This is a genomic window from Campylobacter sp. CH278 (assembly GCF_004378845.1).
Taxonomy (GTDB): Bacteria; Campylobacterota; Campylobacteria; order Campylobacterales; family Campylobacteraceae; genus Campylobacter_D; species Campylobacter_D jejuni.
Genome location: NZ_RYXZ01000001.1, coordinates 288,357 through 339,321 on the forward strand (window position 1 = coordinate 288,357; position 50,965 = coordinate 339,321).

The window sequence follows — 50,965 nt, forward strand, 5'->3', positions numbered from 1 at the left end:
AATTTAGTCATAGTAGAAGATGATATTAATATGCGCAAATCCTTAGAAATTGCATTAGCAGAGTATGAAGAATTTAATATTAAATCTTATAAATCTGCTACTGAAGCTTTAAAAAAAATAGATGAGAATACAGATTTGATTATTACAGATATTAATATGCCAGGAATTGATGGCATAGAATTTGTTAAAGCCTGTGAAAATAAATATGATTTTATTATTATGACAGGAAATGCTACTTTAAGTCGTGCTATAGAAGCGGTTCGTTTGGGAGTAAAAGATTTTTTAACCAAGCCTTTTGATGTTGATACTTTAGTCGAGGCTATTAAGCGTGCTAAAATCATAAGAGAAAAAACAGCCGATAAAAAAAGCAAAAAAAATGAAAAAAAAGAAGAAAATAAAGATTTTTTTTCAACTTCTCCTAATTTAGAAAAAACATTAAATTTAAGTCAAAAAGCGGCTAAAACTGATGCCTCTGTAATGTTTTTTGGAGAAAGTGGAGTAGGAAAAGAGGTATTTTCTCGTTATATTCACACCCATTCTAAACGCTCTAATAAGCCTTTTGTTGCTATTAATATGGCAGCCATTCCTGCAAATTTGATTGAAAGTGAGCTTTTTGGTTTTGAAAAAGGTGCTTTTACCGATGCTAATGCAACTAAAATAGGGCTTTTTGAAATGGCTAATGAGGGTACTTTGTTTTTAGATGAAATTGGCGAAATGCCTTATGAAATTCAAGCCAAACTTTTAAGAGCTTTGCAAGAAAAAGAAATTACGCGACTTGGAAGTACGAAAAGCATCAAAATAGATGTAAGAATTATCAGTGCAACTAATGCAAATTTAGATGAAAAAATAAAAAATGGCGAATTTCGTTCAGATTTATATTATCGTTTAAACACTGTTCCTATTAATATCCCGCCTTTAAGAGAGCGCAAAGAAGAAATTTTAGGTATAGCTCAAAAGGTTTTAGAAGATACTTGTAAAGAATATGATTTTAAGGAAAAACAGCTCAGCCAAGAAGCTAAAAATGCTTTACTTGAATATGATTTTCCTGGTAATATTAGAGAATTAATATCCGTTGTACAAAGAGCTTGTATTTTAAGTGAAAATGATGAAATTTCAAGTGAAGATTTGTTCTTAGAAGCTAGAAGTATAAAAAAAGATGTAAAGAATTTAGAGAAAGAATTGATTTGTGAAGTTCTTTTAAGTGTAGATTATGACAAGGATCAAGCTTCTCAAATTTTAGGTATGGATATAAAAATTTTAAATGAAAAAATTAAAAAATATCAAATAAAGGATAGGTAATGTCAAAAAAACAAAAAATAGCCATTGTGGGTGCTACTGGTGCGGTTGGGGAAGAGCTTTTAAATGTTTTAGATGAACTTGATTTTCCAGTGGAAAGTATTTTACCTTTAGCAAGTGCAAAAAGTGTAGGTAGTGAAGTAGAATTTAAAGGCAAAGCTTATAAAGTCAAAGAACTTACTGAAAATGTATTTAAAGAAAATCCTATTGATATTGCTTTTTTTAGCGCAGGTGGAAGTGTGAGTGAAAAATATGCTAAATTTGCAGTAGAATCGGGTGCAGTTGTAATTGATAATACAAGTCATTTTAGAATGGAAAAAGATGTTCCTTTGGTGGTTCCTGAATGCAATCCTGAGGATATTAAAGATTGGAAAAAAACAGGGATTATTGCAAATCCAAATTGTTCTACTATACAAATGGTACAAGTTTTAAAACCTTTAAATGATGCATTTAATTTAAAGCGTGTTGATGTAAGTACCTATCAGGCTGCAAGTGGAGCAGGAAAAGAAGGAATGCAAGAATTGGTTGAAGCCATGCAAAGTTTTTTTGCTTTTAAACTTGATGAATTTGAACCTCAAACTTTTCCTTATACTTTAGCACTTAATCTTATTCCACAAATTGATGTTTTTATGGATAATGATTACACTAAAGAAGAACTTAAAATGGTCAATGAAACTCAAAAAATTTTACATAAAAATTTAGAAGTTTCAGCAACTTGTGTAAGAGTGCCTGTTTTAAGAAGTCATAGCGAAGCCATTACTATGCATTTTGAAAAAGAAATAGATGTAAAAAAAGCTAAAGAAATTTTAGAAAAAGCACCAAGTGTTGTTGTCATAGATGATCCTAAAAATAAAAAATACCCTATGCCTTTAATGACTAGCGATACTAATGAAACTTATGTAGGAAGAATTCGTGCTGATGTGTATGATAAAAAAATACTCCATCTTTGGTGTGTGGCAGATCAAATTCGTGTAGGTGCTGCAACAAATGCTGTGCGTATTGCGCAAAAATGGTTAGAATTAAAAAATAAATAAGGAAAAAAATGTTAGAGAAAATATTTGAATCTTTACTTGTTAGAAGTCGTATTGTTACAATTTTACCCGTAATTTTTGGTTTAATTGGAGCTTTTGTATTGTTTTTTATTGCAAGTTATGATGTTTTAAAAGTTATATTTTATACTTATAATTATTTTTTTGATGCAGGTTCTAATGTGGATTTGCATGAGGATGTGGTGGCTTTAATTATAGGAGCTGTTGATCTTTATCTTATGGCTTTAGTTTTGTTTATTTTTTCTTTTGGAGTTTATGAGCTTTTTATAAGTGAAATAGAAGAATTTAAACAAACAAAACAAAGCAAAGTTTTAGAAGTGCATAGCTTAGATCAATTAAAAGACAAGCTTGCAAAAGTTATTATTATGGTTTTAGTGGTAAATTTCTTTCAAAGGGTTTTGCAGATGAAATTTGCTACTCCTGTGGATATGGCTTTTCTTGCTGGATCGATTTTAGCTCTTTGTGTAGGACTTTATTTTTTACATAAAGGTGGTCATTAACAAGGATTATCTTTTTTTGATATAATCGTTTTTTGTGTTTAAAGAATAAAAATGAAAAAAATATTTTTAATTGGTATGATTTTAAATCATTTTGTTTTTGCAGCTCCGTTAGATGAAGTCTTTAAAGATATAGAAGTTTCAGGGACTGTTCGTTATCGCTATGATATTAAAAAAGAAAAAAAATACAACAAAAAAACACATAGATATCAAAATAAAACACAAACGGAAATTACAATAAAATAAGGAAAATCATGATTGTACGATGGTTGTTTATTAGTTCAATATTTGTTGTTGCGCTTTTTGGTATTAACTTGAAATCATTTTTTACTTATACCTTTGATGCAAATAAGCAATATGATATGGAAAAAGCGAAGGCTTTGTATTTTCAAAATAAATGCAATACTTGCCATGGAGATAATGCTGAAAAGAGTGTTATAGGATCTAGAATTTTAAAAGATATGTCTCCTGAGGATATTAAAGGAGCTTTGATAGGTTATACTCTTGATAGTAGCAGTTCTACAACAGCTTCTCAAATGGCTTTTTATGCTAGAAATTTAAGCCACGAGGATATAGATAATATTATTGCTTATATTAAAGGTGGAAATTTTGCGCTTGATTTGCAAGTAAAAGATCTTCTTGAAGAAGAACCTGCGCAAAAAACAAAACATAATATATTTCTAAAATAAAATGTAAAAACTATAATTAAAAGGAATGCTATGAAAAAACTAACTTTAACTTTAAGTGTTTTAACTATGGTAAATTGCTTATATGCTAAGGATATTAATATAGGAGTAGTTTTACCTTTAACTGGAACTGTGGCAGCTTATGGGCAAGATGTTTTTAACGGAATTGAACTGGCTAATAAGCTACAGCCAAAACTTTCAAATGGAGATGTTATTAAACTTATCACAATAGATACAAAAGGAGATAAGCTTGAAACTTCAAACGGAGTTAATCGTTTAATAGCAACAGATAAAGTCCTTGGGATTATTGGTGAAGCTACAACTCCAAATACCATTCAAGCTATTTCTATAGCAGAAGAGAAAAAAATTCCTCTAATAGCTCCAGTGGCATCTGGAGATAAATTGCTAGATAAAAAGAAATATGCAAGTAGAGTTTGTTTTAAAGACAGTTTTCAAGGAGATAAATTTGCTACTTATGTATCTAAGGATTTAGGGCTTAAAAATGCTGTTATCATCATAGATCAAAGCAATGTTTATTCTTTAGGTTTGGCAAGAGCTTTTGAAAATTCTTTTAAGAATAATGGTGGGAAAATTATAAAAAAACTTGTTATTAATTCAGGAGATAAAGATTTTAGAGCTCTGGTTTCTCAACTTAAGAGTTTAAATCCTGATTTTGTTTATATGCCTATTTATCATCCTGAAGCTGCTTTAATTGCGAGACAAGCAAGACAAATTGGTTTTGATAAACTTTTAGCAGCAGGAGATGGTGTTAATAATCAAACTTTTATAGATCTTGGCGGAAGTGCTGTTAATGGAGTAATTTTCACTGATAGTTTTGATTATAACAATCCATCTACACAATTAGGAAAAGATTTTGTTGCAGCTTATGAGAAAGTTAAAGGAACAAAAGAACTTCCAGCATTTTCGGCTATGGGGGCTGATGCGTATTTTGTAATGTTGAATGCTATGAATGCTTGCGTTGATAATCTTAGCAGCGAATGTATTAATAGCAAAATTCATCAAACTAAAGATTTTCAAGCTGTTGGTGGTGTGATTAGCATAGATGAAAGCGGTAATGCTATTCGTTCTGTTGTGATTAAAGAAATTCAAAATCAAAAACAAAATTATAAAACAATTATAAATCCATAATTACTAAAATAAAGGTAGAGAATGAAAAAAAGTTTAATTTTAGCAAGTATTCTAAGTTTAAGTTTAAGTGCTGCGGAAGTCAAAATAGGAGTTGTTTTACCACTTAGCGGAGCTACTGCAGCATATGGACAAAGTGCACTAGAAGGGATTAAACTTGCAAATTCAATGCAATCAACTTTAAGTAATGGAGATAAGGTTTCTCTTGCTATTGTTGATACTAAAGGTGATAAATTAGAATCTTCGAGTGGAGCAAATCGTTTAGTTTCTCAAGATAAAGTTATAGGTCTTATAGGGGAAATGGTTACTGCTAATACATTGCAAGTTATGCGCGTAGCAGAAGATAATAAAATTCCATTGATCGCTCCTGCTGCAACTGGTGATAGATTGCTTGATAAAAAAATATATTCTTCTCGAGTATGTTTTATGGACAGTTTTCAAGGTTCATCTTTAGCAAAATATGTTTTTTCAAAACTTAATTACAAAAGTGCTGTTATTGTAGTAGATCAAAGCACTGACTATTCCTTAGGTTTAGCAAAAGCTTTTGAAAAACAGTACAAGTCTAATGGCGGTCAAATTCTTAGAATTTTAAGAGTTAATTCAGGTGATAAAGATTTTAGAGCTATTGTAGCTCAAGTTAAAAGTTTAAATCCAGAATTTATTTTTTTACCGCTTTATTATAGCGAAGCTTCTTTATTTGCAAGACAATCAAAACTCGCAGGTTTAAATATTCCTATGGGTTCTGCAGATGGAGTTGCTGATCAAACTTTTATTAGTTTAGCTGGAGATGCAAGCGAGGGTTATATTTTCACAGATAGTTTTGATGCTAATAATCCAACTACAAAATTAAGCAAAGAATTTATCAGTGTTTATGAAAAAGCTAAAGGAACAAAAGAAGTTCCAAATTTTTCAGCTATGGGTGCTGATGCGTATTTTGTAATGCTAAATGCTATGAATGCTTGCGTTGAAAATCTTACTAGTAAGTGTGTCAATGAAAAAATTCACCAAACTAAAAATTATCAAGGTGTTTCTGGTGTTATCAGTATTGATCAAACAGGAAATGCAACTCGTTCTGTAGTAGTTAAAGAAATTAAAAATCAAAAGCAAAATTATAAAGATATTATCAATCCTTAAAGGAAAAATAGAAAGATTATGGATTCTACTTTATTTTTACAACAACTTGTTAATGGACTTAGTTTGGGCAGTATGTATGCCCTTATTGCTGTTGGCTATACTATGGTTTATGGCGTGTTAAGACTTATTAATTTTGCTCACGGCGATATTATGATGGTTGGTGCTTATGCAGCTCTTTTTTGCATGACTAATCTAAATGTTCCTTTTCTAGGAGCTTTGTCTTTGGCAATGATTTTTGCTGCTTGTGTTGGAATAGCTACAGATAGAATCGCTTATAAACCTTTAAGACAGGCTCCTAGAATTTCATTGTTGATTACAGCAATTGGTATTAGTTTTTTCTTGCAAAATCTTTTTAATATGCTTTTTACTTCAACACCTAGAACTTTTACACCGCCAAGTTATTTTGAGGAAAGTGTTAATTTTGGCGGAGTGATAACAACTTATGGTTCTTTAATGGTTCCTGCTCTTACATTTGTTATTTTAATAGCAGTGTTATGTATTTTATATAAAAGCAAATATGGTATAGCTATTCGTGCTTTGGCATTTGATATACAAACGGTAAATTTAATGGGTATAGATGCAAATCGTATTATTGCTATAGTTTTTGCCCTAGGTTCAGCTTTGGCAGCAGTTGGGGGCGTTTTTTGGGCTGCAAATTATTACTCTGTTGAACCTACTATGGGAACTTTAATAGGTTTGAAAGCTTTTGCTGCTGCAGTTTTAGGAGGTATAGGTTCTGTAGTAGGTGCAGTTTTGGGTGGACTTATTATAGGATTTACTGAAGTTGTTGTTGTGGCTTTTTTTCCAGATTTATCAGGCTTTAAAGATGCATTTGCTTTTATTTTTTTGGTGTTTATATTGTTATTTAGACCTACGGGAATTTTAGGTATAAATTTTGAAAAGAGTAGGTTTTGATGATGGTTAGAATTAAGGTTTCACATTTAATCTTTTTAATTGCTTCAATTGTTTTTATTTTCGTTTCTCCTTATATTTTTGGGGACTATGGATTAAACATTGTTAATCAAATTGCTATTTTTATTATTTTGGCTGTGAGTTACAACCTTATTAATGGTGTAACTGGACAATTTTCACTAGAACCCAATGGATTTGTTGCAATTGGAGCTTATGCGGCTGCTTTAGTTCTTTTAAGTGCTGATGCGAAAAATGATCAGTTTTTTTTAGATGGTCCTAGTTCTTTTATTTTAGCCATCCATTCAAATTCCTTTATTCTAGCTTTAATTGTGGCTGGAATTTGTTCATCTTTACTTGCTCTGATTTTGGCTTTTGCTGTATTTCGCGTGAGAGGGGATTATTTGGCTATTGTAACTTTAGGCTTTGGAATAATTATTAAAATAGCTGCTATTAATTTTCCTTCTATTACTAATGGCTCAAGAGGACTGGTAGATATTCCACAATTTTCCACGATTTATTGGACAGGTGGTATTGCTATTGTAGCGGTTATTTTAATTTTAAATATAGTTTATTCTAAATATGGTCGTGCAATGAAGGCTATAAGAGATGATGAAGATGCTGCAAGTGCTATGGGAATAAATACTTTTTGGATAAAAACTTTAGCTTTTAGCACTTCAGCATTTTTAGAAGGTGTAGGTGGCGGACTTTTAGCTTGTCTATTGACTACCGTATCTCCAACTCAATTTGATTTTTTACTTACTTTTCAGCTTTTGATTATTATTGTTTTAGGTGGACTTGGTTCTACTACAGGTGCTATTATAGGTGCGATATTGGTTATTGGTGGAAGCGAGTGGCTTAGATTTTTAGATGAGTTAAATATAAAAATAGATTCTTTAAATCTTGATATCCAATCAACGCCAGGGCTTAGAATGGTTGTTTTTTCTATTGTTCTGATTTTAGTAATGCTTTTTGCAAGAAAAGGCATAATGGGTTATTATGAGTTGAGTGATGCGATTAGAGGGATTAAAAAGCGTTTTAAAAGGAGTGAAAAATGATTTTGGAATTAAAACAAATTTCAAAAAGTTTTGGTAGTGTTAAGGCTATTAATGAAACTTCTTTTAAAATCAATGAGGGTGAAATTTTTGCTTTAATTGGACCTAATGGGGCTGGTAAAACAACTCTTTTTAATATTATAACAGGCAACTATAAACCTAGTTCAGGTTCGGTTGAATTTCTAGGAGAAAGAATTGACCACTTAAAACCTCATAAGATTGTGCATTTAGGAATAGCTAGAACATTTCAAAATATTAGGCTTTTTTCAAGCATGAATGTGCTTGAAAATGTTCTTATTGGTTTTAATAAACAAATGAAATATAATATTTTTGAAGCCTTTTTGCATTTAGGGCGTTTTGGAAAAATAGAACAAGTATTTAAAGAGAAGGCTTATGCAATATTAGAAGAACTTGGTATTGCAGAATTTGCCTATGAAAAGGCTACTGGCTTGAGTTATGGACAACAAAGAAAAGTTGAGATTGCAAGAGCAATGGCTACTCAGCCAAGATTATTATTGCTTGATGAGCCAGCCGCTGGGATGAATAGCTCTGAGAGTGATGAACTTGCTGAGCTCATTTTTAAATTACGAAAAGATTATAAAATTAGCGTTTTGTTTATAGAGCATGATATGAAATTTGTAAATAAATTGTGCGATCGCGTATTGGTACTTGATTATGGAAAAACAATTTTTGAAGGTAAACTTTGCGATGCTGTAAATCATAAAGAAGTAATTGCTGCGTATTTAGGGGATTTTGATGCTAATAGTTAAAGATTTGCATGTTTATTATGGATTAATTGAAGCTGTTAAAGGGATTGATTTTAAAGTGGAAACAGGCCATATTGTTTCTCTTATAGGTTCAAATGGAGCAGGTAAAACTTCAACTTTAAATGCGCTTTTAAACTCAGTTAAAAGAATTGGTGAGGTTAATTTCTTAGGTTATGATACTAAAAGGCATTTAACTCATACTTTAGTTCAAAAAGGTATAGCTTTAGTTCCTGAAGGAAGGCGTGTTTTTATTAATTTAAGCGTAGAGGAAAATTTAAAAATAGGTGCTTTTAATAATGCTGAAAATTATGAGCATTTAAGAGAGCAAATGTATAAACTTTTTCCAAGACTTGCAAGTAAAAAGCATGCTTTAGCTGGAACATTGAGTGGAGGGGAAGCGCAAATGCTTGCGATTTCAAGGGCTTTAATGAGTGAGCCAAAACTTTTGATGTTGGATGAGCCTTCTTTGGGACTTGCTCCAAAGATTGTGGGTGAAGTTTTTGATATTATTGTGCGTTTAAAAGAAGAGGGTATAACTATTCTTTTGGTAGAGCAAAATGCTTACTCTGCATTAAAAATAAGTGATTATGCTTATGTTTTGGAAAATGGTCGCATTGTAATGGAAAACGAGGCTAAAAATTTAATAGGTGATGATGAGATTAGAAAGAAATATTTAGGGCTTTAAAATTTAAAGGAAAAAGAATGAAAAATATAATAAAAAGCATAGGGGATTTAAGAGTTTCGGTTGTATTGTTTTTGCTTTTTGCGCTTTTTTGTGCTTTGGCAACTTTTATTGAAAGTGCTTATGGAACTCCTACGGCTTGGGCAATGGTTTATGATACTTTTTGGTTTGAATATATACAACTTTTACTTGGTATTAATTTACTATGCGGGATGTTTCGTTATAAAATGTTTGGGCTTAAAAAATTGCCTTTAATGATTTTTCATATTTCTTTTTTATTTATTTTAGTGGGTTCTGCAATGACAAGATATGCTGGTTTTGAAGGTATTTTACCTATTAGAGAGCATACTCAAAATTCACTTATAGAAAGTTCTAAGACTTCTTTGCGCATTTCTGCTATAAAAGATGGAGAACGCTATAGTGCGGTTAATGATCGTTATATAGGAAATTTGCCTTTTGCTAATTCTTTTAAACTAAAACTTAATTTAGGTGATGATCAAGCTGTATTAAAATATAAAGATTTAATCTTAAATGCTCATTATACTTATAAAGAAAATAATAATTCTGATCCTTTATTGGTTTTGATGCTTTCTCAAAAAGGATCTCAAGGTGTTGATGTTAAATTTGAAAAAGGTGAAGTTAAGAATATAGAAGGGGTTAATTTTGCTTTTATGAATGATAATGTTAAAGCACCTTTTGTAAAAATTGATGAAAATTTAACTTTAAGTTCAAGTGAAAACTTACATTTTCTAAGTATGCTAGATGGACAAAATTTAGACCTTAAAATTGGAGAAAAGGCAAATGCTAATGAAAGAAGGCTTTATGAAATTAAAGATATTAGTTTTGTAGTTAAAGCTGCTTCTTTACACGCACAAGAAGCTTTAGAAGGTTCTAATAGACCTCAAGATGAAAGTTTTTGGTTATGGTTTAAATCTGCTTGGTTGGAAGTGGGTAGAACTATGTTGATTTCTACTTTTGGCGAGCCTCAAAATTGGAAAAATTCTTTATTATTGCATTTTAAAGATTTTGCTTTAAGTAATGAGAATAAAAACTTAGAATTAACTGGCTCTAATGCTTTAAAATTAGAATTAAGCTATAAAAATGAAAGTAAAGAATTTTATATTTTTGAATATAATAAACCTATTATGATAGAACTTGCAGGTCAAAAATTCTTTATTTCTTGGGCGCTTTCTTATGAACAATTGCCTTTTGATATTTATTTGAGAGATTTTGTATTAGATCGTTATCCAGGTTCTATGTCTCCAGCTTCTTATGCAAGTGAAATTACCGTAAAAAATAATAATGAAAATTTTGATTATAAAATTTTTATGAATAATGTTTTAGATTATGATGGCTATAGATTTTATCAAAGTTCTTATGATCAAGATGAAAAAGGGACTGTTTTATCTGTAAATAAAGATCCAGGTAAAATACCAACTTATATAGGTTATTTTTTGCTTTGTCTTGGAATGTTTATGAATTTTTTAAATCCACATTCTAGATTTAGAACTTTGGCAAGATTAATTAATAAAGACACTTTAAAACATGCAAGTGTGATTATTTTTATTTTATTGCTATCTTTTGGTTCTGAAAAGACTTTTGCTCAAGATTTAAATTCGACCTTACCTGTGGTAAATACTAATCATGCTAAAGCTCTTGCTACTTTAATAGTTCAAAAATCAGCAGATGGAAGAATGGTGCCTTTTGATACGCTATCAAGAGAAATTTTAGAAAAAATTCATCAAAGTGATAGCTATAAGGGTCAAAATTCTAACGCTGTTATGCTTTCCATGCTCGTTGATGTAGATAAATGGCAAATGGAACCTTTTATTTTAATGCCACAAAATCAAGCAGTTCGTGATGCTATTGCAAATATTTTAGAAATTCCTAGCGCTAAATATATTTCTTATAAAGATTTCTTTGATGAGAATAATCGATATAAACTTCAAAAATATGTTGAAAATGCAAATCGTAAAAACCCAAATGCAAGAGGAGTTTTTGATAAGGAAATTATAAAACTAGATGAAAGAGCTAATGTTGTAAATTTAGTTTTTAGTGGTGAATTATTTAAATTTATTCCTGTTCAAAATAATCCAAATAATGTTTGGCTTGCGCCTTTTTCTGCTGTAACTACTCTTAAGGGGGATGAAGGGCATATTGTTTTGGCTTTAATACAGAATTATTTTAGTGCCGTGGAAAATGCTTTTAAAGATGGTAATTGGACTAGAGCTGATGAAGGTTTGAAATTTATCAAAGAATATCAAGAAAAAATAGGATATAAAGTCATGCCTAGTAAAACCAAGGTTGAAATGGAAATTTTTTCTAATAAGGCTGAAATTTTCGTTAAACTCGCTCCTGTATATTTAATTGCGGGTTTTTTACTTTTGATTCTTGTTTTTTCTAAAATGGTTGTACCGAATTTAAAAATCTCTTTTATATTTAAAGTGGTATATGTTTTAAATGTTTTAGCTTTTGTAATTCATACAGTAGGTCTTGGACTTCGTGCTTATTTATCAGGTCATGCTCCGTGGAGTAATGGCTATGAAAGTATGGTGTATATAGCTTGGGCATTGTCTTTGTCTGGTATATTTTTCTCTAGAAAAAGTCCTATAGCCTTGTCATTAACTTCTATTTTATCCGGTGTTGTATTAATGGTTGCACATTTAAGCGAAATGAATCCGCAAATTACAAATCTTGTTCCTGTGCTCAATTCTTATTGGCTTAGTATTCATGTATCTGTTATTACTGCTAGTTATGGATTTTTAGGACTTTGTGTCTTACTTGGTATCTTTACACTGTTCTTAATGTGTTTTCTTAAGAAAGATGGAAAATATAATCTTAATATTTTGAGAAATATTACAGAGGCTACAAGAATTAATGAAATGGCAATGATTTTTGGACTTTGTTTGCTTACTGTAGGAAATTTTTTAGGTGCAATTTGGGCAAATGAAAGTTGGGGGAGATATTGGAGTTGGGATTCTAAGGAAACTTGGGCTTTAGTTAGCATTTTGGTTTATGCAGCAATTTTGCATCTTAGAATGATTCCAAAATATTGTAATCAATTTGTGTTTGCTTTATGGAGTATGTTTGCTTATTGGGTTATTATTATGACTTATTTTGGAGTAAATTACTTTTTAACAGGACTTCATTCTTACGCTGCAGGCGAAGCGGCTCAAATTCCTAATTATGTTTATTGGGGATTTGCATTGATGGTGGTTTTAGCTTTTTTTGCAAGAAGGAAGCGAAAATTTGTGGGCAAACTTTAAATGAGCCATATTTTTTTGGTTATTTTTTGTGCTGCTTTAGCGCTTTTATTGTTTTTAGGCGTGATTGCTTATTTTATTACAAGTGATGGCAAAAAAACAATTAAAAAGCAAAAAACTAGCCAAAAGCAGCATGTAGCTGAAAAGACTAAAAAATTTGATACAGACTTAGATAAAATGATAATTGCTGCTTCCGATGTTAAATTAACAGATATTGAATTAAAAGAACTTGCTAAACTTTATGTGCAGACACATAAACTTGGTTCAAAAACTTCTAAAGAATTAGATGAAGCAGCAAAAAAGAAACTAGAATTTGTTTCTGCTTTGGCTGCAAATATTAATGCAAGTGCACAAACAGTAAGTTACTTAAATAAAGAACTTAAGAAAATTTCTGGATCTTACAAAAAAGAAATTGATGCTTACGAGCATATGGGATTAGCTAAAAGAAAAATTAAAGAAGATAAATAGTATGGTGCGCTCAAGAGGACTGTGATTTATAGTTAAAATACATAAAAAAACATACTTGAAAAATTAATAATATAAAAAACATATACTTTAACATATACTTTTTAAAAAGTAAAAATTTATTATTTTTCACATAAAAAATTTAACTATTTTAGTTACTAAATGATACACTCTTTACACATAAATATTGAACTTCTAATATCAACAAATCTAATTCTACTCTAAGAGTTGATATCTCAACTCTATAAATATTAAACTAGCATTATAACCTCTATCTAACTTTAGATTACAATTAGGATGATCAAAAATTCTATATTTAAGATTTAAATCTTTTTTGATATATCTATAACAACTAAAGTTTTAGAACTAGGATAAAATCTATCTATCTTAATTTAAAGAAACAATTTTTTCTTTGATTTGCTAGTTTGCATGAAATTTGCTTAGTTTTTACTTCAACTACTAGCAATTTATTTCATTTGCTTACTTCCAGAGAGAACTTTAGCTATTTCTTCAATAGAAAATATTACAAAACGAGTTATATTCATTGATTCTATTTTTTTATTTTTTGTTAATCTATCTAAGTATGTTATTTCAACTTTAACAAAAGGATTTTCATCTATTATTTTCACTTCATTTTCGCGAATGGTTGCATATTCTAATATATGTAAAGGATAATTTCTATATTTTGTCTGTTTTTCAAATTCATCATATTTGTCTTTATTGTTTTGAAAAGTCCTAAAAGTAATTTTATATGGAATGCCATTTTGAAATAAAAGCATATTGTATGTTAAAGTATTAGCATATGCTCCTAATTGACTTTTATTATCAAAAATATATTCTTGACCTTCAATAATATAAATTTCTGTTTGTAAGCAATCTTTACTCATAAATGTACCATCTGTGATATTTTTAATTTTAAGCTTAGTCAAATTGATTATGTCATAAAAAACATTAAAACAAACTTGGTTCTAAATTCTCTCTTGATTCTTTTGTGATTAAATACACAGCATTTAAACTTAAATCGTATTTTTTAGCACATTCTAAACTTGCATTTAGTGGTTAAACCTTGTTTTATAAGCGTTTTAAAATCCTCTTTTAATTCTTCATCTCTAAGCAGGGTTTTGTAGCTTGGTATATAAATATTTGCACCGCCAAATTCTTTTAAAATCTCTCGCTTATCGTTATTTTTCACAAAATTAATAAAATATTCAAAATAATCATTATTGCTAAGCAATGCTAGTCCTATTTGAGTATTTTTCAGATTATATCAAAAAAGTTAAATTTTGTTTCATGGATGTTTGTTTTCTAAGTTTTTAAGACCTAAGATGATTTCATTAGCATCTTCTACACTTATTAATAAACAAGATTTAAGACTTATGTTTAACATCCAAGGATTTTTAAAAATAGGTATTATCCCAGTGATAGGGGATAGTATGACACCCACTATAAAAGAAGGTGAGATGATAATTTTTCAAGATGATGGTTCTATGATTGAGGGAGGGATTTATGTGATAGAATATCAAGTGAAGTCTTTGTAAAGAAACCAAGAAAGCGGCCTTTATCATTAATTAGTGATAATAAAGACTATCCGCCTATCATCATGAAAGAAGATGAAGGAAATTAAAATTATAGGTAGAGTGGTAGGTATTTATAATTTAAGTTGCAAGAGATTGTAAAATGAAAAAATTAAAATATATTTTAGGATTAGGATTTTTGTTGCTAGCAGGTTGCGAAAGCGGTGGGTATAACACAAACACTAATGTGCTAGATGTTCAAAATGATATCCATAAATCTTTTTATAATAAAACCTATTCAGATAAAGCAAGGTTTTATGAAAAAATGCAAAAAACTATTAATGAAAATATAAGCATGGGAAACTCTATTATACAAGCTTCGAATATAGAACCAAAATTTGAAATTGATCCTATACGATTTAAAGAATGCGTGTTTTATGAAATATGGACTATAAAAAATCCTCAAAATATTTCTTATACACTTAGCGCAGAGAGACGCCAAGTCGCCTTTACCCTCAGCAATTAAAGAGTTAATTAAATATGCGGATCCGAGCTTTGTGATGGGTAATTTTGGCAAAGATAATCAAGAAAATATATTGGATATCAAGGCAGTCAAAGAAGAATTAAACTAAACCCTCTTACGCAACAGATATTAAAAGCTATAAGTTTGTTAGTGATAAATATAAAATTTTAGAGAATGGAAGCTATATCTATATTTTGCAAAACTTCAAAGCAAAAAGCGAAATTTTGGGAGAATACTCTCAAAATGCCCACATTATTTTTGATAACAAAGGTAATGTGGTAAAAATTGAATTAAACCAAAATAAAGAATTTAGCTTATATTAATTAAAATTACAATTTAAGTTTAAGATTGAAATAAAGATAATTTGTCGCAAAAATGCGACATTTTATTTTTCCGCCGTCATAATTTTACATAAATAAAAAGTTTTACCAATTTTTACAACAAAATCCTTTATGCCATGAGTAAAAAATAAGTCTAGCTTTTTAGCTAGGCTTATTTATCTTGCGCAAAACCAAACATATAATCAAATTTAGTAGAATCGCTTTCTAAAAATCCTGTGCTTGCTTCATACTCCTCTCCATGCTTTTTCTCATCATAGGGAACTATTTTTATATTTTTAGCAAGGAATAATACAAAAGCAATTACAAGGCTAGATACAGATAAAAGCCCTAAAATACCTATAAAGCTAGTGATAATTTTTAAATATACCAAAAGCAAAACAATAGCTGCAACTCCGCAAGAAAGCCAAAGAGTAAGTATGAGTTTTTCGGTTGTAGTCATTTTTGATTTTTTAAGTTTTACTTCTACTTTATCCATTGTTATTCCTTTCATATTAACTTATTTATATAACATAATTATATTATATTTTAATAAATTTTTGTAAATATTTTTGCTATTAAATACCTATTTTATGGAATTGGAACGGATTTCTTTTTTTTGACTATAACTTAATTTTAAATTGATAAACTTCTAAGCTTTTTCATCATAGAAGTTATAAAAGAACATTATAACGATAGGTATTTGCATACCTAAAGATTAATTGCGATATATTTTTATAATTTATCTATATCAAGTTAGAACTTTTCTATCTATATTTTATTGATTTATTAGATTTTTTTGGTAACATAAATTGTTTTATTTTGACGATAAAAATAGGTATTAAATATAATTTTTGATATTCAAGGATAATTTTATGGATACTACAAAACCCATTCATTTAATTATTGATACGAGCATTTTAAGAGCTAGTCCTTATTATAAAAGTGAAGAATACAAATCACTAGAGATACTTGTAAATAAAGGATTTTTAAAAATTTATTTGCCATATATTGTAGAAAATGAATATATAGAACAACTTAAAGAACCATATCTAATAAAATTTGATTCAATAAAAAATTCTCTAAATAAATTAAAAAATCAACATTCTACAAATACTAAGGAAATTACCAATATTGAACAAAGCATAATTATTGCTGAAAACAATATAATAGAAAATATAATTGAAGATTTTGAAATAAATTTTTGCACCAAATTAAAAATAGAAAAACTAGATATTGAACCGTATTGCACCAAAGAGGTCTTTGATAAATATTTTAAAGGTTCATCTCCTTTCAAAAGCAAAAAAAACAGAGAGGATATACCTGATGCTTTTATTTTTGAATCCATAAGAGATATTAAAAATAAAGAGTCTAATACCATTGTTTTGGTTGGTGATAATAGACTTCATAATGCCTGTGATGAAATCGGAGTTACTCCATTTAAAAATCTTAAAGATTTTATAGAATGTAAAGAAATTCAAAATATATTAAATGAGAATATAAATTTTTTAAATTTTATAAACTATTTAAAATCAAACTGCAATATTGAAATCTTTTTAAAAAATTATCATGTAAAAGAACTCGAATACATGACAATCACAAGCTATGATATTCCAAGTGATGACAATTCTGCACAAATTATTGGTATTTGTACTCCAGAGAATGTAGAGTGTGATTTTGAAAAATTAATACATTATGGAAACAAAAAGATTGGTATTCCAGTTACTTTTGATATAGAAGTTGATGCAAATTTATATATCTTCAAAGCTGATTATTATATGAAAGATTATGACTTCTCAGTAGAAGACTGTAATGATCATTATTTTAGTGCCGAAAACAATTACCTTTTAAAAGTTGAAAGTGTGGTTATAGTTGATATATCACAAATTGATTTTTCCGTACCAGATATTAATTTTAATGAATATTTTAATGAAGATAATGCTTTTAGTCTTAACACTATTAGTAATATAGAAGTGATAGGATAGGTATTTAAAAATTAAAATAAAGATGTTAAATGCAAATGTAAACAGTGTGGTAAGGTAAATATATTCCTTGTGAAAATTTAGTTCAGGAATATGTAGAAAGCGAAGAAAGAGAAATGGGAATGGAAAATTATTATAGTACTAATCATAAATTTATTTGTGAATGTGGAAATAGTATATCTTTAGAATTTGATACTTGGGAATATCCTATTTGTATAATAAATTATTGCTAATCTAATGGGTATTTTCCTATTTTAATACTTTGTATTTTTTTGTTTAACCTATATCTAAAATAAAAAAGATAATAGTACCTTTTAGCGAATCTTTTGCTTCGATGTAGAGATTTTTTGTGTATGCATCTTTAATATATGTTCTTTTTTTACAATTAAAGTTTTAAGTTGCTTATCATTAACAATAATCATTTTTAATATTCCTATGTTAAAAAGTATATGTTATTTTTGAATTTTAAAATTTAACATACACTATAACATATACTTTTAAAATTGTCAAAATTGATTATTTGAGATTATTTAGGATTATTTAAGATTATTTGAGATTATTCAAAACATTGCTATATTATATCTTGACTAATTATTTGAGATTATTTAGGAAAAGAAATAATGGTGCGCTCAAGAGGATTCGAACCTCTGGCCTTTTGAACCGCAATCAAATGCTCTATCCAGCTGAGCTATGAGCGCAAAAATAAGTTAAAATTATATATAAATATTCTTAAAATAAGCAAAATTTTGCTTATTTTGTTTGTTTTTTAGCTTTTTTACCTTCATCTAAATCAAATTCTTTAGTCTTTTTTGAATGATAAAATATAAAACCTACAATCAAAATACAGCAAATCAAAGAAAAAATATAAAGTGTACCATAAGGGCTATCTTTGAAAAAAAGATTATTAGTATTCATTCCAAAAAATCCTACGATCAAATTTAAAGGCAGGAAAATAGAAGAAAGTATACTTAAAAGATAAATACTTTTATTCATTTTTTCATTTTTAATTGCACTTGTTAATGTATAAAGAGTATCAACTCTTGCTAGATGTTCTTTGGTGTTTTTACTTAAGATGCTGATGGATAAATTTAAAATTTTTAAATGTTTTTTGTATTGTGCTTGTTCACTAAGCAAAAGATTGAAAGCTTCGCTTAGAAGATTAATTTGCTTTAGATTTTTGTTGATTTTTTGTCTTAACACAAAGGATTTTTTGTAAAAATTTTTAACAAAACCACCTTTTAAGATAATACCTTCTTTGTGTTCTAAAAGGTTTTGAAAATGAGTATTTTGTACTTTAAAATCTTCTAAAATAGATTTAATAAAATTTGAAAATTCTTCTATACTAGAAAGCTTAAATTCTTCATCTTGAAGTTTATAAATTTTTTCATCGTTAAAAAGCCAAGTTTCCAAATTTAATCCCACATAAACAAAAATTTTTTGTCCATAAATTTCACTATAGAAAGTTTCTAAATTCTTTGCTTGTAGGATTTTTTTTAGATTTTCGTGTAGTTCTAGCATTTTATTTGCTTCTTAAGTGATAAAAATTTCTTTTAAATTGCGTAAAAGAATTATTCAAAATTGCTTCACGCATCTTTCTTGCAAGTTCAAGATAATAATGTAGATTGTGTAAACTTGCCAAACGAAAAAAAGTAAGTTCTTTAGCTTTAAAAAGATGGTTTAAATAACCCCTTGAAAAATTACGACAAGTATAACATGAGCAAGTAGGATCTATGGCTTCATGATCGTTGATAAATTCTGCTTTTTTGATATTAAATTTTCCAAAACTTGTGAAAAATGTTCCATTTCTTGCATTTCTAGTTGGCATCACACAGTCAAACATATCTACTCCTCGCTCAACATTTTCCACCAAATCTTCAGGCGTTCCTACGCCCATTAAATATCTTGGACGATTTTCATCTAGATAAGGGTTTAAGTTTTGGACTGTTTCATACATCAAGGCGTTTTCTTCGCCCACGCTAAGCCCACCTATAGCTAAACCATCAAATGGCATTTCATTTAAACTTAAAGCACAACGCTTTCTTTCTTCATAGTCTGTACCACCTTGGATAATACCAAAAATATTTTGCCCTATACCTATACCTTTATTTTGCATATTTTTATGATAAGTAATAGCCTCTTTTGCCCAAAGTATAGTACGATCAACAGAAATTTTAACCCTTTCTTTGGTTGCGGGTAGGGCTACTAAATCATCTAAAATCATCATAATATCAGAGTTAAAATCATATTGAGTATCTAAAACACTTTTTGGAGTAAAAAGATGACGACTCCCATCGATGTGACTTTTAAATTCTATACCTTCATTAAAATGTTTGGAATTTTTACTTAAAGAAAAAGCTTGAAAACCACCGCTATCGGTTAAAAAACTTCTATCAAATTTCGTAAAACCATGTAAACCTCCAAAATCTTTTACCACTTTGGAAGTTGGACGCAAGTACATGTGATAGGTATTTGCTAAAATAATTTTTGCATCAAGCTCGTTTTTCATATCATTAGCATCAAGACTTTTAACCGCTCCTACTGTGCCAACAGGCATAAAAACAGGGGTTAAAAAAGTGCTGTGTGCGGTAGTGATTTCACAAACCCTTGCCATTCCATCTTTATGCTTTAATTTAAATTCCATTTGTTATAATTTCCTTTTTGGAGTTTAAAATGAATAATATTTTAATTATAATAGACGGTATTTTAGCAAAGCATTTCTTAGAAAGGCTTTGTTTTGAAAAAGGCTTAGGTTACTTTTTTACAGTAGTGTGTCAAAATAGTGAAAAAAATAACTTAAATATTTCTAGTGAGTATATTGACTTGCATTATTTTGATCCTACAAGCACAGCGCGTCTTGAAAATATTATGAGTAAAGATTTTAAACAGGCTTTTATTTATATGCAAGATGAATTTGAAACTAAAAAAAGTTATGAGGCTTTGCGTTCTTTAAATCCAAATTTAGAAATAGAAATAATGGATTTTTGGGGGTTAAGTGTTAATGATACTCATACAAATTTAGCTGATGCTAGAATGACTTTAAGCCGTAGATTTATGGATTTTTTACCAGATATTGCTTTAACAGCTCAGTATATAGGACTTGGGGTTGGAGAGATTATGGAAGTAAAAATTCCAGCAGGGTCTATTTTTGCTTATAGGCACATAAGTTCAATACAACAAAAAAGGTGGCGCATAGTCCTTATTTATAGAAATTCTAAGATTTATTTTGTAAAACCATCTTTTGTTTTAGAGCCAAATGATAGCATTTTGATCGTTGGAGATCCTGTTGTTTTACAAAGTATTTTTCATAATATAAGAGGCAAAGCAGGGCAATTTCCTATGCCTTTTGGAAGTAATGTTTTTGCTTTAATTGATATGAAAAATATGAATCAAAATATGCAAGAAAGAGTGCTTGATACTACTTTAAAATTAATTCAAAAAAGCAATGCAAAAAGATTTTTTATACATGTTATCAATCCTAAATTAGGGGTAATGTATGAAAAATTAAAAAAACTTTCTGAGGATAAAGAAGGTGTGTTTTTTGATTATTTCAACACGGATTTTAAACAAATTTCCACATGGTTGCAAAATAATGATATAGGATTAGTTGTAACTGATATAAAAAATTTTGAGAAAGAAAAACAAGCTTTTTTTGATTTAAAAATTCCTATTATGAAGGTGGGTGAAGCTTCTTTTGATGAACTTAAAGAAGCGATTATTTTAAGTGCTGATGAGAGTGAACTTGAAAACAATGCAAATGTCATTACTGATTTAAGTAAACAGCTTGATTTTGGAGTTATTTTATATTATTATAATCCAAATTCTCAAAATACTACAGATATGGAGGAGTATTTTAGAAGTTTATCTAAGCTTTATGATAAAAATATACAAATTATTAATAAAAATGATGAAAACCCTCTTTTAAATTTGCAATATCGCGAAGATTTGTTACAATTTGTGAGTTTTCAAAAAGAATTACTAAATAGAGATTTTGGCAGAAATTTAAGTACAAATTTAAATAGGCATTATTATAAAATGAGACAAAATTACCAACTTTTCATACCAGTAGAATAAATAATTAATTAAATGTGATAGAATAAACGCAAAAAGAGTAGTTCAATGCAAGTAGAAGTTAAGTTAAAAGAAAATGCTTATAAGGTTTATATTGATGAACTTGAAGAATTAGAATTTGATAGTAAGGTTTTTATACTTTCAAATCCTAAGATTTCAGGTCTTCATTTGAAAACATTACTTTCTAAAATTAAGGCAAAAGAAATTTTTATTGCCACTGTAAAAGATGGTGAAGAATATAAAAATTTAAGCACCATGGAAGAAATTTTAAACCAAATGTTTAATTCTAAATTGGATAGAAAAAGCGTGCTTATAAGTTTTGGTGGTGGCGTGATTAGTGATATGGGCGGATTTGCTGCTAGTATTTATCAAAGAGGTATTGATTTTATAAATATTCCTACTACACTTTTAGCTTGTGTTGATGCAGCAGTAGGTGGAAAAACAGGTGTTAATAATAATTTTGGTAAAAATCTTATTGGTACTTTTTATCAACCTAAAGCTGTATATTGTGAGAGTTCTTTTTTAAAGACTTTGAGCTCTAGAGAACTTGCTGCAGGCATGGCTGAATTTATTAAAATGGCAGCAATGTTTGATGATAGTATACTTGATTTTATAGAAAAAATTGATGAAAAAAGTTTCTTAAATGCTACTTGTGAGAATGAAATTTTTACTCAAATTATAGCAAGAAGCATAGAACTTAAATCAAGGGTTGTTGAACAAGATGAAAAAGAATCAGGGCTTAGAATGCTTTTAAATTATGGTCATACTTTTGCTCATGTTATAGAAAATTTTACAGATTATAAGCTTTATTTACACGGAGAAGCGGTGGCTATAGGTATGGTTATGGCAAATCAATTGGCTTTAAATTTAGGGCTTTTGGATAAAACGCAAAGTCAAAAAATAAAAGATATTTTACTTAAATTCGGTTTGCCAATATCATATAAAATCAACAATGTAGATGAATTTTATGAAGCTTTTTTCATGGATAAAAAAAGCTCTAATAAAAAAATCAATTTTGTTCTTGCTAGTCCTTTGGGTAAGGGTTTGATAAAAGGTGATATTTCCAAAGAAGATATAATTGCAACTTTAAGAGAATTCCAATGAAAAAAATTATTATTTTAACCTTTTTTGTTGTTTTTGCTTTTGGTGATGTAAATCGGACTATTATTAATAATATAAATGAGAAAATTAATACTTTAAATACTGTAATCAGTGCTAGTATTTGGAATATACGTTATGAAAATTTTATAAAATATCAAGATATAAATGATGAATTAATCATTTTAAATCTTAATTTAAAAAAGACTTCCGATATTCACCAACAAGAAGAACTTAAACGCAAGATAGCAAATTTAGAAGAGCAATTGAGCTTGCTTAAAGAATATAAAGATTTAAATTTTGCACAAAGTCTTAGTGCCCCTGATAATATAGAAACTTTATCTAAGCTTACTAATCCTTTGGCTATTATAGGAGCTTTTTCTCATATTAAGAAATTAAAAGGAGAAAAGGAAGAGTATATATTTAAATTTAATGATTTTAAAAATTTAGTAGATAAAATCAGGGAAAAAAACTCAGAACTTAAGGAATTAGTTGAGCTTAAACCAAGTGTTGAGAATATAGAAGCTTTAAAAGCTTCGGATAAAAAGTTGGAAGAATTTGAGCAAGCTTTAAATTTTGCTAGTGTTTCTTATTCTGTTTATGAGAAAAAAATTGATGAAGAGCTTTCTCGAGTAAGTGCTGAGATTAAAGTTCAAAGCTTAAGGGCTGTAAATATACTTGTTGCTATTGTTATTGTTATAGCTATAGCTTTTATGTTGAAATTTATTGCTAAAAAATATATTAAAGATAGTGAAAGATATTATACTGCTACGAAGATTATTAATTTTATTAATATAAATATTATTTTTCTTATTTTGCTCTTTGCTTATATAGAAAATATTACTTATCTTGTAACTATACTTGGTTTTGCCTCTGCGGGCTTAGCTATTGCTATGAAAGATATGTTTATGTCTATGCTTGGATGGTGTGTGATTATTTTTGGCGGAAGTTTTAGAGTAGGGGATCGTGTAAAGGTTTTTCAAAATGATACTACCTATATAGGAGATATTATAGACATTTCTTTTTTACGCATTACTCTTTATGAAGAGCTTACACTTGAAACTTATAATAAAAATCGTCGTAGTGGGCGTATTATATTTATTCCTAATAACTATGTTTTTACAAATTTGCTTGCTAATTATACCCATCATGGTATGAAAACCGTGCTTGATGGCATTGATATAAGTGTTACTTTTGATAGCAATCTTGATAAGGCGCAAGAAATTGTAGAAAATATTGTTACACGCCATGCCAAAGGTTATACTGAGCTTGCTAGAAAAAATATAGCTCGTTTACAACATGAATATAGTATTAAAAATCCTAAAGTGGAGCCAAGGTTTTTTATGTTTTTTGAACATTGGGGAATGCGAATTTCTGCATGGTATATGACTAATGCTTATGCGGCTTTGGTATTAAGAAGTACGATTAGTAAAGAGATTATAAAAGAATTTAATAAGCATAAAGATATAAAAATTGCTTATCCATCGCAAAATTTATATTTAGGAAATTTAAATCAAAATCATTTTGAACAACATCATGAAAATATGCATTTTCATGCAAGGAATAAAGATTGAAAGAAAAAGTTTTTTTTAAAACCTTTGGGTGTCGCACAAATATTTATGATACAGAGCTTTTAAAAAGTTATGTAAAAGATTATGAGATTATAAATGATGAGAATAAAGCACAAATTATCGTTGTAAATTCTTGCACGGTTACAAATGGAGCTGATAGCGGGATAAAGTCTTATGTAAATACCATGCAAAAAAAAGGCATTAAAGTTATACTTACAGGTTGTGGTGCTGTAAGCAAAGGTAAGGAGCTTTTAGATAAAAAGCAAGTTTTTGGAGTGCTTGGAGCGTCAAATAAAGATAAAATCAATGAATTTTTAGGAGCAAAGACAAGTTTTTATGAACTTGGAAATTTAAATTTTATTGATAAAGATATAGTTTGCGAGTATGAAAATCATACCAAAGCTTTTGTGAAAATTCAAGAAGGTTGTGATTTTGCTTGTTCTTATTGTATTATCCCTAGCGTGCGGGGAAAATCAAGAAGTGTAGATGAAAAAGCTCTTTTAAAACAGGTTGAAATTTTGGGGGCTAATGGCTATAGTGAAATTGTTTTAACAGGGACTAATATAGGTTCATATGGGCTTAAAAATGGCACAACTCTAGGTAAACTTTTGCAAAAAATGGGACAAATTTCAGGTATAAAACGCATAAGGTTAGGTAGTTTAGAACCCGCACAAATTGATGAAAGTTTTTTAGAAATTTTAGATGAAACTTGGCTTGAAAGGCATTTACATATCGCCTTACAACATACAAGTGAAAAAATGCTTCGCATAATGCGAAGAAGATCGCATACGGATAATGATTTAAAGCTTTTTAATACTATAGCAAGCAAAGGATATGCTTTGGGGACAGATTTTATAGTAGCTCATCCAGGTGAGAGTGAAGAAATGTGGCAAGAAGCTTTAAGAAATTTTAAAGAATTTCCACTCACTCATATTCATGCTTTTATTTTTAGTCCTAGAAACAACACGCATTCTGCTACTATGAAAGATGTGATAAATGGAACTTTGGCTAAAGAAAGATTAAATACTTTAAAATCTATCGTGGAAAAAAATAATTATGAATTTAGGAAAAAAAATCAAGTTCCGCTTGAAGTTTTGGTGGAAAATCAAAAAGATGGTTTTTTTGAGGGGTATGATCAGTTTTTTAACAAGATCAAAATTAAAAGTGATAAAGATATAGCTAAAGAATGGATCTTTATATCTCAATATGAAGTGCAAGAAAAGTCTAACTTTGCAAATTTAAAAGGCTAGATAATGAAAAATAAAAAGATAATTTTAGCATCTTTTATGGTTTTATGTATGCTTTTGGGAATTTTATATTTTAAAAATGAACCTAAATATATAGATGAAAATCTTTATCAAAGTCTGTTAAGTCAAAATTTAATCCAAAAAGCTGTGATTGATAAAGACGAAATTTGGCTTAAGGCGGAAGGTGAAAATTACGTAATTATAAAAGATGGCATAGATATAAAAACACTTTTAGCAAAAGTTCCCGTAGAAGTTAAAAAAGATAACACGCTTTGGGTGTTTTTTATTTTACTTGTTTTTATTATCGCACTTTTTATAAGTCTTGGCTATTTTGCTCGTAAAAAAGAGTTAGCTAAATATCCAATATCAAATAAGAATCAAAATCACACTCAAGCTCAAAATTCAAATATAAATTTAGAAAGTTCTCATATAAAACCTGTGATTTCAAATATTACTTTTAATGATGTAGCAGGTGTTGATGAAGTTAAAATGGAGCTAAGCGAACTTGTGGATTTTTTACAAAATCCTAAAAAATATAAAGAATTTGGTGTAAAAATGCCAAAAGGTGTTTTAATGGTAGGCCCACCTGGTGTAGGAAAAACATTGATAGCAAAAGCAGTTGCAGGAGAAGCAGGGGTGCCATTTTTTTATCAAAGCGGTTCAAGTTTTGTTGAAATTTATGTAGGTATGGGTGCAAAAAGAGTTAGAGAGCTTTTTTCAAAAGCTAAAATGATGGCTCCTAGTATAGTTTTTATCGATGAAATAGATGCTGTAGGTAAGGCAAGAGGAGAAATGTCAAATGTTGAAAGAGATAGCACTTTAAATCAACTTTTAACTCAAATGGATGGTTTTGAAGATAATAGCGGGGTTATAGTTATAGCTGCGACAAATAAAATCGAACTTATGGATCCTGCTTTATTGCGTTCGGGGCGTTTTGATAGGAGAATTTTTTTATCTTTGCCTGATTTTAAGGATAGACTTAAAATTTTAGAAATTTATATGAAAGATAAAAATAATAATGTCAATTTAAATAAAATCGCCAAAGCAAGCGTAGGTTTTAGTGGAGCAGGGCTTGAAACTTTGGTCAATGAAGCAGCAATTAATGCTTTAAGAAGAAATAGTGCTTTAGTTGAGGAAAGTGATTTTTATGCTGTATTAAATAAAGTTCTTTTAGGCAAGAAAAAGATTTTAAGTTTTAATGATGAAGAGAAGAAAATTCAAGCCACTTATCAGGCTGCAAAAGCTTTGAGTGCGTATTATTTTGACATAGGATTTGAAAAAATCACTCTCATTGAAGATCGTTTTAAAGAATATGAGCATAATATAAGATCAAAATCAGAGCTTATCAATCGTATAAAAGTTTATTTGGCTGGTTCTAGAGCTATGAGATTGATTTATAATGAAAGTTATACTAACTCGCAAGATGATTTTTTAAAGATTAAAGAATTGCTTGATTATATGTTGAGTTTTGATATGTTAGAAGAGCCAAATTTAAATGAACAAAAAAAAGAAATGGATGAATTTTTAAATTCTATGAAGGATAAAATTTTAAAATTATCAGAGCTTTTGCTTGAAAAAGAAAAGATAGAACATGATGATGTTAAAAATATAATGCAGGTTTGATTATATTTTAATCATCAATTTCTTTGTGCAAGATAGTTCCATTAAAATCTATAAGAATTTTTACATCGTTATCAAGTTTAATCTTGTAATGATTGATTTTTCTTTCGATTTCTCTAGCTTTTATATTTGGAAATTCGTTTTTAATGATATTGGCTAAATTTTGAGGTAAAAAATCTAGATCAAAAGGAAAGGCTTTATTTTCAATTTCCTTCCAAGCTCCATCTATGTCAAATTCAAGTTCTGTCCCATCGCTAAGATAGACTTCATAGGAATTTTTGTCTTTTTGTACGATCCCTATGGGTGCTTTGAAGTTATGTTGTAAAAATTCTTTAGAAACACTTGGCAAATTATCAGCAGAAATTATTATATCAGCATTTAAAGATAAACTTAAAATAGTAATAATACTTAAAAATTTAATTTTCAATATTTTTCCTAATTATTTTTTAGTAAAATTGTAAAGAATTTATGTGAATTTTATGTGAATTTTAAGACAATATTATAAAAAATAAAGGTTTTATACTTTGCTTACAATTTTTTTAATTTTTTTAAATATTTTATGTTATTTTTTGATTTCTTATGATTATTATAATATCCTTGGTTTGAATATTTTATTTTTTAATGGAGCTTATTGGCAACTTTTAAGTTCAATGTTTTTACATGGAAATTTAACTCATCTTATATTAAATATGATAGTTTTGTTTCAATTTGGGCGTATATTAGAAACTTATTTAGGTGCTTTGCGTTTTATTTTTATTTATTTTATTGGCGGATTGTTGTGTTCACTTTTAAGTGTTTTTTATGTGTATTTTGATTTTAAATATTTCGGAGAAAATATAAATGTCATAGGCGCTAGTGGTGCAATTTGTGTTTTGATGGGCTTTTATGCTGTTCTTGATAAAAATAGCACAAAAGGACTTATAGTGGCAATTTTACTTATGAGTTTTGCGCCATTGCTTATGGGGGTAAATGTTGCTTGGTATGGTCATATTTTCGGGTTTATGTGTGGTTATATTTTAGCTAAAATAAAAGAGGTAAAATGAAAAAAATTTATATTATAAGACATGCAAAAGCAAGTAAGAGTGGGGATATTGATGATTTTGAAAGAAAACTTACTAAGAGTGGAAAGGAAGATTTAAAAAAACTTTTTAAAAATCTTGCCTTGCATGAAATTCATCCTGATTTGGTGCTATCAAGTCCTGCTGTTAGAACCGCTAAAACAGCGAAAAAAATAGCCAAATTTTATAATTTTGATAAAAATAAAATTTGTTTTGATGAAAGATTGTATCTTTGTAATGTTGAAAATTTGCTAAAAATTCTGCAAGATATTGATGATGAGTTTAACGAAGTATTTTTAGTGGGTCATAATCCTGGTTTAATGGAACTTGGAGAGTTGTTAAGCTCGCTATGTTTAGCTTCTTTTCCAACTTCTTCTATCTTGTGTTTAGAATTTGATATTAAGGAATTTAAAAATTTAAAAAAACATAGCGGAAAATTAGTTTTTTTTGAACATGTACGCAAGTTAAAAGAAGAAAAAGATTTGGGTTTTTAGTAAGAGATTGGCTCTTACTTCCAACCTTCAATATAATTTTTTAGTTTTCTTCCTACTTTAGGGTGTTTGAGTTTTTTTATAGCTGAGCTTTCTATTTGTCTCACTCTTTCTCGAGTGACATTAAGCTCTTTTCCAATTTCCTCTAAAGTTCTATCACTTTCATCATCCATTAAACCAAAACGCATACGAATTACCGCTTTTTCTCTATCGTTTAATTGATCTAAAACTTCATCAATTTGTTCTTTTAAATCATCCTTTAAGATATGATCCATTGGAGAAAGTGAATTTCTATCTTCAACAAAATCTCCAAATTTACCATCATCTTCATTTCCTATTGGAGCTTCAAGGGAAATTGGTTCTTTTGTGATTTTAATGACTTGTTTAACCTTATCTACGCTTAAACCTACTTCTTTAGCTATAACACTGACATCAGGTTCTTTTCCATCTTTTTGTAGATGTTCGCGGATAATTTTGTTAATTTGATTGATGGTTTCTATCATGTGGATTGGAATTCTTATGGTTCTTGCTTGATCGGCTATAGCCCTTGAAATAGCTTGTCTGATCCACCAAGTTGCATAAGTGGAAAATTTATAACCCCTTTTGTATTCAAACTTATCCACAGCTTTCATTAAACCTATATTTCCTTCTTGAATAAGATCTAAGAAAGGTAGACCACGATTTGTGTAGCGTTTAGCTATGCTTACAACAAGACGCAAGTTTGATTTTGCCATTCTTCCTTTTGCTTCATCAGAGATTTTTTTACCGCGTTTAATTTGCTCTAAAATTTCTTTTAAACGTGATTTTTCAAGATCAAAGCTTTTTTCACTAGCTTCTTTAGTTTGAAATAGTTTTTTAATTTCCATATAAGTGCTTACCATGGTTGTTTCTAAAGCTCGCTCTGTGATTTCTTCTTTGCTCAATTTTGTAATATCTTTTAAAATATCTGCATGGCGTTTTTTAAGTTCATCAGAAAACATAGGTAAGCGGTATTCTAAACGCTTAAGTTCTTTGTCAAATTCTTCATCGCTTTTTAGTGCAGTTTCCATTGATTTTACGATTTCACTAATAAGTTTTGAAGTAGGGCCTAGATCCATTAATTTTTCTTTTAAAATATTTTTTTTGAACGCAATGCTTAATTTATCTAAAAGTTCATCTCCGCTTTCTTTGTCTTTGGATGTTTTTAGCCAATCTTTTTTAGCTTTTTCTAGAGCTTTAAATTTTTCTATAACTTTTAAAGTTCTTTCATCTTCTTTTTTGCTGTTTTTTTTAGTATTTTCTTCATCTGATTCTAATTCTGTTTCGTTTTCTTCATCTTCATCTATATCAAGTTCATCAAGTTTATCATCACTTTTTTCTTCGTCGTCAAAGCTTTTAAATAGTTCTTTTACCCTTCTTTCTCTGTTTATTAAAGGTTCTTTATAATCTAAAATAAAATCTATCAAATAAGGTACAGAACAAAAAGCATCAATGATAATATCTTCGCCAAGTTCTATTTTTTTGGAAATTTCAATTTCTTCATCTTTGTTTAATAAAGCAATTTGTCCCATTTCTCTTAAATACATACGAACAGGAGAGTCTGATCTGCTCCATTCTAATAAATCGTTTTCATTGGCTAAATCAAATTCGTTCTCAAGGCTTGTATCTTGGAGTTTTTGTTTTTCTTCTTGAAGTCTTTTTGCATCTTCTATGTTTTTCATTTGTGCAATTTCGGCTGCTGAAAAAAGTTGCACTTTGTGTTTTTTCATTAATGCTTGCACTTTTTTAGCGGTTGATGCACTTGGTTGTTTTGTAAGATATTTTACCAATTTTTCATATGTGATATAATCTTTTGCATTTTCTTGAAATAATTCTTCTAATTCAGCTTCTTGAGTTTTGGCGTTCATTGATTATCCTTAAAATTTATATAAGCTTTGGATTTTATCTAAAAATTGCTTAACTTTCTATATAAATCGGTTATTATGCTTATGATTTGAATATTTTTTCAAATTTTTCTAAAGCTCTGTTAAAATTATAATTTTTTCTTTTTAGGGTGTAAAATTTACGCTTTAGGTCGATATTTTTTAATTTAATTTCATAAAGTGTTGATTTTTTTAATTCTTTTTCTATGCTTTTTTTGGAAAAAATAGAGATTGCTTTTTTTTGTAAAACAAGTTCTTTAATCGCAGCCATTCTATCAAGCTCAAGAAAAATATTAAGTTTTTTTGAGCTTGCACCAATTTCGTTTAAAAATTTATCCCTTAAGCCTGAGCCTACTTCTCTTAAAATCCATTTTTGTTCCAAAAGTTCATCGATATAAAATTCTTTTTCATTGAGTTTTTTATCACTTGTAGCTACTATAAGTTCATCATCTTGCCAAAAATTTATTTCTAAATTTTCATACTCCACTAAAGCCGGATCAAGTTCTGCTTCAATGATTGCAAATTCTATATTTCCGTTTTTTAGCAAATTTAAACATTCTTTTGAATTCTGCGTTTGAGAGTGAATTTCTATGTTTTTAAATTCTGCTTTAAAATCAAATAAAATAGGAGCTAAAAAATGTTCAGAAATGCTTTGAGTTGAGGCTATTTTTATTTCCCCTAAGAGCATACTCTCATCGTTTAAATTTTCTAAGCTTTGATAGTAGGCTTGTATAATTTTTAACCAATTTTTTCCTAGTTCTAAAGCTTTTGGTGTAGGTAAGAGTTTTTTTCCAAGTCTTTCAAATAAAATGCCATCAAATTTATTTTCTAAATTTTTAATTACTATTGAAACATTAGGTTGGGTTATGGAAAAATTGTTGGCTGTATGAGTTGGACTTTGAGTGTTTAAAAGATCTAAAAATATTTCCATATCTTTGATTTTCATGAGTGATTCCTTTATTTAATAAAAAAAATTTATTATAAAAATTAAAATAATATATTTTTATAATTTTAATAAAAAAAATATAATAACACAAAATTTATAAAAAGGAAAATAAATGAAAACAAGTTTTTTAGCACATAGCGTGGCTATAGTGCGATCAAATTTTAAGGGTTTGCTTTTTACTGCTTGTATAGTGATTTTTGCTATGTATCTTTCTAGTGTTCAAAGTATCAAAGATACTACTCATTTGGCAGCGACTGCCTTTGCTATTATCATAGGAGTGTTGCTTTCTCCTTGGTTTTTTAAATACCAACATCATTTTCAAGCTGGAGTGCATTTTAGTGCGAAAAAGCTTTTAAGACTCGGTATTGTTTTATATGGTTTTAATATCACTTTAACTGAGCTTTTAAGTGTAGGGTTGAAAGGGTTTTTACTTTCTGCTATAGTGATATTTTTTGTTTTTATTATTGCTTTATTTGTAGGAATGAAAATTTTTAAACTCGATAAAGAAACTTCTATGCTTGTTGGAGCTGGAAGTGCTATTTGTGGTGCGGCAGCGGTTTTAGCACTAGAGTCAAGTTTGAAAAGTGATCCTTTTAAGGGAATTTTAGCCGTAGGTACTGTGGTGATTTTTGGACTTGTGTTTATGTTCTTATATCCCATAGCTTTTTCTTTAAATCTTTTTCCTTTTTTTGATCAAAATGCTATGGGTGTTTTTATGGGAGCTACTTTGCATGAGGTGGCAAATGTCGCAGGTGCTGCTGAAATGGCAAAGGATATGGCGGGATTTGAGCAAGGAGCTTCTAATGTTGCAGTGATTATAAAAATGATGAGAGTGATTTTACTTGTGCCTTTTTTGCTTATAGTGACTTATTTTTTCGCTAAAAATCAGCATTCAAGCAGTGGAAAAACTGCAAAAAGTATCACTATGCCTTATTTTGCATTCGCATTTTTAGGTATGATAGTTTTAAATACATATCTAGCAAGTAAAGAAAGTATTTTAGGTATTGCTACGAGTGATATTATTTCTTTAGGTAAAACACTTTGTACTTTATGTATCGTTTTTGCTATGGCAGCTTTAGGCTTGCAAATTGACTTTAAAAAATTTTTAAAAAGTGGCTCTAGGGTATTTGGCTTGGCTTTTGTTTTAGGGCTTGTTTTGATTTTTGGAGGATATTTTTTAACCTTAGCTTTTAAAGGTATACTTTGGTAATAAAAATTATTTTTTAGAAAATTTTATTTTATTAATCAACTAAGAATATAATTTAATTCATTAATTAAATTTATTAAAAAAGGAATAAAGATGAAAAAAATTCTTGTAAGTGTTTTAAGTTCTTGCTTGTTAGCTTCGGCTTTAAGTGCTGTATCTTTTAAAGAAGATAGTTTAAAGGTTTCTTTTGAAGGATATAAAACTAAAGATATGATAGGAACAAAAGGTGAATTTAAAAATGTAGAATATAAATTTTCTAAAAATACAAAGGATTTGGCAAGTTATCTTAAAGGCGCTAAAGCTACCATAAAGCCAAGCAATGCTTTTATGGGTGAAGGCAATGATATTATAACCAATAATATCACAAAAGTATTTTTCCCTGCTTTATTGGGAGATACGGATATTAAAGTTGTTTTTCAAGATGTGATTGCGGGTGAAAATAAAGGCGTTATTTCAGCAAAAATTACTATGGATAAAAAAAGTACTATTGTACCTTTAACTTATACCATCAAAGATAATAAATTTGAAGCTAAAGGACAACTTGATTTGCATACTTTTAAAAATGGTTCTAAAGCATTAAAAGCATTAAGCGATGTTGCTGCAGGACATGGTGGAATTTCTTGGCCTTTAGTGGATATCAGTTTTAATGCTGATTTAGCAGAATAAAAAGTAGCCTTAGGGCTACTTTAAAATACAATATCTTCTTAAATTATTTTCAAAAATTTCATAATCTTTTATATTTTCAAGTTCTTGATAAATTTCACTACCTTTCCATAAAATAAAAACTGTATTTTCATCTTTTAGATTTTTGCAAATTTCAAGCAAAGGCTTGACATCCATTAAGGCTCTTGAAGTGATGATATCAGCTTTAAAGGTATTCTTGTATTCTTGAACTTTTTCTTTGTAAATATGTAAATTTGGAAGTTCACATTCTATTTTTAATGTCCGCAAAAAGGCAGCTTTTTTGGGATTGGGTTCGAAAAGATGAAAATTGCTTTGCAGTAAAAAAGCTAAAAATACAGCTGGAAATCCTGCTCCACTTCCTATATCGGCAATATTTTTTGCTTTAGAAAAATCATAAAAATCTAAAATTTTAATACTATCAAAGATATTTTCATCTATATTTTTTAAATGAGTAAGATTGTGAATGCGGTTAAATTTAGATAATAATTCTTTATAAATTTTTACCTTTTTTTCAAAGTTTTTTAAATCGTAGTTTTGCAAAAAATCATAATCTTTAAAAATCATTTATTTAAGATGTCCCATTTGAGTTTGTTTTATGTTTAAATACTCTACATTAAAACGATTAGGTTCTATTAAAATCGGTATGCGTGTGATGATTTTTTCCTTAATGGACTCTAGTTTCTCGGGATTATTTGTGAGTAAATTAACCTTAGAAATTTCATAGTGTTTGAGTATAAATTCTACAATTTCATAAGTTCTTTCATCGGCTTTAAAGCCAAGCTGATGATTTGCTTTAATCGTATCAAAACCTTTATCTTGTAAAGCATAAGCATTAACCTTGTTAAAAAGCCCTATACCCCTTCCTTCTTGCCTAAGATAAATCACCATTCCGCCATTCTTTTCTATATATTTTAGCGAAAATTCAAGCTGTTCCCCACAATCACATTTTAAACTTCCTAAAGCATCTCCTGTTAAGCACTCTGAATGAATTCTTAGATTGAGTGTGTCTTTTGGAGTATTTTTAAATATACATAAATGTTCTTTATCATTTTCTTTGAAACTTTGTATTTGGAAATTTCCCCATTTGCTAGGTAAATTCGCAATTTCTGAAATTTTTATTTTCATTTACTACTCTCTATAATCAAATTTATGTTAAGATTTTAGCAAAAAAAGGACAAAAAAATGTTTAAAAGATTTAGAAGATTAAGACTTAATGAAAACTTAAGAGCTATGGTAAGGGAAAATTCTTTAAGTGTAAATGATTTGATTTATCCGCTTTTTGTGGTTAATGGAACGGGGATAAAAAAAGAAATTTCTTCTATGCCCGATGTGTTTCAAATGAGTTTAGATGAAATTTTAAAAGAGTGTCAAAATGTAGTCAACTTAGGCATTAAAGCCATTATACTTTTTGGCGTTTTGGAAAATGAGAAAAAAGACAGCTGTGGAAGCGATGCTTTAGATGATGAAGGGCTTGTTGCAAGAAGTATAAGAGAGATTAAGAAAAATTTTCCAGATCTTTTTATAATCAGCGATCTTTGTTTTTGTGAATACACAGATCACGGGCATTGTGGGATTATCGATCCAAAAACAAAAAGTGTGGATAATGATGCCACTTTAGAAATTTCAGCCAAACAAGCCTTAGTTCATGCAAGAGCAGGGGTAGATATGATAGCACCTAGTGGAATGATGGATGGTATTATCACTACTTTGCGTGAAGCTTTAGATAAGGAAGGTTTTGAAAATTTACCCATAATGGCGTATTCTACTAAATTTGCATCAAGTTATTATGGACCATTTCGAGATGTAGCAGAGTCAGCTCCAAGTTATGGAGATAGAAAAAGCTATCAAATGGATTTTGCTAATGGTAAAGAAGCTTTAGAAGAAAGCTTAGAAGATGAAGCGCAAGGAGCTGATATTTTGATGGTAAAACCCGCTCTTGCTTATCTTGATGTGGTTAAAGAAATATCCCTTCATTCTAACTTGCCTTTGTGTGTTTATAATGTAAGCGGAGAGTATGCTATGTTAAAGGCAGCTAAAAATGCTGGAGTGATTGATTATGAAAAAGTTTTATATGAAACTATGATAGCTTTTAAAAGAGCAGGGGCAAAGCTTATCATCACTTATCATGCCAAAGAATTAGCTAAAATGTTAAAAGGAGAAAAATGAAACATTTTTTAACTTTAAGAGATTTTTCTAAGGAGGAAATTTTAAGCCTTGTAAATCATGCTAGCGAGCTTAAAAAAGAGCCTAAAAAACTTTTACAAGATAAAACTTTAGCAATGATTTTTGAGAAAAACTCTACAAGAACAAGAATGGCCTTTGAATTAGCCATAACAGAGCTTGGCGGAAAGGCTTTATTTTTAAGCAGCAATGATTTACAACTTAGTCGTGGCGAGCCTGTAAAGGATACAGCTAGGGTGATAGGGGCGATGGTTGATTTTGTGATGATGAGAGTCAATAAACATGAAACTTTACTCGAATTTGCAAGATATTCTAAAGCCCCTGTGATCAATGCTTTAAGCGAGCTTTATCACCCTACTCAGGTTTTAGGAGATTTGCTTACTATCAAAGAATGGAATAAGATGCAAAATGGTATAGCAAAAGTTGCTTTTATCGGAGATAGTAACAATATGTGCAATTCTTGGCTTATTGCGGCTGCGATTTTGGGCTTTGAATTTAGTATAGCTATACCAAAAAACTATAAAATTAGCCCTGAAATTTGGGAATTTGCTATGAAACAGGCTTTGATTTCAGGAGCTAAAATTTCCTTAGGCCATGATAAATTTGAAGCTTTAAAGGATAAAGATGTAGTCATCACCGATACTTGGGTTTCCATGGGCGAAGAGAATGAAAAAGAACGCAAGATCAAAGAATTTGAAGGATTTATGATCGATGAAAAGGCTATGAGCGTTGCCAATAAAGACGCGATATTGCTTCATTGTTTGCCTGCTTATAGGGGTTATGAAGTGAGTGAAGAAATTTTTGAAAAACATGCAGATGTGATTTTTGAAGAAGCAAGAAATCGCCTTTATGTGGTAAAAGCCTTGCTTTGCTTTTTGGATAATCAGAGAGGAAGAGAATGAAAGAGCTAGAAAAGTATAGCACTTGCTTAAAACGTATTGATGAATTTAGTCAAAATCTAGGAATAAAGAAAAAAGATAGAACGATTTTTAAAATGAAGCAAAGCGAGAATGAAAACGAAAAATGTTTAGTTCTTGAAAATGGAAGTTTTGATTCTCCTGAACCTTGGTTTGTGATCGATGAAAACGATGAAATTCACACTTTACTTTCTTTACAAAGTCTTAAGAACATACTTGAAAGTTTAAAACAAAGTCAAAAAGAGAATTTTGAATTGCGTTTAGAAAAGGCGATTTATCAGCAAATTCCTGTAGATTTTAACGATGTTTGGACGGTTGCTATGGATGAGATCAAGCAAAAGGCACAAAATGGCACTATGGAAGTTAGTATTGATCTTGAAAAATTAATTTCTAAAATCAAACAAGAGCATCCAAATTTATTTGTAGATATGCAAGCGATGATAGAAAGGGTAAACCAAAATGAGAGATTATAAAGCTTTTGTAAAATACTCTAAAGCAGGACCACGCTATACTTCTTATCCTACAGCAGTAGAGTTTAATACAAATTTCAAATACGAAGAATATATAGAAATTTTAAAAAAGCAAGATAGATCTTTATCGCTTTATTTTCATTTGCCTTTTTGTAGGAGTGCCTGTTATTTTTGTGGTTGTAATGTCATCTATACTGCAAAAGAAGAGAGTAAAGAAAGGTATTTAACTTATATTTTTAAAGAGCTTGATATTTTAAGTACTATTTTAGATACTAAAAGAGAAGTGGTGCAAATGCACTTTGGGGGCGGAACTCCAACTTTTTTTAGTGCTAAACAACTTCAAAATTTGATTTTAAAAATCAGATCTGTTTTTGGAAATTTTTCTAAAGATGCAGAGATTAGCTGTGAGATCGATCCGCGTTTTTTAAATGAGGAACAAGCCACAGTTTTAACGCAAAATGGCTTTAATCGTATCAGCTTTGGAGTGCAGGATTTTGATGAAAAAGTTCAAAAAGAAATTCATCGCATCCAGCCTTTTGAATTAACACAAAATGCTTTAAATCTTGTAAGAAATAAAGGCATAAAGTCTGTAAATATGGATTTAATTTATGGTTTGCCTTATCAAAATTTACAAAGCTTTACACAAACTTTAGAAAAAGTTATGCTTTTAAACCCTGATCGTTTGGCGATTTTTAATTACGCTCATGTGCCTTGGCTTAAGAAAAATATGAGAAAATTTGATGAAAATACCTTGCCAAGTCCTGATGTTAAGCTTGAAATTTTAGAATTTTGTGAGAAATTTTTAAGCAAAAATGGTTATAAAATGATAGGAATGGATCATTTTGCAAAAGAAAATGATGAGCTTTTTAAAGCTTTAGAAAATGGAACTTTGCATAGAAATTTCCAAGGTTATACCACCAAAGGCGGTGCTGATTTAGTCGGTGTTGGGCTTACAAGTATAGGCGAAGGACAAAGACATTATGCGCAAAATTTTAAAGATATGTCAAGTTATGAAGCTGCATTAGATAGAGGAGTATTACCTTTTGAAAGAGGTGTGATTTTAAGCGATGATGATGAGCTTAGAAAAGCAGTGATTATGGAGTTAATGGCAAATTTTAAGCTTGATATTAAGTCAATAGAAAAAGAATTTTCCATTGATTTTAAGGAGTATTTTAAAGAGGATTTAAAAGCTTTAGAAGAATACAAAGATTTTGTTAATTTTGATGAAAATTTTATCAAAGTCAATGAAACAGGTGTTTTGCTTATAAGAAATATTGCTATGTGTTTTGATGCTTATATGAAAAACATTAGTGAAGATAAAAAAGTATTCTCAAAAACGGTGTAAGATGAAATTTAGTCAAATAAGTGATGCTTGTGTTAAATGTGGCAAATGTATACCTGTTTGTACTATACATGAAGAAAATCGCGATGAAATTACTAGTCCAAGAGGATTTTTAGATCTTTTAGCTGCTTATAAAGAGGGAAGTCTAGAACTTGATAAAGAAGCTAAGAAAGTTTTTGAATCTTGTTTTTTATGCACCAATTGTGTTGAAGTATGTCCAAGTAAATTAAGAGTAGATAATGCCATAGAAGAAGTTCGTTATGATATAGCTAAAAAATTTGGTATAGCTTGGTATAAAAAACTTATTTTTTTCTTTTTGAGAAGACGCAAAATTTTAGATTTGGTAGCTAAGCTTGGCTATGTGTTTCAAAGTTGTGCGTTTAAAATTCAAAATGAGAATGAAAATACAGGTATGAAGGCAAGATTTTCCATGCCTTTTGTTAAAAAGGGAAGATTACTTACAAGCTTTAATAAAAAAAGTTTCTTAAATTCTAATCCAAAATTTATCAATAATGATGGAGAAAAAACAATAGGTTTTTTTGTAGGTTGTTTGGCGAATTATTTTTACATAGATACGGCTAATGCGGTGCTTAAAATCACTAAGGAATTAAAAATCAATGTGGATTTGATGAAAGAACAAGTATGTTGTGGAGCGCCGCAATTTTTTACGGGTGATTTTAAAAGTGTTGAAGTTTTGGCTAAAAAAAATATTGAGTATTTTGAAAAAAAATTAGAAAAATTAGATGCTATTATAGTTCCTGAGGCCACTTGTTCGGCTATGTTAAAGATAGATTATGAACATTTTTTTATAATGCAAAATGATTTAGACTGGGCAAAACGCGCAAAATGTGTGTCATCTAAGATATATATGGCTAGCGAGTATTTTTATAAATTTACTTCTTTGGAAGAAATTTTAAAAACAAAAAATAAATTTAATTATAGCATTACTTATCACGATCCTTGCCATGCAAGAAAAATGCAAGGGGTTTTTAAAGAGCCAAGAGAACTTTTAAAAACAAATTATCATTTTGTAGAAATGAGTAATTCTAATGCTTGTTGCGGTTTTGGTGGAGTGAGTATGCAAACGGATTATTATGATAGAGCTTTAAGTGTAGGGCTTAAAAAAGCACAAATGATCGATGAAAGTAAGGCTAGTGTGGTAAGCGCCGAGTGTTCAGCTTGCAGAATGCAAATTTCAAATGCATTAGAACAAAATTCAAGCAAGGTTGTTTTTGCTAGTCCTTTAGAACTTATAGCAAAAGCTTTGTGATAATGAAGATAGTATTTAAAGGCAAAAGTTCTGAATACGAAATTCAAAGATCGTGCTTTTGTGTTGATGCTTTTGTGATTAAAGATAAGATTGAAGAACGAGATGGTGTTGATTTTATCACTTCAAATGTAGATCTTTTGGAATTTAGTGATGACAGTTTTACTTTTGAAGAAATTGTAAAACATTTTAATATTTGTAATAGTGAAGATATGATTATCGTTGAAGATTTTGACATGAAATCAAACAAAGATAATCAAAACCAAGAAGATGATATAGAACACAACATCTTAAAATCCGAAAAAATAATACATGAAAACACAAAACAAACAAGTATACAATTTAAAAATTTAAAATTTTTTTCAAGAATTTTTAAAAATGAAAATTTTCTTTCTGATTTTAAAGAAAGTAAGCAAGAAGTTGTTACTATCAAAAAACACGAAAAACTTGAAATTTTTAAAAATTTATCTCAAGAAGATCAAGAAATTAGCTTTGTTAAAATTGAAATTTTAAATTATGATAGCAATGAAGATAGTTTAAGTTTTAATCTTGATATATTTCCAAGTGGTATGAGTTATAAGTACGGAATTTTAAAAGGCTCTATGCATATTATTTTACAAGGTAAAACTTCTAGTACGATGCTTTTTCCGTTTTTAAAAAGTATGATTTATAAAAATAAAAGCGAAAATTCAAGTGAAAAAATTTTTACTTTAATGATAAATCAGAAAAAACATTATAAGCTTATCGCAAATCTTTCTTAGTTTTATTTTATTATATTTTCTATATTAGAGCGATTTTTTTCAATTAAAGAGCGATTTTTTTGAGTTGTTTCTTTAAGATCGGCTATATCTTCTTTCATATTTTGTATGTTTTGGTTGAGTAATTTTATCTTTTTTTCATAGCGAGTAACGATGATAAAGACTACAAATAAAAATATAATAATCAAAAAAATAAATGCTAAAAATTCCATATTTTTCCTTTTTAAAACTAGATTTTGAAATATATCATTTAAATACTTCAAAAAACTTTTACGGGTTTTTTATTTTGTATTTTAGTTTTTTTATCTTTAAACTTATATATAAATTTTCAAAAAGTAACAAAAAAATATATAAAAAAATAATTAAATTAAAAAAATAATTAAAGATAATAAATATCTTATTTTTTTATGTTATATTTTAATAAATATCTAAAAAGGATTTTAATATGGAAAAATCACTTTTATTTCATTTTAGACGCATTGGAGTTGAATTTATAATTTTTAGTGTTTATGCTGTTTTTAGTATCTCTTGGGCAGCGACAGGGTCTTTAATGCCTTTGATTTCAAATGATCTTGCCCTAAATACTCAGCAAGCTACTTTAATCACTAGCATGATAGTAGTTGCGAAAATTTTTGGTGCTTCATTTACTGCTTTTTTGGTTTATAAATTCGGATTAAAAAAGGGATATTTTTTAGGCTGTATTTTAATGAGTTCGGGTATCTTTTTAAGTTTTGTAGATAGTTATAGTGGTATTTTGGTTATAAGATTTTTAACAGGGCTTGGTTCAGCTTGTGCTTTAGTTTGCTTAGTGCCTATTGCACAGCAATGGTTTGAAAAAAAGCTTTGCATTTTGTAATTAGTTTTAATATAACTTCAAATTTAGTAGGCATTACTCTAGGACTTATTTTAGCTGAAAGTATCTCAAATTATTTTGGAAATTGGAGAGATTCTTTATCATTTTATGCTTGGATTAATTTGATTTTATTGATTTTGTGGCTTTTTGTAGGTAAAGATGAGAATAAAAAAGAAGAAAAAAAGAATAATGCAAAAGATCTTATTTATGCTCTAAAATCTCGTGTTACTTGGGGTATGATTATTTTTTACATAGGGCCTATTTTATTTTTAAATTCTCTTTTTACTTTTTTACCAACTTTTTATGCACAATATGCAGGTTTTAGTAAAGAATTAGCTGATTTTGCTAAAAAAGAAATTCCAGCCTTGGCTAATTTTGCTATTATTTTTGGTCCTTATCTTGGATTATTTTTTAAAAGAAAAAATATTTCTTTTAAAATAATGCTATTGTCTGGAGGAGCGTGTATTTTTATATGCGGATTTTGTATGTTGTTTTTACAAAATTTAGTATTAATACAGATTTTTGCTGTGTTATCAGGCATTTTTTATTCTATGTGGTTTCCATTTTTCTTTAATCTACCTTCAGAATTAAAAAATTCCAACCCAAATCAAACTGCTTATATTATGAGTGCTTTTTGGAGTATTACCTTTGTTATACTATCATTTAACCTATGGGTAGTATCTTGGAGTGTTGATAAAACCCATAGTTTTACTTTGGGTTTTGTTTATATTTTTGCTTTGATTTTTATTTCAGCGATCTTAGCACAATTTGTTTTACCTAGAAGAGAAAATTTTATACAAGGAGAAAAATAGAATGAATTTAATTCCAGAAATACTAGACTTACAAGGCGAATTTGAAAAAATTCGTCATCAAATTCATGAAAATCCTGAGCTTGGTTTTGATGAATTATGTACTGCAAAATTAGTAGCGCAAAAATTAAAAGAATTTGGTTATGAGGTTTATGAAGAAATAGGAAAAACAGGTGTTGTGGGGGTTTTAAAAAAGGGAAATAGCGATAAAAAAATAGGACTTCGTGCAGATATGGATGCTTTGCCTTTACAAGAATACACAAATTTGCCTTATAAAAGCAAAAAAGAAAATGTAATGCATGCTTGCGGTCATGATGGGCATACTACTTCTTTATTGCTTGCTGCAAAGTATTTAGCAAGTCAGAATTTTAATGGTACGCTAAATCTTTATTTTCAACCTGCTGAAGAGGGTTTGGGTGGTGCTAAGGCAATGATAGAAGATGGATTGTTTGAAAAATTTGATAGTGATTATATTTTTGGATGGCACAATATGCCTTTTGGTAGCGATAAGAAATTTTATCTTAAAAAAGGTGCGATGATGGCTTCTTCGGATAGTTATAGCATTGAAGTTATTGGAAGAGGTGGTCATGGAAGTGCTCCAGAAAAAGCAAAAGATCCTATTTATGCTGCTTCTTTGCTTGTGGTGGCTTTGCAAAGTATAGTATCTCGCAATGTTGATCCTCAAAATTCAGCAGTTGTAAGCATAGGAGCTTTTAATGCAGGACATGCTTTTAATATCATTCCAGATATTGCAACGATTAAAATGAGTGTTAGAGCATTAGATAATGAAACTAGAAAGCTAACTGAAGAAAAAATTTATAAAATTTGTAAAGGTATTGCACAGGCTAATGATATAGAGATTAAAATCAATAAAAATGTTGTTGCACCAGTGACTATGAATAACGATGAAGCTGTGGATTTTGCTAGTGAGGTTGCAAAAGAATTATTTGGCGAAAAAAATTGTGAATTTAATCATCGTCCTTTAATGGCAAGTGAGGATTTTGGATTTTTTTGCGAAATGAAAAAATGTGCCTATGCTTTTTTAGAAAATGAAAACGACATTTATTTACATAATTCTAGTTATGTTTTTAATGATAAGCTTTTAGCTAGGGCTGCAAGTTATTATGCGAAGCTAGTTTTAAAATACTTAAAATAAAAACTAATCTAGAATTTCAAGCACAATTTCTTCCTTTAAACCTTTGATTTGAATTTCTTTGAGTTTTAGGTTTGAAGGAAGGTTTGCTAAAAGCTCTTTATTGTTTTTTACTTGGTTTTTTGCACTTATGGAGAGTAAAATTCCCCTATAAGCTTTAGCAAAATGACTGATGACTTTACCATTTTTTACAAATTTATAAGTATAAAATTTCTTTTTTGGAGTATAAAATTTATCATAAAATCCTGCTCTAAGGTCAAGTATTTCCTCATTTTCTAAGTATTCATCTAAGGCTTTACTAAAATGTTCTTTATAAAATTTCTCTATGGCAAAATTTCCTATTTTAGCCCCTTGCTTGAATTTATAAAAGGGTAGGGTATCATTAGCTCTTACAACGCCAAAAAGATTAGAAAATATAAGAGTATTTTCTAAAATATAAGCTTGGCTTTTTTTATCTAAGGCTTTAAAATTAAGATATTCATAACTTACCCCAGTATAAAGCAATATAGCTTCTTGAGTGGGAGCTTGTTTTAAGTCGTGTTTAAATTTATCAATTTCATTTTCATTTTTAATGCCAAAAAGTTCTTGTAAATTCTGTAAACTTGCGTTTTTGATAAATTCTTCATAATGCTTTAAAGTTTCCATTCTATAAGGAAATAATTCTTTAAATATAAATGAGTTTTCATTGATAGGATTTTTTACGCAATTTTCATTTTTGCTTTCACTAGGGGAGAATAAAATTTTCATTTTAGCCTTTTTTGTTAATGTTATGAAACATTAAGAGCAAAGAATTTAATCTTGCTTTTAATGTTTTTGAAGTTTTTATCATTTTAAAATTTAAAACGACGCTCCGCCCATTAACATAGAAAACATGATAAATGGAAGTATAATTTTTAACGCTTCTGTGGCGTCTTGATTGTTGATGCTTAGTTTTTCTATGCTGTCGATTCCCTGTGTGCTATAGTCACTAACAGGGATGTTTTTAAATTTTAAATCAAGATTGAGTTTATAATCATCATTTTGAGTGATATTGTTTAAAATAGCTAAAGCTTTATCAAAGATTAATGCTTGTTCTTCATTTTGACTTTGAGCTTTTAAGGTTTGTAAATTTTCCTTAGCAGTTGCTATATAGCTACTAAATACGCCTTCGGTTTTAAGAGTTGAATCAATTTTAAAATTATTTAAGATGATGTATTTTTGGATTGTATTGCTAAAATCTGAAGCTTGTTCGTAGTTTGCTATATTAAGAAGTTCATTGATAGCTTGTTCATCCATAGCTAAAGTTTGAGTGTTAAATTTTATACCCTTAGAATCAAGGTAATTAAGCAAATCTTCTTTTAGATTTATATTTAGATTTGTATTGAAATTTAATTTTGCGTTATAAAATTTTATATCAAGATTATCTAGATAATTGTTTTCTTGTTTGTTTATGGAGTTATCAAATGATAAAGTATAAGAATCCGAGCTTAATTTATTGATAAAAGAGCTGATTTTTGGATCTTGTTGAAATAAGCTTGCATTGATGTCACTAACAACTTTTTCTCCAAGTTTAAAATCTTCAAAAACCAAATTTGATTGTATGCTTTTTCGGTTTTTAAAAAGATCGTTGTAATATTCTTTAATGCTAATTGATGTATTTGCTTCGCCCTTGTAAATTTCATTTGAGCGAATTTTGATATTTTTTGCTTGAAATAGTTCTTGATACTCATCGTTATTATCTTTTGCAAGAGTTTTGAAATTTGGACTTAAACACGCTATAAAATCACCATCTGCATTGCATTTAAAATCAGAAAATTCAATCTTTATTCCAGAATCCTGAGAAAGGCTTGCAATTTCTTGTTTAACTGTTTGATTTAGTTGATTTTCATATTTTTTAACTGTTTTTTCATCTATGGAATTTCCGCAAGCTGAAAACAAAACAGCTATTCCAATAGAGAGAAAAATACCTTTTTTCATAGTTTTCTCCTTAAAAATTTAAAAAAAAGATTATATCTTTTTTTACTTAAAATTTAAACAATGCTAAAAGAGAGTGTGAGATTAATTACATTTTTACACATAGGAAAATCTTTTTAGTTTGTTTCAAATGCATTATTTATAATTTTAAGTATAATTAACTTTGCAATTATTATATATTTTTGCAATAGCTTTAAGCTTATTTTTAAAGAAAGGAAATGTATGAAAAAAATACTTCTAAGTGTTTTAACGGCCTTTGTTGCAGTAGTATTGGCTGCTTGTGGAGGAAATTCTGACTCTAAAACTTTAAATTCTCTTGATAAGATCAAGCAAAATGGAGTTGTTAGGATTGGGGTATTTGGCGATAAACCACCTTTTGGTTATGTGGATGAAAAAGGAAACAATCAAGGCTATGATATAGCTTTAGCTAAACGCATAGCAAAAGAACTTTTTGGTGATGAAAATAAGGTGCAATTTGTTCTTGTTGAAGCTGCAAATAGGGTTGAGTTTTTAAAATCAAATAAAGTAGATATTATTTTGGCTAATTTTACTCAAACTCCAGAAAGAGCTGAGCAGGTTGATTTTTGCTTGCCTTATATGAAGGTAGCTTTAGGCGTAGCTGTACCAAAGGATAGTAATATAACTAGCGTAGAAGATTTAAAAGATAAAACCTTGCTTTTAAACAAAGGCACAACAGCAGATGCTTATTTTACGCAAAATTATCCCAATATTAAAACTTTAAAATATGATCAAAATACCGAAACCTTTGCCGCTTTGATGGATAAAAGAGGCGATGCTTTAAGTCATGATAATACCTTACTTTTTGCTTGGGTGAAAGATCATCCTGATTTTAAAATGGGTATCAAAGAGTTAGGTAACAAAGATGTTATCGCACCAGCAGTTAAAAAAGGCGATAAAGAACTTAAAGAATTTATCGATAATTTGATCATTAAACTAGGCCAAGAGCAGTTTTTTCACAAGGCTTATGATGAAACTTTAAAAGCTCATTTTGGAGATGATGTTAAGGCTGATGATGTAGTGATTGAAGGTGGAAAAATTTAATAAAGGGCTTTTTGCCCTTTAGTTGATTTAGGATAAAATATGCAAAAAAAATACAAAAATATTATTTATGCTTCTTTGGGTGGAATTTTAGAATTTTATGATTTTGTGCTTTTTGCCTTTTTTTTGGATATTTTTGCTAAGGTATTCTTTCCGCAAAATGATGCTTTTTGGATGCAGATAAATGCTTATATAGCCTTTGGTGCTGCTTATTTAGCGCGTCCTTTTGGTTCTATTGTGATGGCACATTTTGCTGATAGATATGGAAGAAAGAATATTTTTTATATTTCTATGCTTTTGATGGTTTTGCCTAGTTTTGCTTTAGCTTTTTTGCCAAGTTATGAAAGTATAGGTATATTTGCTACTTTGATTTTATTTACTATTCGTATTTTGCAAGGTTTAGCCGTTGGAACTGAGGTGAGCGGAGCTTGGATTTATGTGAGTGAATTTGTCAAAGGGCGTCAAATTCCTTTAGCTCTTGGTTTTATTTCAGCGACTTTAACCATAGGTTTATTGCTAGGAAATATTGCCACTTTAGGCATAAGATCTTATTTTACCCCAGAAGAAGTTCAAAACTATGCTTGGAGAATTCCTTTTATCATAGGAGGATTTTTTGGAATTTTAGCTTTGTTTTTAAGAAATAAACTCAGCGAAACTCCAGAATTTATAAAAGTTCAAAATGAAAAGAAAATTTTAAATTTTCCATTGTTTGAAGCTTTAAAAACTCATAAAATGAGTATGCTTGTTTGTTTTTTAATGACCATGGTTTTAACAAGCGGTGTGGCAACTTTGATGATTTTACCTAAGTATTTTGAAAGTCTTTTAGCTATGAGTAAAACTTCTGCTTTATGGGTTCAAAATTTTGCTATCTTAGCGGTGATTTTTGGAGCTTTATTTCAAGGTTTTTTAGCAAGCAAATGGGGAAGCTATAAAATTTGCTCTATTTTTAGTATGGCTTTTATTGTTTTTGGTGTGCTTTTTAGTTTTTATGATGAGAATTTTTTATTTTATTTTTTACTGGCTTGTTTTGCACAAGGTATTATTACTTTCGCGCCTGTTTTTATGACGCAAATTTTTAAAAGCGAACTTAAATTTAGCGGGCTTAGTTTTGCTTATAATATTTCTTATGCGATTTTAGGTTTTTTAACCCCTTTTATAGTCAATGCTTTTTATAAAGAGTATTTAGGTATTTATCTTGCTATAGTGGGATCTTGCTCCTTGCTTTGTGTGTTTTTGTTAAAACGCGTTTTTGCAAGAAGCAAGATTAAAGAATTAAGCATTGTCTTTTAAAACTTCAAAAACAACCTTAGATATTTTTTTAACTGAAGCGATTTCACAATGCTCATCAGCTGAATGAGGATTATGGATATTTGGGCCTATAGAAGCACATAAAAGCTCTTGTTTTTTCTCTATAATGCCACACTCAAGTCCTGCGTGGATAGCTGAAACTTTGGCATTAGGTGATACTTTTTTAAGTGCTTTAAAAACCATGTCGCTAAGTGCGTTTGGCTTGCCTTCCCAAGGTGGATAGAAATTAAAACTTCTTACTTTAAAATCAAAAGCTTTGAAAAATTCTAAAGTTTCAAATTCTACTTGCTTAAGCCCATCAAGCACATTAGATCTTGCAAAAAGTGCAAATTTGATTTGTTGGTTTTCCATTCTTAAAGTAGCTAGGTTAATACTTGTTTGAACTATGCCTAGATTTTCATCATAAGCTCTAACCCCATAAGCAAAAGAATTTATAAGACTTAAAAGTTTTTTGCTTTGATCGCAAATTTCAAATTCGCCTTCTTTTTTAAATTCACATTTTATCCAGTCGTTGCTCTTTACTTCATTTTTAAAATGCACTAAAGCTTTGGCGTGTTTAGGTATAGAATTGATTCTTTCTCCGCCTTCAAAAGAAATGATTTCTCCTTCATTTTCTTGTATGAATTTAGCCATTTCTTTGATGGAACTTTTTTCATTGCGTATGATATTTATGCCTGAGTGTCCACCTTTAAAATTTTGTGCGCAAAGCTCATAAATTTTACCCTTTTTTCTAAGGGTATTAAAAGACAAACTAGCTTCTATATCTACTCCACCTGCACAGCCTATCATGATCTCATCATCGCTTTCATGATCTAAATTTAAAAGCATTTTAGATTCTAAAGTGTGCTCGAGTGAATTCACTCCCATGAGTCCTACTTCTTCATCGTTTGTAAAAAGACACTCTAAATTTTCAAATTCAGCCATAGCACTCATCATGATGGCTATACCTATACCATTATCTGCGCCAAGACTTGAATTTTTGGCTCTTAAAAAGCCATTTTCTTCATAAACTTCTAAGTTTGGTGCATCGCCCATACAGACCATATCATAATGGCTTTGTAGGCAAATTTTTGGTTTGCCTTTTATGGCATGGATATTTCCTGCCTTATCTACACTCACTTTAAAGCCTTTATCTTTAGCATAAGAGCTTAAAAATTCTTTCATTTGTTCTGTTTCATAACTGCAATGAGGAATTTTGCATAATTGTTTAAAATTTTCTATAACATTTTGCATTTTATCTCCTTTGTTTTGATAAAATTATGGCATATTTTTTAAAATTTAAAGGCAAAATGATTAAAAAATGAGAATAAATTATAAAAAATTATTTAATCTAAGAAAATTACTAAGTGATCCAAAAAAACTTTTTTCTGTATTAATCTTCACTCTTGTAGTTGTTTTTATCCAGAACTATATTGCCCAAAATTCTAGTTTTGAAGGAAAAGTAGTTAGAATTATTGATGGAGATACTATAGAAGTTAATCATGAAAACAAACTCGCTAGAATAAGATTTTTTGGTATAGATGCACCAGAACTTAAACAAAGTTTTGGAAAGCAATCAAAAGAAGCTTTAAGTAGAATTTTAAGCGGCAAACAAGTTGAAATTATTTATAAAAATAAAGATACTTATGGTAGAATTGTTGCTATTGTAAAGCTTAATGACGTTGATATTAATCGATTTTTAGTAAGCAAAGGCTATGCTTGGGCTGATACTTACTATAGTAACGCTTATATCAAAGAACAAGAAAATGCTAAGAAAAATCATTTAGGTCTTTGGAAAGAGGGTAATCCTATAGAGCCTTATAAATGGAGAAAACACAATAAATTCTAAGGAAAAACATGAAAAAATATACTTTAATGATACTATTAGCTTTAGGAATTTCTGGATGTTTTGTAAATGAAAGAGGGATTTCAAATCGTTTTTATGATGATTGTAAAGAGTATTATGATGGAAGCGGAACTTATCATAAGGATTGCCCAAAAAATTGGGTGGATATTAAAATGACTCCTTGATTATTTTCCACCCACAGAGGCCATTAATGCAGCTGCTACGGCTTCTGGATTTTTGATTTTGGTACCTTGTTCTTGATTTTCTGTAGGTTTAACAGTATTAAGTGGCGGACGCTTGAGTTTAAATATATGCTCATCAGTGCTAACAACTTGTATCGTTCCTTCAAACATTTTAATTTCTTTAACATGCCCAACTACTTTTACATCTCTTTTTTTGGAGGTTTCGTCAAAAAGTGCATGAGCTTCAAGTTCTAAAACATCGCCTAATTTAAGCGGAGCATAAAAAAAACATTTTGATCCAATAATCACTGAAAATTCTTTATTGATAGAGGCTTGTGCTACATAGTTTGCCGCAGCGAAAATAAAGGCATCAAAAATCAATCCTTGATCATCTGCTACCATTTCGCTTGTGGTTATTAAAATTGATTTGGCATAGTTTTTATCAATTTCTATAATGGTTCCAGCAAGCGAGGTGTTTAATTCAGGACAAGTGAGTAATTCTGCTCTAACGCGAGATATATCTTCTGCAGATGCGTATTCTTCAAGTTGTGCATATTCTTCAAAATTATCTTTTTTTGCCATATCTAACCTTTAAATTCTACTTATCTACTTCAAAATATCTAAATTTCAATATCGGCAAAAAATAAAAAGAATTTATATTTTAATGCGTATATAAACTCTTTTGGGTGCTTCATAGCCTTCAATGGTAAGATTTTTATCCTTTGGATCTAAGAAATTTTCCAGCGAAAAAGAGTCTATCCATTCTGTTTTTCTTTGTTCGTTTTCATCGGTTTTTTTTGTAGCCAAAACTTCAAATTCTTTAAATCCTGCTCTTTCGCACCAGTTTTTTAATGCACTAATGCTTGGTACAAAATAAATATTTGGAATTTTAGAATAAGTTTTATTAGGCACAAGAGCGATTTCTCTCTCATCTTCTATATACATAGTATCTAAAAAAACAACTCCATTTTTATTAAGTCCTGCTTTTAAATCTTTTAGCATTTTTACAGGATCACTTCTGTGATAAATCACGCCAAGACAGAAAATCACATCAAATTTTAAACCATAGTTTGGAAGATCTTCTACGCCTAAAAGCTCGTATTCTATAGGAGTTTTAGCTAAAGCGTTAATGAGTTCAAACTGCAAACGATATTTGATAGAAGGATCAAAACCTATAAGTTTTGCGGGATTAAATTCAAGCATTTTAAACATATAATAACCATTATTACAGCCTATATCAGCAACGCATTTTTGAGAAATTTCGTTCATAAAAGGCTTTAAAATATTAAATTTAATAAAACTTTGCCATTCTGTATCGATGAAAAGATCGTCTATTTTAAAAGGACCTTTTCTCCATGGTTTGAGTTCTTTTGTTATGGCTAAGATTTCATCTTTGGCTTGAGAATTTGTAGATAAATTCACGCTATCGCCTAAAGAAAAATTACAAGCAAGATTGAGAGCTTTAAGTTCTTGAATTTTAGCGTATAAAGGGTGATTTAGAAATTGTTTTTCGAGTAAATTTTCTTGCATTTTTATCCTTGACATTTGCTTTTAATGCTAAATTATAACATTAAAAGCTTTTATGGCAATATAAATCTCATACGCATTAAATATTTGATCAAAAATAAATTTTTAAAAACTCAAAAATACTTCCCAAAGCTCACATAAGCTTTAGAACTATAATCATCATCTAGTTTATACTTCTTTAAAGC

At 29.2% G+C, this 50,965-nt stretch carries 53 protein-coding genes, 1 tRNA gene and 1 pseudogene (1 of these 55 running past the window's edge); 38 read left to right on the forward strand and 17 right to left on the reverse strand.

Annotation, left to right across the window (positions count from 1 at the left end):
* The 13 genes in view from flgR to ELQ04_RS01515 are tightly spaced (at most 51 nt apart) and all read left to right on the forward strand, a layout consistent with a single transcriptional unit that may run on beyond the window.
* Positions 1-1,299, forward strand: the 3' portion of a protein-coding gene (flgR, locus tag ELQ04_RS01455) for a fla regulon two-component system response regulator (protein ID WP_002892246.1). The gene continues 3 nt to the left of window position 1, outside the view; only the last 1,299 of its 1,302 coding nucleotides appear in the window; its start codon lies beyond the left edge, outside the window; its stop codon occupies positions 1,297-1,299.
* Positions 1,299-2,330 carry an aspartate-semialdehyde dehydrogenase gene (locus tag ELQ04_RS01460; RefSeq protein WP_002866058.1) on the forward strand — a complete coding sequence of 344 codons (1,032 nt, stop codon included), beginning with the start codon at positions 1,299-1,301 and terminating at the stop codon, positions 2,328-2,330. The genes flgR and ELQ04_RS01460 overlap by 1 nt, the downstream gene beginning before the upstream one ends.
* A gap of 8 nt (positions 2,331-2,338) precedes the next feature.
* A complete protein-coding gene (locus ELQ04_RS01465) occupies positions 2,339-2,845 on the forward strand; it encodes a YqhA family protein (protein WP_002852919.1) in 507 nt (168 codons plus the stop codon).
* 51 nt (positions 2,846-2,896) lie between these two features.
* On the forward strand, positions 2,897-3,088 hold the full coding sequence (locus ELQ04_RS01470; RefSeq protein ID WP_002853004.1) for a mini-MOMP protein: 192 nt from the start codon (positions 2,897-2,899) through the stop codon (positions 3,086-3,088).
* A gap of 8 nt (positions 3,089-3,096) precedes the next feature.
* Positions 3,097-3,531, forward strand: a complete 435-nt coding sequence (locus tag ELQ04_RS01475) for a c-type cytochrome (protein ID WP_002936574.1) — start codon at positions 3,097-3,099, stop codon at positions 3,529-3,531.
* A 30-nt stretch (positions 3,532-3,561) separates the two neighbouring features.
* Entirely contained in the window at positions 3,562-4,677 is a 1,116-nt protein-coding gene (locus tag ELQ04_RS01480) for an ABC transporter substrate-binding protein (RefSeq protein WP_002936573.1), read from the forward strand.
* Positions 4,678-4,698: 21 nt separating this feature from the next.
* Positions 4,699-5,808 (forward strand): ABC transporter substrate-binding protein, encoded by a 1,110-nt coding sequence (locus tag ELQ04_RS01485; protein WP_002936572.1) that lies wholly within the window; start codon positions 4,699-4,701, stop codon positions 5,806-5,808.
* Between the two features lie 18 nt (positions 5,809-5,826).
* On the forward strand, positions 5,827-6,723 hold the full coding sequence (locus tag ELQ04_RS01490) for a branched-chain amino acid ABC transporter permease (protein ID WP_002936571.1): 897 nt from the start codon (positions 5,827-5,829) through the stop codon (positions 6,721-6,723).
* Positions 6,723-7,775 (forward strand): branched-chain amino acid ABC transporter permease, encoded by a 1,053-nt coding sequence (locus tag ELQ04_RS01495; protein WP_032595082.1) that lies wholly within the window; start codon positions 6,723-6,725, stop codon positions 7,773-7,775. The genes ELQ04_RS01490 and ELQ04_RS01495 overlap by 1 nt, the downstream gene beginning before the upstream one ends.
* Complete coding sequence (locus ELQ04_RS01500; RefSeq protein ID WP_002936564.1) at positions 7,772-8,542, forward strand: ABC transporter ATP-binding protein; 771 nt, start codon at positions 7,772-7,774, stop codon at positions 8,540-8,542. The genes ELQ04_RS01495 and ELQ04_RS01500 overlap by 4 nt, the downstream gene beginning before the upstream one ends.
* Positions 8,529-9,224, forward strand: coding sequence for an ABC transporter ATP-binding protein (locus tag ELQ04_RS01505; protein WP_044778076.1), 696 nt, complete (start codon positions 8,529-8,531; stop codon positions 9,222-9,224). Before ELQ04_RS01500 ends, ELQ04_RS01505 begins: the two co-directional genes overlap by 14 nt.
* Positions 9,225-9,241: 17 nt before the next feature.
* A complete protein-coding gene (gene ccsA, locus ELQ04_RS01510) occupies positions 9,242-12,487 on the forward strand; it encodes a cytochrome c biogenesis protein CcsA (RefSeq protein ID WP_134224425.1) in 3,246 nt (1,081 codons plus the stop codon).
* Between the two features lie 15 nt (positions 12,488-12,502).
* Positions 12,503-12,952: a hypothetical protein gene (locus ELQ04_RS01515; protein WP_079264680.1), complete on the forward strand. Its 450-nt coding sequence runs from the start codon at positions 12,503-12,505 to the stop codon at positions 12,950-12,952.
* 464 nt (positions 12,953-13,416) lie between these two features.
* Here ELQ04_RS01515 and ELQ04_RS08725 read toward each other — a convergent pair whose 3' ends face one another.
* Positions 13,417-13,836, reverse strand: coding sequence for a hypothetical protein (locus ELQ04_RS08725; protein WP_004316815.1), 420 nt, complete (start codon positions 13,834-13,836; stop codon positions 13,417-13,419).
* 64 nt (positions 13,837-13,900) lie between these two features.
* A pseudogene (locus ELQ04_RS01525) lies at positions 13,901-14,183 on the reverse strand (Mor transcription activator family protein).
* A gap of 91 nt (positions 14,184-14,274) precedes the next feature.
* On the opposite strand from ELQ04_RS01525, the gene ELQ04_RS08730 reads away from it, so the two are divergent.
* Together ELQ04_RS08730 and ELQ04_RS08815 are read left to right on the forward strand one after the other, a co-directional pair.
* A complete protein-coding gene (locus ELQ04_RS08730; protein WP_004316819.1) occupies positions 14,275-14,487 on the forward strand; it encodes a S24 family peptidase in 213 nt (70 codons plus the stop codon).
* A 139-nt stretch (positions 14,488-14,626) separates the two neighbouring features.
* A complete protein-coding gene (locus ELQ04_RS08815) occupies positions 14,627-14,989 on the forward strand; it encodes a hypothetical protein (protein WP_004316820.1) in 363 nt (120 codons plus the stop codon).
* Between the two features lie 489 nt (positions 14,990-15,478).
* Here ELQ04_RS08815 and ELQ04_RS01540 read toward each other — a convergent pair whose 3' ends face one another.
* Positions 15,479-15,802 carry a hypothetical protein gene (locus tag ELQ04_RS01540; RefSeq protein WP_004316822.1) on the reverse strand — a complete coding sequence of 108 codons (324 nt, stop codon included), beginning with the start codon at positions 15,800-15,802 and terminating at the stop codon, positions 15,479-15,481.
* Between the two features lie 376 nt (positions 15,803-16,178).
* Between ELQ04_RS01540 and ELQ04_RS01545 the strand changes: the two genes are divergently transcribed.
* Complete coding sequence (locus tag ELQ04_RS01545; protein ID WP_004316823.1) at positions 16,179-17,288, forward strand: PIN domain-containing protein; 1,110 nt, start codon at positions 16,179-16,181, stop codon at positions 17,286-17,288.
* Between the two features lie 618 nt (positions 17,289-17,906).
* Here ELQ04_RS01545 and ELQ04_RS01550 read toward each other — a convergent pair.
* The 3 genes from ELQ04_RS01550 to tgt form a co-directional block, all read right to left on the reverse strand.
* A tRNA-Arg gene (locus tag ELQ04_RS01550) sits at positions 17,907-17,983 on the reverse strand.
* A gap of 52 nt (positions 17,984-18,035) precedes the next feature.
* A complete protein-coding gene (locus ELQ04_RS01555; protein WP_004316825.1) occupies positions 18,036-18,803 on the reverse strand; it encodes a magnesium transporter CorA family protein in 768 nt (255 codons plus the stop codon).
* A 1-nt stretch (position 18,804) separates the two neighbouring features.
* Positions 18,805-19,926 (reverse strand): tRNA guanosine(34) transglycosylase Tgt, encoded by a 1,122-nt coding sequence (tgt, locus tag ELQ04_RS01560; RefSeq protein WP_044778078.1) that lies wholly within the window; start codon positions 19,924-19,926, stop codon positions 18,805-18,807.
* 29 nt (positions 19,927-19,955) lie between these two features.
* Between tgt and ELQ04_RS01565 the strand changes: the two genes are divergently transcribed.
* The 5 genes from ELQ04_RS01565 to ELQ04_RS01585 are packed head-to-tail and all read left to right on the forward strand — an operon-like array spanning position 19,956 to position 26,892.
* Positions 19,956-21,356: a COG3400 family protein gene (locus ELQ04_RS01565; protein ID WP_004316828.1), complete on the forward strand. Its 1,401-nt coding sequence runs from the start codon at positions 19,956-19,958 to the stop codon at positions 21,354-21,356.
* Between the two features lie 45 nt (positions 21,357-21,401).
* Positions 21,402-22,457 carry a 3-dehydroquinate synthase gene (aroB, locus tag ELQ04_RS01570; RefSeq protein ID WP_002893218.1) on the forward strand — a complete coding sequence of 352 codons (1,056 nt, stop codon included), beginning with the start codon at positions 21,402-21,404 and terminating at the stop codon, positions 22,455-22,457.
* Positions 22,454-24,025: a mechanosensitive ion channel domain-containing protein gene (locus ELQ04_RS01575; RefSeq protein ID WP_002856191.1), complete on the forward strand. Its 1,572-nt coding sequence runs from the start codon at positions 22,454-22,456 to the stop codon at positions 24,023-24,025. Before aroB ends, ELQ04_RS01575 begins: the two co-directional genes overlap by 4 nt.
* Positions 24,022-25,272, forward strand: coding sequence for a tRNA (N(6)-L-threonylcarbamoyladenosine(37)-C(2))-methylthiotransferase MtaB (gene mtaB, locus ELQ04_RS01580; RefSeq protein WP_004316832.1), 1,251 nt, complete (start codon positions 24,022-24,024; stop codon positions 25,270-25,272). The genes ELQ04_RS01575 and mtaB overlap by 4 nt, the downstream gene beginning before the upstream one ends.
* 3 nt (positions 25,273-25,275) lie before the next feature.
* Positions 25,276-26,892, forward strand: a complete 1,617-nt coding sequence (locus ELQ04_RS01585) for an ATP-dependent metallopeptidase FtsH/Yme1/Tma family protein (RefSeq protein ID WP_002866045.1) — start codon at positions 25,276-25,278, stop codon at positions 26,890-26,892.
* A gap of 7 nt (positions 26,893-26,899) precedes the next feature.
* Here ELQ04_RS01585 and ELQ04_RS01590 read toward each other — a convergent pair whose 3' ends face one another.
* Positions 26,900-27,316, reverse strand: coding sequence for a PepSY-like domain-containing protein (locus tag ELQ04_RS01590; RefSeq protein WP_002853760.1), 417 nt, complete (start codon positions 27,314-27,316; stop codon positions 26,900-26,902).
* A 97-nt stretch (positions 27,317-27,413) separates the two neighbouring features.
* On the opposite strand from ELQ04_RS01590, the gene ELQ04_RS01595 reads away from it, so the two are divergent.
* Positions 27,414-27,932: a rhomboid family intramembrane serine protease gene (locus ELQ04_RS01595; RefSeq protein WP_002853517.1), complete on the forward strand. Its 519-nt coding sequence runs from the start codon at positions 27,414-27,416 to the stop codon at positions 27,930-27,932.
* Entirely contained in the window at positions 27,929-28,441 is a 513-nt protein-coding gene (locus ELQ04_RS01600) for a histidine phosphatase family protein (RefSeq protein ID WP_002853673.1), read from the forward strand. The genes ELQ04_RS01595 and ELQ04_RS01600 overlap by 4 nt, the downstream gene beginning before the upstream one ends.
* A gap of 14 nt (positions 28,442-28,455) precedes the next feature.
* On the opposite strand, the gene rpoD is transcribed toward ELQ04_RS01600, so the two are convergent.
* Both rpoD and ELQ04_RS01610 read right to left on the reverse strand, forming a co-directional pair.
* The gene (gene rpoD / locus ELQ04_RS01605; protein ID WP_002853451.1) at positions 28,456-30,324 is read right to left on the reverse strand and encodes an RNA polymerase sigma factor RpoD; all 1,869 of its coding nucleotides are present in this window, start codon (positions 30,322-30,324) and stop codon (positions 28,456-28,458) included.
* Between the two features lie 79 nt (positions 30,325-30,403).
* Positions 30,404-31,285 (reverse strand): LysR family transcriptional regulator, encoded by an 882-nt coding sequence (locus ELQ04_RS01610; protein ID WP_004316837.1) that lies wholly within the window; start codon positions 31,283-31,285, stop codon positions 30,404-30,406.
* 112 nt (positions 31,286-31,397) lie between these two features.
* Between ELQ04_RS01610 and ELQ04_RS01615 the strand changes: the two genes are divergently transcribed.
* Entirely contained in the window at positions 31,398-32,495 is a 1,098-nt protein-coding gene (locus ELQ04_RS01615) for a YeiH family protein (RefSeq protein ID WP_002938746.1), read from the forward strand.
* Between the two features lie 90 nt (positions 32,496-32,585).
* Positions 32,586-33,158 carry a hypothetical protein gene (locus tag ELQ04_RS01620; RefSeq protein ID WP_002853850.1) on the forward strand — a complete coding sequence of 191 codons (573 nt, stop codon included), beginning with the start codon at positions 32,586-32,588 and terminating at the stop codon, positions 33,156-33,158.
* A 15-nt stretch (positions 33,159-33,173) separates the two neighbouring features.
* On the opposite strand, the gene rsmG is transcribed toward ELQ04_RS01620, so the two are convergent.
* The gene (rsmG, locus tag ELQ04_RS01625) at positions 33,174-33,740 is read right to left on the reverse strand and encodes a 16S rRNA (guanine(527)-N(7))-methyltransferase RsmG (protein WP_002894351.1); all 567 of its coding nucleotides are present in this window, start codon (positions 33,738-33,740) and stop codon (positions 33,174-33,176) included.
* Positions 33,741-34,301, reverse strand: a complete 561-nt coding sequence (ribA, locus tag ELQ04_RS01630; protein WP_002854114.1) for a GTP cyclohydrolase II — start codon at positions 34,299-34,301, stop codon at positions 33,741-33,743.
* A 57-nt stretch (positions 34,302-34,358) separates the two neighbouring features.
* On the opposite strand from ribA, the gene hemB reads away from it, so the two are divergent.
* Genes hemB through ELQ04_RS01660 form a run of 6 tightly spaced genes read left to right on the forward strand, consistent with a single transcriptional unit; the run spans position 34,359 to position 40,114 of the window.
* Positions 34,359-35,342: a porphobilinogen synthase gene (gene hemB / locus ELQ04_RS01635; RefSeq protein WP_002938747.1), complete on the forward strand. Its 984-nt coding sequence runs from the start codon at positions 34,359-34,361 to the stop codon at positions 35,340-35,342.
* On the forward strand, positions 35,339-36,259 hold the full coding sequence (argF, locus tag ELQ04_RS01640; protein ID WP_002938749.1) for an ornithine carbamoyltransferase: 921 nt from the start codon (positions 35,339-35,341) through the stop codon (positions 36,257-36,259). Before hemB ends, argF begins: the two co-directional genes overlap by 4 nt.
* On the forward strand, positions 36,256-36,747 hold the full coding sequence (locus tag ELQ04_RS01645) for a DUF2603 domain-containing protein (protein WP_002853412.1): 492 nt from the start codon (positions 36,256-36,258) through the stop codon (positions 36,745-36,747). Before argF ends, ELQ04_RS01645 begins: the two co-directional genes overlap by 4 nt.
* Positions 36,734-38,089: an oxygen-independent coproporphyrinogen III oxidase gene (hemN, locus tag ELQ04_RS01650; RefSeq protein WP_002938751.1), complete on the forward strand. Its 1,356-nt coding sequence runs from the start codon at positions 36,734-36,736 to the stop codon at positions 38,087-38,089. Before ELQ04_RS01645 ends, hemN begins: the two co-directional genes overlap by 14 nt.
* 1 nt (position 38,090) lies before the next feature.
* Entirely contained in the window at positions 38,091-39,356 is a 1,266-nt protein-coding gene (locus tag ELQ04_RS01655; RefSeq protein ID WP_002938753.1) for a (Fe-S)-binding protein, read from the forward strand.
* Positions 39,353-40,114 carry a DUF5416 family protein gene (locus ELQ04_RS01660; protein ID WP_074469260.1) on the forward strand — a complete coding sequence of 254 codons (762 nt, stop codon included), beginning with the start codon at positions 39,353-39,355 and terminating at the stop codon, positions 40,112-40,114. Before ELQ04_RS01655 ends, ELQ04_RS01660 begins: the two co-directional genes overlap by 4 nt.
* A gap of 2 nt (positions 40,115-40,116) precedes the next feature.
* Here ELQ04_RS01660 and ELQ04_RS01665 read toward each other — a convergent pair whose 3' ends face one another.
* Complete coding sequence (locus tag ELQ04_RS01665) at positions 40,117-40,323, reverse strand: membrane protein (RefSeq protein WP_002853356.1); 207 nt, start codon at positions 40,321-40,323, stop codon at positions 40,117-40,119.
* 233 nt (positions 40,324-40,556) lie between these two features.
* Between ELQ04_RS01665 and ELQ04_RS08945 the strand changes: the two genes are divergently transcribed.
* Genes ELQ04_RS08945 through ELQ04_RS01685 form a run of 3 tightly spaced genes read left to right on the forward strand, consistent with a single transcriptional unit; the run spans position 40,557 to position 42,929 of the window.
* The gene (locus tag ELQ04_RS08945; protein ID WP_011812754.1) at positions 40,557-40,967 is read left to right on the forward strand and encodes an MFS transporter; all 411 of its coding nucleotides are present in this window, start codon (positions 40,557-40,559) and stop codon (positions 40,965-40,967) included.
* Positions 40,955-41,776 (forward strand): MFS transporter, encoded by an 822-nt coding sequence (locus tag ELQ04_RS01680; RefSeq protein ID WP_002853457.1) that lies wholly within the window; start codon positions 40,955-40,957, stop codon positions 41,774-41,776. Before ELQ04_RS08945 ends, ELQ04_RS01680 begins: the two co-directional genes overlap by 13 nt.
* Position 41,777: 1 nt before the next feature.
* Positions 41,778-42,929 (forward strand): M20 aminoacylase family protein, encoded by a 1,152-nt coding sequence (locus ELQ04_RS01685; RefSeq protein WP_002938346.1) that lies wholly within the window; start codon positions 41,778-41,780, stop codon positions 42,927-42,929.
* A 3-nt stretch (positions 42,930-42,932) separates the two neighbouring features.
* Here ELQ04_RS01685 and ELQ04_RS01690 read toward each other — a convergent pair whose 3' ends face one another.
* Complete coding sequence (locus tag ELQ04_RS01690; protein ID WP_002938345.1) at positions 42,933-43,673, reverse strand: YaaA family protein; 741 nt, start codon at positions 43,671-43,673, stop codon at positions 42,933-42,935.
* Positions 43,674-43,763: 90 nt separating this feature from the next.
* Positions 43,764-44,882: a lipoprotein adhesin JlpA gene (gene jlpA / locus ELQ04_RS01695; RefSeq protein ID WP_002938344.1), complete on the reverse strand. Its 1,119-nt coding sequence runs from the start codon at positions 44,880-44,882 to the stop codon at positions 43,764-43,766.
* Between the two features lie 219 nt (positions 44,883-45,101).
* Here jlpA and ELQ04_RS01700 point away from each other — a divergent pair, with 219 nt between their 5' ends.
* Both ELQ04_RS01700 and ELQ04_RS01705 read left to right on the forward strand, forming a co-directional pair.
* Positions 45,102-45,941: a cysteine ABC transporter substrate-binding protein gene (locus ELQ04_RS01700; protein WP_002885181.1), complete on the forward strand. Its 840-nt coding sequence runs from the start codon at positions 45,102-45,104 to the stop codon at positions 45,939-45,941.
* Positions 45,942-45,980: 39 nt separating this feature from the next.
* Complete coding sequence (locus tag ELQ04_RS01705) at positions 45,981-47,228, forward strand: MFS transporter (protein ID WP_002938342.1); 1,248 nt, start codon at positions 45,981-45,983, stop codon at positions 47,226-47,228.
* Here the strand turns inward: ELQ04_RS01705 and ELQ04_RS01710 are convergent.
* Positions 47,211-48,479: a M20/M25/M40 family metallo-hydrolase gene (locus tag ELQ04_RS01710; RefSeq protein ID WP_044778282.1), complete on the reverse strand. Its 1,269-nt coding sequence runs from the start codon at positions 48,477-48,479 to the stop codon at positions 47,211-47,213. The two genes, ELQ04_RS01705 and ELQ04_RS01710, sit on opposite strands and share 18 nt — an antisense overlap.
* A 67-nt stretch (positions 48,480-48,546) precedes the next feature.
* On the opposite strand from ELQ04_RS01710, the gene ELQ04_RS01715 reads away from it, so the two are divergent.
* Complete coding sequence (locus ELQ04_RS01715) at positions 48,547-49,074, forward strand: thermonuclease family protein (protein ID WP_002938338.1); 528 nt, start codon at positions 48,547-48,549, stop codon at positions 49,072-49,074.
* A gap of 8 nt (positions 49,075-49,082) precedes the next feature.
* Positions 49,083-49,256 (forward strand): hypothetical protein, encoded by a 174-nt coding sequence (locus tag ELQ04_RS01720; RefSeq protein ID WP_002855981.1) that lies wholly within the window; start codon positions 49,083-49,085, stop codon positions 49,254-49,256.
* On the opposite strand, the gene ELQ04_RS01725 is transcribed toward ELQ04_RS01720, so the two are convergent.
* Positions 49,257-49,835, reverse strand: a complete 579-nt coding sequence (locus tag ELQ04_RS01725; protein ID WP_002938332.1) for a hypothetical protein — start codon at positions 49,833-49,835, stop codon at positions 49,257-49,259. It abuts the gene before it with no gap.
* A gap of 72 nt (positions 49,836-49,907) precedes the next feature.
* Positions 49,908-50,798, reverse strand: a complete 891-nt coding sequence (gene cmoB, locus ELQ04_RS01730) for a tRNA 5-methoxyuridine(34)/uridine 5-oxyacetic acid(34) synthase CmoB (RefSeq protein ID WP_074469257.1) — start codon at positions 50,796-50,798, stop codon at positions 49,908-49,910.
* Between the last annotated feature and the right edge of the window lie 167 nt (positions 50,799-50,965).

What these genes read in the sequence shown, in the direction of transcription:
- ribA (WP_002854114.1), bottom strand. Translation starts at nt 34,301, where the DNA reads ATGAAAATAAAAATTTCAGAAATTGCGAATTTACCTAGCAAATGGGGA.
- ELQ04_RS01505 (WP_044778076.1), top strand. Translation starts at nt 8,529, where the DNA reads ATGCTAATAGTTAAAGATTTGCATGTTTATTATGGATTAATTGAAGCT.
- ELQ04_RS01585 (WP_002866045.1), top strand. Translation starts at nt 25,276, where the DNA reads ATGAAAAATAAAAAGATAATTTTAGCATCTTTTATGGTTTTATGTATG.
- ELQ04_RS01490 (WP_002936571.1), top strand. Translation starts at nt 5,827, where the DNA reads ATGGATTCTACTTTATTTTTACAACAACTTGTTAATGGACTTAGTTTG.
- ELQ04_RS01495 (WP_032595082.1), top strand. Translation starts at nt 6,723, where the DNA reads ATGATGGTTAGAATTAAGGTTTCACATTTAATCTTTTTAATTGCTTCA.
- ELQ04_RS01685 (WP_002938346.1), top strand. Translation starts at nt 41,778, where the DNA reads ATGAATTTAATTCCAGAAATACTAGACTTACAAGGCGAATTTGAAAAA.
- ELQ04_RS08730 (WP_004316819.1), top strand. Translation starts at nt 14,275, where the DNA reads ATGATTTCATTAGCATCTTCTACACTTATTAATAAACAAGATTTAAGA.
- ELQ04_RS01615 (WP_002938746.1), top strand. Translation starts at nt 31,398, where the DNA reads ATGAAAACAAGTTTTTTAGCACATAGCGTGGCTATAGTGCGATCAAAT.
- ELQ04_RS01480 (WP_002936573.1), top strand. Translation starts at nt 3,562, where the DNA reads ATGAAAAAACTAACTTTAACTTTAAGTGTTTTAACTATGGTAAATTGC.
- ELQ04_RS01715 (WP_002938338.1), top strand. Translation starts at nt 48,547, where the DNA reads ATGAGAATAAATTATAAAAAATTATTTAATCTAAGAAAATTACTAAGT.
- ccsA (WP_134224425.1), top strand. Translation starts at nt 9,242, where the DNA reads ATGAAAAATATAATAAAAAGCATAGGGGATTTAAGAGTTTCGGTTGTA.
- ELQ04_RS01690 (WP_002938345.1), bottom strand. Translation starts at nt 43,673, where the DNA reads ATGAAAATTTTATTCTCCCCTAGTGAAAGCAAAAATGAAAATTGCGTA.
- ELQ04_RS01655 (WP_002938753.1), top strand. Translation starts at nt 38,091, where the DNA reads ATGAAATTTAGTCAAATAAGTGATGCTTGTGTTAAATGTGGCAAATGT.
- ELQ04_RS01470 (WP_002853004.1), top strand. Translation starts at nt 2,897, where the DNA reads ATGAAAAAAATATTTTTAATTGGTATGATTTTAAATCATTTTGTTTTT.
- cmoB (WP_074469257.1), bottom strand. Translation starts at nt 50,798, where the DNA reads ATGTCAAGGATAAAAATGCAAGAAAATTTACTCGAAAAACAATTTCTA.
- hemB (WP_002938747.1), top strand. Translation starts at nt 34,359, where the DNA reads ATGTTTAAAAGATTTAGAAGATTAAGACTTAATGAAAACTTAAGAGCT.
- ELQ04_RS01500 (WP_002936564.1), top strand. Translation starts at nt 7,772, where the DNA reads ATGATTTTGGAATTAAAACAAATTTCAAAAAGTTTTGGTAGTGTTAAG.
- ELQ04_RS01575 (WP_002856191.1), top strand. Translation starts at nt 22,454, where the DNA reads ATGAAAAAAATTATTATTTTAACCTTTTTTGTTGTTTTTGCTTTTGGT.
- ELQ04_RS08815 (WP_004316820.1), top strand. Translation starts at nt 14,627, where the DNA reads ATGAAAAAATTAAAATATATTTTAGGATTAGGATTTTTGTTGCTAGCA.
- rpoD (WP_002853451.1), bottom strand. Translation starts at nt 30,324, where the DNA reads ATGAACGCCAAAACTCAAGAAGCTGAATTAGAAGAATTATTTCAAGAA.
- hemN (WP_002938751.1), top strand. Translation starts at nt 36,734, where the DNA reads ATGAGAGATTATAAAGCTTTTGTAAAATACTCTAAAGCAGGACCACGC.
- ELQ04_RS01545 (WP_004316823.1), top strand. Translation starts at nt 16,179, where the DNA reads ATGGATACTACAAAACCCATTCATTTAATTATTGATACGAGCATTTTA.
- ELQ04_RS01620 (WP_002853850.1), top strand. Translation starts at nt 32,586, where the DNA reads ATGAAAAAAATTCTTGTAAGTGTTTTAAGTTCTTGCTTGTTAGCTTCG.
- ELQ04_RS08725 (WP_004316815.1), bottom strand. Translation starts at nt 13,836, where the DNA reads ATGAGTAAAGATTGCTTACAAACAGAAATTTATATTATTGAAGGTCAA.
- ELQ04_RS01725 (WP_002938332.1), bottom strand. Translation starts at nt 49,835, where the DNA reads ATGGCAAAAAAAGATAATTTTGAAGAATATGCACAACTTGAAGAATAC.
- ELQ04_RS01600 (WP_002853673.1), top strand. Translation starts at nt 27,929, where the DNA reads ATGAAAAAAATTTATATTATAAGACATGCAAAAGCAAGTAAGAGTGGG.
- argF (WP_002938749.1), top strand. Translation starts at nt 35,339, where the DNA reads ATGAAACATTTTTTAACTTTAAGAGATTTTTCTAAGGAGGAAATTTTA.
- ELQ04_RS01645 (WP_002853412.1), top strand. Translation starts at nt 36,256, where the DNA reads ATGAAAGAGCTAGAAAAGTATAGCACTTGCTTAAAACGTATTGATGAA.
- aroB (WP_002893218.1), top strand. Translation starts at nt 21,402, where the DNA reads ATGCAAGTAGAAGTTAAGTTAAAAGAAAATGCTTATAAGGTTTATATT.
- ELQ04_RS01460 (WP_002866058.1), top strand. Translation starts at nt 1,299, where the DNA reads ATGTCAAAAAAACAAAAAATAGCCATTGTGGGTGCTACTGGTGCGGTT.
- ELQ04_RS01710 (WP_044778282.1), bottom strand. Translation starts at nt 48,479, where the DNA reads ATGCAAAATGTTATAGAAAATTTTAAACAATTATGCAAAATTCCTCAT.
- ELQ04_RS01665 (WP_002853356.1), bottom strand. Translation starts at nt 40,323, where the DNA reads ATGGAATTTTTAGCATTTATTTTTTTGATTATTATATTTTTATTTGTA.
- ELQ04_RS01610 (WP_004316837.1), bottom strand. Translation starts at nt 31,285, where the DNA reads ATGAAAATCAAAGATATGGAAATATTTTTAGATCTTTTAAACACTCAA.
- ELQ04_RS01720 (WP_002855981.1), top strand. Translation starts at nt 49,083, where the DNA reads ATGAAAAAATATACTTTAATGATACTATTAGCTTTAGGAATTTCTGGA.
- ELQ04_RS01565 (WP_004316828.1), top strand. Translation starts at nt 19,956, where the DNA reads ATGAATAATATTTTAATTATAATAGACGGTATTTTAGCAAAGCATTTC.
- ELQ04_RS01705 (WP_002938342.1), top strand. Translation starts at nt 45,981, where the DNA reads ATGCAAAAAAAATACAAAAATATTATTTATGCTTCTTTGGGTGGAATT.
- ELQ04_RS01555 (WP_004316825.1), bottom strand. Translation starts at nt 18,803, where the DNA reads ATGCTAGAACTACACGAAAATCTAAAAAAAATCCTACAAGCAAAGAAT.
- ELQ04_RS08945 (WP_011812754.1), top strand. Translation starts at nt 40,557, where the DNA reads ATGGAAAAATCACTTTTATTTCATTTTAGACGCATTGGAGTTGAATTT.
- ELQ04_RS01700 (WP_002885181.1), top strand. Translation starts at nt 45,102, where the DNA reads ATGAAAAAAATACTTCTAAGTGTTTTAACGGCCTTTGTTGCAGTAGTA.
- ELQ04_RS01475 (WP_002936574.1), top strand. Translation starts at nt 3,097, where the DNA reads ATGATTGTACGATGGTTGTTTATTAGTTCAATATTTGTTGTTGCGCTT.
- jlpA (WP_002938344.1), bottom strand. Translation starts at nt 44,882, where the DNA reads ATGAAAAAAGGTATTTTTCTCTCTATTGGAATAGCTGTTTTGTTTTCA.
- rsmG (WP_002894351.1), bottom strand. Translation starts at nt 33,740, where the DNA reads ATGATTTTTAAAGATTATGATTTTTTGCAAAACTACGATTTAAAAAAC.
- ELQ04_RS01465 (WP_002852919.1), top strand. Translation starts at nt 2,339, where the DNA reads ATGTTAGAGAAAATATTTGAATCTTTACTTGTTAGAAGTCGTATTGTT.
- ELQ04_RS01485 (WP_002936572.1), top strand. Translation starts at nt 4,699, where the DNA reads ATGAAAAAAAGTTTAATTTTAGCAAGTATTCTAAGTTTAAGTTTAAGT.
- tgt (WP_044778078.1), bottom strand. Translation starts at nt 19,926, where the DNA reads ATGGAATTTAAATTAAAGCATAAAGATGGAATGGCAAGGGTTTGTGAA.
- ELQ04_RS01540 (WP_004316822.1), bottom strand. Translation starts at nt 15,802, where the DNA reads ATGGATAAAGTAGAAGTAAAACTTAAAAAATCAAAAATGACTACAACC.